Raw genomic sequence first — 48056 nt, 5'->3', positions numbered from 1 at the left:
ATGCCGAACTCAGAAGTGAAACGCCGTAGCGCCGATGGTAGTGTGGGGTCTCCCCATGCGAGAGTAGGGAACTGCCAGGCATCAATTAAAAAAACCCCGTACCGTATGGTGCGGGGTTTTTTGCTTTTTGGGCTTCTTACTTCCTCCTTGAAACTTTCTCACCTTCCGCTTGCAGACTCGACATTCAGCCTGTTTCTGGGTATCGTTAGCTGTCTGGATGTCTAAACGTTTATACGTATGCTGTGAGGATATGAGGTTATGCCGATTCGGGTGCAGGACGAGCTACCAGCCGTCAATTTCTTACGTGATGAAAACGTCTTTGTGATGACGACTTCACGCGCTACAGGTCAGGAAATTCGCCCACTGAAGGTGCTTATTCTCAATCTGATGCCGAAAAAGATCGAAACAGAGAACCAGTTCCTGCGTTTGCTTTCGAACTCGCCGCTGCAGGTTGATATCCAGCTGCTGCGAATCGATGCCCGTGAGTCGCGAAATACGCCCTCTGAGCATCTGAATAATTTTTACTGTAACTTCGACGACATTCGCGACGAAAACTTCGACGGACTGATTGTGACCGGTGCACCGCTGGGCCTGGTCGAATTTAATGATGTTGCCTACTGGCCGCAGATCAAACAGGTCCTGGAGTGGGCTAAAGATCACGTCACGTCCACGCTGTTTGTTTGTTGGGCGGTGCAAGCCGCCCTGAATATCCTCTATGGGATCCCCAAACAAACCCGCACTGAGAAGCTTTCAGGTGTTTACGAGCACCACCTTGTCCAGCCTCATGCCCTGTTGACGCGCGGGTTCGATGACTCCTTCCTGGCCCCACACTCGCGCTACGCCGATTTCCCGGCGCAGCTGATTCGTGATTACACCGATCTCGATATCCTGGCCGAAACCGAAGACGGGGATGCTTACCTGTTTGCCAGTAAAGACAAGCGCATTGCCTTTGTTACCGGCCATCCTGAGTACGATCCGTACACCCTCGCGTCGGAGTATTTCCGTGACGTTGAAGCCGGTCTGAATCCGGACGTTCCGTACAACTATTTCCCCAAAAACGATCCACAGAACAAACCGAGAGCCACCTGGCGTAGCCACGGGAATTTGCTGTTTACTAACTGGCTCAACTATTACGTCTACCAGATCACGCCATACGATCTGCGCCACATGAATCCAACGCTGGAGTAATCTTCTGCACTAAACGATCTTAAAGCGTTTCAGCTATTCACATCAGGCACCTTCGGGTGCCTTTTTCATTTCCGAAATACCACTCAACAAACAATAAAAATTTAATTTCATATTAATCAATGTATTAAGTGCATTTAATAATTAAAATGGAAATTGTTTTTGATTTTGGAAAAAATATAGATAGTCTTAATTCTGCTGAGCGAAAACTACACAACGATCTTTCGTTCGCATCGGGGGCGTGATTTTGGATCTTTGATGAGGAGCAGAGTAATGACTCAACAGGCAACGACGGTCGATGAACTGGCCTTTACCCAGCCGCATGGCGAGCAAGAACAGCAAATTTTGACAGCAGACGCTGTCGAATTCCTGACCGAACTGGTGACCCGCTTTACGCCAACGCGCAATAAGCTGCTGGCGGCACGCATTCATCAGCAGCAGGAAATTGACGATGGCAAGTTGCCTGGGTTTATTTCGGAAACCGCTTCCATTCGCCGTGGTGAGTGGAAAATCCGCGGCATTCCGGATGATTTACAGGATCGGCGCGTCGAAATCACCGGCCCGGTGGAGCGCAAAATGGTGATCAACGCCATGAACGCGAACGTAAAAGTCTTTATGGCAGATTTTGAGGACTCACTGGCGCCGGACTGGCATAAGGTTATCGACGGGCAAATCAATCTGCGCGATGCCGTAAATGGCACCATCAGCTATACCAACGAAGCCGGCAAAATCTATCAACTGAAACCCAATCCGGCGGTTCTGATCTGTCGCGTACGTGGACTGCATCTGCCTGAAAAGCATGTCACCTGGCGTGGCGAAGCCATTCCGGGCAGTCTGTTTGACTTCGCCCTCTATTTCTTCCACAACCACAAGAATCTGCTGGCAAAAGGCAGCGGTCCCTATTTCTATCTGCCGAAAACACAGGCCTGGCAGGAAGCGGCCTGGTGGAGTGAAGTGTTTAGCTTCACGGAAGATCGTTTCAACCTGCCGCGTGGCACCATTAAAGCCACCCTGCTGATTGAAACGCTGCCTGCGGTGTTCCAGATGAACGAAATTCTGCATGCGCTGCGCGACCATATTGTTGGGCTGAACTGTGGACGCTGGGATTACATCTTCAGCTACATCAAAACCCTGAAAAATCATCCCGATCGTGTACTGCCGGATCGCCAGGTGGTCACCATGGATAAACCGTTCCTGAGTGCCTACTCACGCCTGTTGATTAAGACCTGCCACAAGCGTGGGGCCTTTGCGATGGGGGGAATGGCGGCATTTATCCCAAGCAAAGATGCTGAACGTAACAATCAGGTGCTCAACAAGGTGAAAGCCGATAAAGAGCTTGAAGCACGAAATGGCCATGACGGAACGTGGATCGCGCATCCGGGTCTGGCGGATACGGCAATGGACGTCTTCAACCGCGTACTCGGTGAGAACAAAAACCAGCTGTTTGTGACGCGTGATGAGGATGCCCCAACGGCTGAAGAACACCTGCTGGCACCGTGTGCGGGCGAGCGTACGGAAGAGGGCATGCGCGCCAATATCCGCGTAGCCGTCCAGTACATTGAAGCGTGGATCTCCGGTAACGGCTGCGTGCCGATATACGGCCTGATGGAAGATGCCGCTACCGCCGAAATCTCTCGCACCTCAATCTGGCAGTGGATCCACCATCAAAAAACGCTCAGCAACGGCAAGCCGGTGACCAAATCCCTGTTCCGTCAGATGCTGGCCGAAGAGATGCGGGTGATCCAGGACGAACTGGGTGAACACCGCTTCAGCAGCGGACGTTTTGATGACGCCGCACGCCTGATGGAGCAAATCACCACATCCGATGACTTAATCGACTTCCTGACCCTGCCGGGCTACCGCTTCCTGGCGTAATTCACCCCACAACAATATGGAGCATCTGCACATGAAAACCCGTACCCAACAAATCGAAGAATTGAAGAAAGAGTGGACCCAACCTCGCTGGGAAGGCATCCGCCGCCCGTATAGCGCGGAAGAGGTGGTGAAATTGCGTGGCTCGGTCAATCCGGAATGTACCCTGGCGCAGCGCGGCGCGGCGAAAATGTGGGATCTGCTGCACGGCGGTGCCAAAAAAGGTTACATCAATAGCCTCGGCGCGCTGACTGGCGGCCAGGCCCTGCAGCAGGCGAAAGCCGGCATCGAAGCCATCTATCTTTCCGGCTGGCAGGTTGCGGCGGACGCCAACCTGGCCTCCAGCATGTATCCGGATCAGTCGCTCTATCCGGCAAACTCGGTACCAACCGTGGTGGATCGGATCAACAACACCTTCCGCCGTGCGGATCAGATCCAGTGGGCGGCAGGCATTGAGCCAAACGATCCGCGTTTTATTGATTATTTTCTGCCAATCGTCGCGGATGCGGAAGCGGGATTCGGCGGCGTGCTGAACGCCTTTGAGCTGATGAAATCGATGATTGAGGCCGGTGCAGCGGCCGTTCACTTCGAAGACCAGCTGGCGTCAGTGAAGAAATGCGGACACATGGGCGGGAAAGTCCTTGTCCCAACCCAGGAAGCGATTCAGAAGCTGGTTGCGGCGCGTCTGGCGGCTGACGTGCTCGGCGTACCCACGCTGGTGATTGCCCGTACCGATGCGGATGCGGCTGACCTGATCACTTCTGACTGCGATCCTTACGACAGCGAGTTCATTACCGGTGAACGCACCAGCGAAGGGTTTTATCGTACCCATGCTGGCATTGAACAGGCGATCAGCCGTGGGCTGGCATATGCACCGTATGCGGACCTGGTCTGGTGCGAAACCTCCACGCCGGACCTGGCGCTGGCAAAACGCTTTGCCGATGCTATCCACGCCAAATATCCGGGCAAACTGCTGGCCTATAACTGCTCGCCGTCCTTCAACTGGCAGAAGAAACTGGACGATAAAACCATCGCCAGCTTCCAGCAGCAACTGTCCGACATGGGCTACAAATATCAGTTCATCACGCTGGCTGGCATTCACAGCATGTGGTTCAACATGTTCGACCTGGCGCATGCCTACGCGCAGGGTGAAGGCATGAAGCATTACGTTGAGAAGGTGCAGCAGCCGGAATTTGCTGCCGGTAAAGAGGGCTATACCTTCGTTTCGCATCAGCAGGAGGTCGGGACCGGTTACTTCGATAACGTGACCACTATCATCCAGGGGGGCACCTCCTCCGTCACCGCCTTAACGGGATCGACGGAAGAAGCCCAGTTCTGAGCCGTGTAACGCCCGGTGGCACGCTACCGGGCCTGTGAACATACTCCCTCTCCCGTCGGGAGGGGGCCGGGGTGAGGGAGCATGAACAATGTCGCGTGGTCTGGAATTACTGATTGCCCAAACTATTCTGCAGGGCTTCGATGCCCAGTACGGACGTTTCCTGGAAGTCACATCTGGCGCGCAGCAGCGTTTTGAGCACGCCGACTGGCATGCGGTTCAGCAGGCCATGAAGCAGCGAATCCACCTTTACGACCACCATGTGGGTCTGGTGGTGGAGCAGTTGCGCTGCATTACCGACGGCAAAATCCCTGACGCGGAGTTTTTACTGCGCGTGAAGGAGCATTACACCCATCTGTTACCAGATTACCCGCGCTTCGAGATTGCGGAGAGCTTTTTCAACTCCGTCTATTGCCGGTTATTTGACCACCGCTCATTATCTCCTGAGCGGTTATTTATCTTTAGCTCTCAGCCGGAACGCCGCTTTCGCACTATTCCGCGTCCGCTGGCGAAGGATTTCTTTCCCGATCGCGGCTGGGAAAAGCTCCTGCATCGCGTATTAACGGATTTGCCGCTGCGTTTGGCCTGGGAGAATAAAATCCGTGATATCGGCTATATCTCTGCGCATCTCAAGGAGACCTTCGGCGAAGAGGTGCTCGGGCAAAGCCATTTGCAGGTTGCCAATGAGCTTTTTTACCGTAATAAGGCTGCCTGGCTGGTCGGTAAACTGATGACACCGTCGGCCATTGTGCCGTTTCTGTTACCCATCCATCGTACCGATGACGGTGAACTGTTTGTTGATACCTGCCTGACAACCAGCGCCGAGGCCAGCATTGTCTTTGGTTTCGCCCGCTCCTACTTTATGGTGTATGCCCCGCTGCCTGCTGCTCTGGTGGAGTGGTTGCGCGAGATCCTGCCGGGGAAAACCACCGCCGAGCTGTACATGGCCATTGGCTGTCAGAAGCACGCCAAGACGGAAAGCTATCGGGAATATCTGCGCTATGTCACCACGGCAGATGAGCAATTTATCGAAGCCCCCGGTATTCGCGGCATGGTGATGCTGGTCTTTACCCTGCCGGGTTTTGATCGGGTGTTTAAGGTCATCAAAGATACGTTCGCGCCGCAGAAGGAGATGACCGCTGCTCACGTCCGCGCCTGCTACCAGCTGGTTAAAGAGCACGATCGCGTCGGGCGAATGGCGGACACCCAGGAGTTCGAGAACTTTGTGCTGGATAAGCAGCAGATCGATCCGGCATTAATGGCGTTATTACTGCAGGAAGCGCCGGCGAAAATCACCGACCTGGGTGACAAAATTGCCATCAGCCATCTCTATATCGAACGCCGCATGATCCCACTTAATATCTGGCTGGAGCAGTCCGAAGGTCAGGCATTACGGGATGCCATAGAAGAATACGGCAACGCTATCCGTCAGCTTGCCGCCGCGAATATCTTCCCGGGCGACATGCTGTTTAAAAACTTCGGGGTCACCCGTCACGGGCGGGTGGTGTTCTACGATTACGATGAAATTTGCTATATGACTGAGGTGAATTTCCGCGATATACCGAAGCCCCGCTATCCGGAAGATGAACTGTCCGGCGAGCCGTGGTACAGCATCTCACCGGGAGATGTCTTTCCTGAGGAGTTTCGCCACTGGCTGTGCGCTGACCCGCGCATCAGGCCACTGTTTGAAGAGATGCATGATGACCTGTTTCGTGCCAGCTACTGGCGGGGCCTGCAGACGCGCATCAAGAATGGGCATGTGGAAGATGTGTATGCCTATCGCCGCAAACAACGGTTTTGTATCCGGTATGCGGTGTAATGCCCCCTCTCCCGACGGGAGAGGGATTCAGGTGCACCCGATGTTATCGAATCCCGCCATATGCCAGCGTGACCTCTTTCGCCGCCTTAATCACCAGCGCACCTAACTCCGTGACGCGGTCATCGGTCATACGGGAAATCGGTCCGGAGATCGAAATGGCGGCAAACGGCTCGCGGTGCTCGTCAAAGATGCAGGCCGCAATGCAGCGCAGGCCTAACGCATGCTCCTCGTCATCAAACGAATAGCCGCGCTTGCGGGTCAGGGCCAGATCTTCTTTCAGATGTACCGGTGAGACCAGCGTGGCGTGGGTGTAGGCGTGCAGCCCTTTCCGGTGCAGCAGCCCGGTGACCTGCTCTTCGCTGAGCTGCGACAGAAACGCTTTCCCCGCCCCGGAGGCATGCATCGGCAACTTGCCGCCAATCGGTGCCGACATACGCATCAGTTGGGTGCACTGTACCTGGTCGATGATAATGGCCTGATGGTCGCTCTGGTCGAGCACGGCCAGGTTTACCGTCTCGCCGGAATCTTCCATCAGCTTACGCAGAATAGGGTGCACAATCGCCAGCAGGTTGCGGCTCTGCAGGAAGCTGCTGCCGACGATAAACGCATGTGCGCCCACCGCCCAGTGTCCCAGCTCGCCCACCTGGCGCACAAAGCCCAGCTGCTGCATCGTGGTCAACAGTCGATGGGTCGTTGAGTTCGGCAGGCCAGCCTGCTGTGCCAGCTCTGTCAGGGCCACGCTGCTGTGCGACTCGGCTATCCATTCCAGCAGCTTCAAACCGCGCGTGAGCGATTGAACCTGTCCGCCCTGAGAGGCGGCGGTGGTGGCAGCAGGTTTTCTGCCGCGTTTAGCGGGAACGGTCGTGACCATGACGAACTCCTTTTTCTGTATCGTGGAAATCATTTTCGTTTTATTTGGTGATTTTGCAACCGTTATCCTGACTGATCGGATGAGTGATAGTGAACATGTCTCATGTTACCGCTGTGTGACTTTTACACCCTGCGAGATTGTGCCAGTATGGACTGCTGGCCTTTTGGCCTGGTTGAGCGTTGTCGGGAGCAAGTGTGAGCAGCAAAGTAGAGCAACTGCGTGCGCAGTTAAATAAACGAATTCTGGTGCTGGACGGCGGCATGGGTACCATGATCCAGAGCTATCGTCTGAGTGAAGACGATTTCCGTGGCGAGCGTTTCGCCGACTGGCCATGCGACCTCAAAGGTAACAACGACCTTCTGGTGCTCAGCAAACCACAGGTCATTTCGGCGATCCACAACGCGTATTTCGAGGCGGGTGCGGATATCGTCGAAACCAACACCTTTAACTCGACAACCATCGCCATGGCGGATTACCAGATGGAATCCCTGTCGGCGGAGATAAACCTTGCCGCGGCAAAGCTGGCCCGCGCCTGCGCTGATGAATGGACAGCCCGTACGCCGGACAAACCGCGCTACGTGGCCGGGGTGCTTGGCCCGACCAACCGCACCGCGTCGATTTCACCCGATGTGAACGACCCGGCCCTTCGTAACATCAGCTTTGATCAGCTGGTGGCGGCGTATCGTGAATCGACCAAAGCGCTGGTGGAAGGCGGTTCCGATCTGATCCTGATTGAAACGGTATTCGACACCCTCAATGCCAAAGCCGCGATTTACGCGGTGAAAGAGGAGTTCGAGGCGCTGGGCGTCGACCTGCCGATCATGATTTCCGGTACCATCACCGACGCCTCTGGTCGTACCCTCTCCGGCCAGACCACAGAAGCTTTTTACAACTCCCTGCGTCACGCTGAAGCGCTCTCTTTCGGCCTGAACTGCGCGCTGGGTCCCGATGAGCTGCGCCAGTATGTGCAGGAACTTTCGCGCATCGCTGAATGCTATGTCACCGCACACCCGAACGCCGGCCTGCCGAACGCCTTTGGTGAATACGATCTGGATGCAGACACCATGGCGGCGCAAATCCGCGAGTGGGCCGAATCCGGTTTTCTGAATATCGTCGGTGGTTGCTGCGGTACCACGCCAGAGCATATTGCCGCGATGAGCAATGCGGTGGCGGGTCTGCCGCCGCGTCAACTGCCTACGCTGCCGGTTGCCTGCCGTTTGGCCGGCCTTGAGCCGTTGACCATCGGTGACGACAGCCTGTTTGTGAACGTCGGGGAGCGTACTAACGTGACCGGTTCGGCGAAATTCAAACGGCTGATTAAAGAAGAGAAGTACAGTGAAGCGCTGGACGTGGCCCGCCAGCAGGTTGAGAGCGGCGCCCAGATCATCGACATCAATATGGATGAGGGGATGCTCGACGCCGAAGCGGCGATGGTGCGCTTCCTCAACCTGATTGCCGGTGAGCCGGACATTGCCCGGGTGCCGATCATGATTGACTCCTCTAAGTGGGAAGTCATCGAGAAAGGGCTGAAGTGTATTCAGGGTAAAGGCATTGTTAACTCCATCTCGATGAAAGAAGGCGTTGATACCTTTATCCACCACGCGAAGATGGTGCGCCGTTATGGTGCCGCCGTGGTGGTGATGGCCTTCGATGAAATGGGCCAGGCCGATACCCGGGCGCGCAAAATTGAGATTTGTCGCCGCGCATACAAAATTCTGACCGAAGAGGTGGGCTTCCCGCCGGAAGACATCATCTTCGACCCGAACATTTTCGCGGTTGCCACCGGCATTGAAGAGCACAATAACTACGCGCAGGACTTTATCGGCGCGTGTGAAGACATCAAACGCGAGCTGCCGCATGCGCTGATCTCCGGCGGCGTATCGAACGTGTCATTCTCCTTCCGCGGTAACGATCCGGTGCGTGAAGCTATCCACGCCGTGTTCCTCTATTACGCTATCCGTAACGGTATGGACATGGGGATCGTTAACGCCGGACAGCTGGCCATTTACGACGACCTGCCGGCGGAACTGCGCGACGCCGTAGAAGACGTGATCCTCAACCGGCGTGATGACGCCACCGAGCGCATGCTGGATCTGGCCGAGAAATACCGCGGCAGTAAATCCGATGCATCGGTAAACATTCAGCAGGCGGAGTGGCGTGCCTGGGACGTGAAAAAACGTCTGGAATACTCACTCGTTAAGGGAATTACCGAGTTTATTGAACAGGACACCGAAGAAGCACGTCAGCAATCGACGCGCCCGATTGAAGTGATCGAAGGGCCGCTGATGGACGGCATGAACGTGGTCGGCGATCTGTTTGGCGAAGGCAAAATGTTCCTGCCGCAGGTGGTGAAATCCGCACGCGTCATGAAGCAGGCGGTGGCCTATCTCGAACCCTTTATCGAAGCCAGCAAAGAGAAAGGCTCCAGCAACGGTAAAATGGTGATCGCCACCGTGAAGGGCGACGTGCATGACATCGGTAAGAACATTGTGGGCGTCGTACTGCAGTGTAATAACTACGAGATTATCGATCTTGGCGTGATGGTGCCGGCGGATAAAATCCTCAAAACCGCGCGTGAAGTGAATGCTGACCTGATTGGACTTTCCGGGCTGATTACCCCGTCGCTGGACGAGATGGTCAACGTGGCGAAAGAGATGGAGCGTCAGGGCTTTACCATTCCACTGCTGATTGGCGGGGCGACAACGTCCAAAGCGCACACGGCGGTGAAAATCGAGCAGAACTACAGTGGCCCGACGGTTTATGTGCAAAACGCCTCGCGTACCGTGGGCGTCGTGTCGGCATTGTTGTCTGCCACCCAGCGTGATGATTTTGTCGCGCGTACCCGCAAAGAGTACGAGACCGTGCGTATTCAGCATGGCCGTAAGAAACCGCGGACGCCGCCGGTGACACTCCAGGCCGCACGCGATAACGATCTGGCGTTTGACTGGGCCAGCTATACGCCCCCTGTGGCGCATCGTCTGGGCGTTCAGGACGTTACTGCCAGCATCGAGACGCTGCGTAACTACATCGACTGGACACCGTTCTTCATGACCTGGTCACTGGCGGGCAAATATCCCCGCATCCTTGAAGATGAGGTGGTCGGGGAAGAAGCCAAACGCCTGTTCAACGACGCCAACGAAATGCTTGACCAGTTGAGTGCGCAGAAAAGCCTCAATCCGCGCGGCGTGGTGGGCCTGTTCCCGGCGAACCGTGTGGGCGACGACATCGAAATTTATCGCGACGAGACCCGCACGCACGTGCTGGCAGTAAGTCGCCATCTGCGCCAGCAAACCGAGAAAGTGGGCTTTGCTAACTACTGCCTGGCCGATTTCGTTGCACCGAAGCTTTCCGGGAAAGCGGATTATATCGGGGCGTTTGCCGTGACCGGGGGTCTTGAGGAAGATGCGCTGGCGGAGGCGTTCGACGCGCAGCACGATGATTACAATAAAATCATGGTGAAAGCGATTGCCGATCGTCTGGCGGAAGCCTTCGCTGAGTATCTCCACGAGCGCGTGCGCAAGGTACACTGGGGCTACGCGGCCAATGAGAACCTCAGCAACGAGGAGCTGATCCGCGAAAACTACCAGGGGATTCGTCCGGCTCCGGGCTATCCAGCCTGCCCGGAACACACCGAAAAGGGCACTATCTGGACATTGCTGGATGTAGAAGCCCATACCGGCATGAAGCTCACCGAGTCTTTCGCCATGTGGCCTGGGGCATCGGTGTCCGGCTGGTATTTCAGCCATCCTGACAGCAAATACTTCGCCGTCGCGCAGCTGCAGCGCGATCAGATTGAAGATTACGCCCTGCGCAAAGGCATGAGTGTCTCAGAGGTTGAACGCTGGCTGGCACCCAATTTAGGCTACGACGCTGACTAACGTCACTTTTCCTTACAACAAACAGGGCGCTCATTAGGCGCCCTGTCTCTTTCTTACGTTTAAACCCTTATACTGAATCATAAAAACGTATAACGATAAGGAGGAGAACCTTCCGTGCTGACCCTGTTACACTTGCTTTCCGCAGTAGCACTGCTGGTATGGGGCACGCATATTGTCCGTACCGGCGTTATGCGCGTCTTTGGCGCGCGCTTACGCACCGTTCTCAGCAGCAGCGTTGAGAAGAAGCCGCTCGCCTTCTGCGCGGGCATCGGCGTGACGGCACTGGTGCAGAGCAGTAATGCGACGACCCTGCTCGTGACCTCGTTTGTGGCGCAAGATCTGGTGGCGCTGGCACCCGCGCTGGTCATTGTGCTGGGCGCTGACGTGGGGACCGCGCTGATGGCGCGTATCCTGACCTTCGATCTCTCCTGGCTGTCGCCGCTGCTGATTTTTATCGGTGTCATCTTCTTCCTTGGCCGTAAGCAGACGCGTGCCGGACAGCTTGGCCGCGTGGGGATTGGCCTTGGGTTGATCCTGCTGGCGCTGGAGCTGATTGTGCAGGCGGTGACCCCCATCACCGAGGCCAACGGCGTTCAGGTCATCTTTGCCTCGCTGACCGGGGACATCATGCTGGATGCGTTGATCGGCGCGGTATTTGCCATCGTCAGTTACTCAAGCCTGGCCGCTGTGCTGCTGACGGCGACGTTAACCGCCGCGGGGGCGATCTCGTTCCCGGTCGCGCTGTGTCTGGTGATCGGGGCCAACCTTGGCTCTGGCCTGCTGGCGATGCTCAATAACAGCGCTGCAAACGCTGCTGCCCGGCGCGTGGCGCTCGGAAGCCTGCTGTTTAAGCTGGTGGGCAGCCTGATTATTCTGCCGTTTGTCTATCCGCTGGCCAACCTGATGGACAATCTCCCGTTACCGAAGGCTGAGCTGGTTATCTATTTCCACGTGTTTTACAACCTGGTGCGTTGCCTGGCGATGGTGCCTTTTGCTGAACCCATGGCCCGCTTCTGCGAACGGCTTATCCGGGATGAACCGGAGCTGGATGCGCGTCTGAAACCTAAGCATCTGGACACTTCCGCGCTGGATACCCCGGCGCTGGCGCTGGCTAATGCCGCGCGCGAGACGCTGCGCATGGGCGATGCCATGGAAACGATGCTTGAAGGGCTGCAAAAGGTCATGCACGGAGAGCCGCGAGAAGAGAAAGAGCTGCGCAGGCTGGCGGACGATATCAACGTGCTCTATACCGCCATCAAGCTCTACCTGGCGCGTATTCCGCAGGATGAACTGGCAGAGGAAGAGTCCCGCCGCTGGGCGGAAATCATCGAAATGTCGCTTAACCTCGAGCAGGCCTCGGATATCGTTGAGCGTATGGGAAGTGAAATTGCTGACAAATCCCTTGCAGCGCGCCGCGCCTTCTCGGTTGAAGGCCTGAAGGAGCTGGAGGCGCTGCACGAGCAGTTGCTGAGCAACCTGAAGCTGGCGATGCTGGTCTTCTTCTCCAGCGACGTACCGAGCGCACGCCGCTTGCGTCGTAACAAACATCGCTTCCGTATCCTCAACCGGCGCTACTCGCACGCCCACGTTGAACGACTGCACCAGCAGAACGTCCAGAGCATTGAAACCAGCTCCCTGCACCTGGGGTTGCTGGGGGACATGAAGCGTCTCAACTCGTTATTCTGCGCGGTCGCTTATAGCGTCATGGAGCAGCCGGATGAAGACGACGATCGAGATGAATATTAATCTCTGAAAGCGCCTTTATAAGGTGGTTAACCTGAAAACCAGCAGGTTTACGCCGGGCATGATGCCCGGTAACCGTCGGCTAATCTTTTTACCAGCCCAAACCTAAGGTATATTTCGCCTTTACAGGAGAAACTATGCTGCCAACTCAATCAACACGATTAAACAAATACATTAGCGAGAGCGGGATCTGCTCACGTCGCGAGGCGGACCGTTACATTGAACAGGGTAACGTGTTCCTCAACGGCAAACGCGCCACCATCGGTGATCAGGTCGTCCCCGGTGACGTGGTCAAAGTGAATGGTCAGCTCATTGAACCGCGTGATGCGGAAGACCTGGTATTTATCGCGTTGAATAAGCCGGTTGGCATCGTCAGTACCACGGAAGACGGCGAGCGGGACAACATTGTTGATTTCGTTAATCACAGCAGCCGTATCTTCCCGATTGGCCGCCTTGATAAAGACTCACAGGGGCTGATTTTCCTGACCAACCACGGCGATCTGGTGAACAAAATTCTGCGTGCCGGTAACGACCACGAGAAAGAGTACATCGTCACGGTCAATAAGCCGATCACGGACGACTTTATCCGCGGTATGGGCGCAGGTGTGCCGATTCTGGGGACCGTCACGAAGAAGTGCAAGGTGAAGAAAGAGGCGCCGTTTGCTTTCCGCATTACCCTTGTGCAGGGCTTAAACCGTCAGATCCGCCGGATGTGCGAGCACTTCGGTTATGACGTGGTGAAGCTCGAACGTACGCGCATTATGAACGTGAGTCTGTCCGGTATTCCACTGGGCGAGTGGCGTGATTTAACGGATGACGAACTGATTGAGCTGTTCAGGCTCATCGAGAATTCATCGTCTGAAGCGAAGCCAAAAACGAAAGCCAAACCGAAAACCCAGGCCATTAAGCGCCCGGTGGTGAAAGCTCCGCCATCAGAAGAGAAAAGCCGCGGCAAGCCTGCGGGCAAACGCTTCGTCCAGCCGGGCCGTAAAAAGAAAGGGCGCTAATTAGCGCCTTCCACGGGGTGAGGTATTGGCTGACCAGGAAAAGGTCGCTTCTTTATCGGGTTTATAAGCCTGCTCTTTTTTCAGCTTGCGGGCTTGTTTCGCCTCAGTTTCACGCTGAGCCATCAATTTATCGATGTACTCTTTTTTAACCTGATTGGTTTCGGCGTTAGTCAGCGTGCGGCCATGGGCGATACGAGCGCGGTCGAGGAGCGTTTTCAGTTCGCGCTGCTCAGCTTCCGTCATGTCTTTCTGGGTCAAACGTGGTGTAGCCATTGCTGAAGCCTCCTGAAGGGGAGGCTCCAGTGTAAAGCAAGCGAAGGAAATTAACCCTGTTTCACTGCATCTTTTTTCGCGGGCTCATTAATGGGTTTGCCTGACCAGTAGCCTGCCAGCAGCGAGCCGGACAGATTATGCCAGACGGAGAACAGCGCACCCGGCAGGGCTGCCAGCGGCGAGAAGTAGATCTTGCCCAGTGCTGCGGCCAGCCCCGAGTTTTGCATCCCCACTTCGATTGCCAGCGTACGACAGGTAGATTCGTCGAAACCAAACAGCTTCCCGCCCCAGTAACCGCCCAAAAGACCAAGGGTGTTATGCAACACCACCGCGATGATCACCACAAAGCCCACTGAGGCAATGTGCGATGCAGAGCCGGCAACCACGGCGCTGATGATGGCCAGAATACAGACCATCGAGAAGGCAGGCAGGTACGGTTCAACGGCTTTGACCACGCGCGGGAACAGATGGTGAATCACCAGGCCCAGCGCAATCGGGATCACCACAATCTGCAGAATACTGAGCAGCATCCCCATGACGTCTACCTGAATCTGCGCATCCACATACAGACGCGTTAACAGCGGCGTGGCAATCACGCCCACCAGCGTTGAAACGGAAGAGATGGTCACCGAGAGCGCCACATCACCTTTTGCCAGGTAAATCATCACATTGGATGCCGTGCCGCTGGCCACGCTGCCGACCAGCACCATACCGGCGGATAAATCTGGCGGCATTTTAAAGGCCATGGCCAGCAGCCAGGCCGCAAGCGGCATGACCAGATAGTGCAGGAAAATCCCTGCCGCTACGGGGGCCGGGCGCGACAGAACGCGTTTGAAGTCGTCAATTTTCAGGTGTACGCCCATGCCGAGCATAATCAGCATTAGCAGCGTCGTGACCCACGGGCCAATGCCCGTAAAGTGGGTGGGAGTGTAATACGCGAGTACGGAAAGCAGCAGTGCCCACAACGGGAACAGCCGGGTGATGGCGGATAACATAGATAGTCCTTGCAGTATTGTCGTGTTGTTTAGTTATAAAAAAGCCGGGTCTGTGCCCGGCTTATAGGTATTGTTTATCGTGCTAACGAATTTTATTCAAACAAATTCTGATGAAGTTTTTGCACGACCTGCTCGGCCTGATCGGCTGGCACCAGGAAGCAGAGGTTGTAGCTTGAGGCGCCGTAGCAAATCATACGAATGCTGAACGGGTCGAGTACGCCGAAGACCTCTTTGCCCACGCCGCAGGCACGCGACAGCTTGTTGCCGATGATGGCAACCAGCGCCAGATCTTCTTCCACTTCTACGCGGCACAACTCAGAGAGTTCGATCAGTAACGACTGCGTCAGCAGGGTGTCGCCGGTTGACGTGGAGCCAGTGGTGTCCAGCGTCAGCGCGATGCTCACTTCGGATGTGGTGATCAAATCCACGGAGATATTATGGCGCGCGAGGATGCCAAACACTTCCGCCAGGAAACCGCGAGAATGCAGCATATTGTGGCTGTGCAGCGTCACCAGCGTCTGGCGGCGGCGCAGGGCCAGCGCTCGGAACAATGGCGGGTTTTCGGTTTTCTTGCACACCAGCGTACCGCCTGCTTTGGGATCCTTACTGGAGCCAACGAAGACCGGGATATCGCTGCGCACGGCCGGCAACAGCGTCGCCGGGTGCAATACTTTCGCGCCGAAGGTGGCCATTTCTGCCGCCTCTTCAAACGCGATCACATCAATGCGTTTCGCCGCAGAGACCACGCGCGGGTCGGTGGTGTAAATACCCGGCACGTCAGTCCAGATATCCACACGGGTGGCATGCAGCGCTTCGCCGAGCAGGGCTGCCGTATAGTCACTGCCGCCGCGGCCAAGCGTTGTTGTACGGCCTTTGGCTTCGCTACCGATAAAGCCCTGAGTAATCACCATTCCTTCTGCCAGGCGCGGAGCCAGCTGCTGCTGGGTCAGCTCGGCCAGCATTTCAACATCCGGCTCGGCACGGCCAAAGCGATCGCTGGTGCGCATGACTTTACGCACGTCAAACCATTGGGCATGGACGTTACGCTCGCGGAGGATCTCCACGAACAGCAGCGTGGACATCAGCTCGCCGTGGCTGACCAGTTCATCGGTCAGCGCGGTGGAGGTCGCCAGAGAGGCGGCTTCAGCCAGGGTAGTGATATTTTCCAGCAGGCGTTCCACTTCCTCACGGATCACGTTCGGATTCTGCAGACGTTCAAGGATGTTGAACTGAATTTTGCGCAGTGCGTCCAGCTTAACGAAACGTTCGGTTGCTTCCAGTCCTTCAGACAGAGAAACCAGCAGGTTCGTCACGCCAGCAGAGGCGGAAAGCACCACCAGGCGGGTATTCGGATCGGCCAGCACCACATCGGCGCTGCGGTTCATGGCATCGTAATCGGCCACACTGGTGCCGCCAAATTTGGCGACCACAAAACTCGTCATAACAACCTCGTGTCAGGGAATGAATAAAGCGACCTTGGCACAAGAATGAAACGAGAACAGGTGCAGGCGCAAAATACGGCCCTATAAATAAAATGTGGGGGAGGTCCTGTCAATGCTGGGATTATGCGGATTTTTTATGGGGGGGTACCCCTCAGTAAAAGGACTTATAACAGGGCCATATTTTATGCTCCTTTTTACCGCCTTTTGACCGACATTTCGCCGCCCCTGAAGGGCGTTTCAGCAGCTATACTTTTCGGGTCTTTTCACCTGTGTTTGATGCAGGCCAGGGCAATGGCATAAAAACCATCACAATTTTTATTTGCAGGCGCTACAATCGACCGCAGTCACAATTCTCAAATCAGAAGAGTATTGCTAATGAAAAACATCAACCCAACGCAGACCGCTGCCTGGCAGGCACTACAGAAACATTATGATGAAATGAAAGACGTCACCATCGCGGACCTGTTCGCGAAAGATGCCGATCGTTTCAATAAGTTCTCCGCGACCTTCGATGACCTGATGCTGGTGGATTTCTCCAAAAACCGCATTACCGAAGAAACGCTGGCGAAGCTGCAGGATCTGGCGAAAGAGACTGAGCTGGCCGACGCCATCAAATCCATGTTCTCCGGTGAGAAGATCAACCGCACCGAAGACCGTGCCGTGCTGCACGTGGCGCTGCGTAACCGTAGCAATACTCCGATTGTCGTTGACGGCAAAGATGTGATGCCGGAAGTGAACGCAGTGCTGGAAAAGATGAAAGCTTTCTCTGAAGCGATCATCTCCGGAAGCTGGAAAGGCTACACCGGCAAACCGATTACGGATGTCGTTAACATCGGTATCGGCGGGTCTGACCTTGGCCCATTCATGGTCACCGAAGCGCTGCGCCCATACAAAAACCACCTCAACATGCACTTTGTTTCTAACGTCGATGGTACCCACATCGCCGAGGTGCTGAAGAACGTGAATCCGGAAACGACCCTGTTCCTGGTCGCGTCTAAAACCTTCACCACTCAGGAAACCATGACCAACGCCCACAGCGCGCGCGACTGGTTCCTGAAAACCGCAGGCGACAACAAGCACGTGGCGAAACACTTCGCCGCGCTGTCGACCAACGGGAAAGCCGTTAGCGAGTTCGGTATCGACACTGCGAACATGTTCGAGTTCTGGGACTGGGTGGGGGGTCGTTACTCTCTGTGGTCCGCTATCGGCCTGTCGATCATCCTCTCCGTCGGCTTCGACAACTTTGTTGAGCTGCTCTCCGGCGCGCATGCGATGGATAAACACTTCTCCACCACCGCACCTGAGAAAAACCTGCCTGTGCTGCTGGCGCTGATTGGTATCTGGTACAACAACTTCTTCGGGGCTGAAACCGAAGCGATTCTGCCATACGACCAGTACATGCACCGTTTTGCGGCCTACTTCCAGCAGGGCAACATGGAATCCAACGGTAAATACGTTGACCGTAACGGTAACGCTGTGGATTACCAGACTGGCCCAATCATCTGGGGCGAGCCAGGCACTAACGGCCAGCATGCGTTCTATCAGCTGATCCACCAGGGCACCAAAATGGTCCCGTGTGATTTCATCGCCCCGGCCATTACCCATAACCCGCTGTCAGACCACCATCCGAAGCTGCTGTCTAACTTCTTCGCACAGACTGAAGCGCTGGCGTTCGGTAAGTCTCGTGACGTGGTTGAGCAGGAATACCGCGACCAGGGTAAAGATCCGGCCACGCTGGACCACGTTGTGCCGTTCAAAGTGTTCGAAGGCAACCGTCCAACCAACTCCATCCTGCTGCGCGAAATTACGCCGTTCAGCCTGGGTGCGCTGATTGCCCTGTACGAGCATAAGATCTTCACTCAGGGCGCTATCCTGAACATCTTCACCTTTGACCAGTGGGGCGTTGAGCTGGGTAAACAGCTGGCAAACCGTATCCTGCCTGAACTGGGTGACGATAACGCGATTAACAGCCACGACAGCTCCACAAATGGTCTGATCAACCGTTATAAAGCATGGCGCGCGTAATTAAAGTGTCATGAAAAAGTGCCGGCGAAATGCCGGCATTTTTTTATCGGATAATTCCTGATGTCTGTTATTAAACTCAAATTCCGGCAGTGAGTTTAATCTGAAAATAGTCGTTAACCTGTTAATTGCTGCGGTTTATTTTAGGAAAATACGGATAATTACCATCACGAGTTCTAATTCTATTTCATTGATTTATATAAGTTATATTATTATCTAATCGTCCTTTTGTTTCCATTTTATCCAATTGTCCGAAAACCCTTCTTCTATTTACCCCTACGGCAAACCCTCACCTTTAGTTGTGTATACTCGAATCCGCCTGAAATTCTTTTTGGGCAAATCTCCATTCATTAAATGAAGGGAAATTCTTATGAAGAAAGTACTGTATGGCATTTTCGCCATATCTGCGCTTGCGGCGACATCTGTTAATGCGGCTCCGGTTCAGGTCGGAGAAGCGGCAGGTTCGGCTGCGACGTCTGCGTCTGCGGGGATTTCTACCGCGTCCAGCGCCAGCACCGTAAGTTCAGCCGTGGGTGTCGCCCTGGCGGCAACCGGTGGCGGTGATGGCTCCAATACCGGAACCACGACCACCACGACCACCAGCACCCAGTAATAACGGGTGTTTTAATCATAACCACACTTCGGTGTGGTTATTCTGGCTTTTCAGTAGCCTTCGGGACCTGTAGACCGGGTAAGCGCAGCATCACCCGGCAATAATGCGGAGAAGAGTCGTGAAGCGACCTGGGATCATCCTGATTTGTCTGCTTTTGCAGGCATGCTCGGCCACCACCAAAGGGCTGGGCCATTCACTGTGGGAAAGCATGTTCGGTACGCCGGGCGTGCATCTGACCGATGACGAACTTCAGAACATGCCCTATGCCAGTCAGTACATGCAGCTCAACGATGGCCCACAGCTGTTTGTGGTGCTCGCTTTCGATGAAAACGGGCAGCAGAAATGGGTGACGCAGGATCAGGCCACCATCGTAACGCAGCACAGCCGTATCGTGAAAACCCTGCTCGGGGGCGACAACCTGCTTGAAGTCAACAATCTCGCCGCCGATCCGCTGAACAAGCCGAACCAGATAACCGACGGGGCAAGCTGGACCCGCACGATGGGCTGGACCGAACACAAGCAGGTTCGCTATGCCACCGCCCGCTCCACCTTCCGCTGGGATGGCACGGACAGCGTCAACGTGGGCAGCGACGAAACCCGGGTTCGCGTGCTGGATGAAGAGGTCACTACCGATCAGGCAACCTGGCATAACCGCTTCTGGGTGGACGATGACGGCCAGATACGCCAGTCGTTACAGTATCTGGGTGCCGGATTCTTCCCGGTCAAAACCACGCTGATCAAGGCCGCGAAATCATGAAAACACTAATTCGCGTTGCGCTGATCGCAAGCTTTGCTACGCCGCTCGCATGGTCTGCCGGGACGGTGAAAGTCTATACGCAGGACAATACGAAGCCTAAAACATTGGCCAACGCCGGACACTTGATCGATCTCGTCGGCCAGCCAAGGCTGGCGAACAGCTGGTGGCCGGGTGCGGTCATCAGTGAACGACAGGCGACGGTGGTGGCGGAGCAACAACATAACGCGCTGCTCACCAGGCTGACAGGGCTGGCGGAGCAGGAAGAGGGTGACGACGCGGCGGCCATTAACAGCCTTCGCCAGCAGCTTAAGGCGCTGAAGGTCACCGGACGGTTGCCGGTCAATCTCGATCCGGACCACGTTCGCGTCGCGGAAACGGCTAACCCGTCACTGGAAGGCGAGTACACGCTCTGGCTACCTGTTCAGCCTTCTACCATTACCGTGTTCGGGCTTGTCAGCAGTCCGGGTAATAAGCCGTTTATGCCGGGTCGCGATGTGGCGAGCTATCTCGATGAACAAAATTTGTTGAGCGGTGCGGATAAGAGCTACGCATGGGTGGTGTACCCGGACGGCCAAACGCAGAAAGCACCGGTAGCCTACTGGAATAAACGCCATATCGAACCGATGCCAGGCAGCGTCATTTTTGTCGGTTTTGCCGACCATTTCTGGACGAAGACATATGACGGGCTGAACGCCGATATCCTTCACTCCCTGAAACAGCGGATACCGGAATAATGAAAAGAACCTATCTCTATAGCATGCTGGCGTTGTGCGTGAGTGCCGCCTGCCATGCAGAAACGTATCCGGCACCCATTGGCCCGTCTCAGTCAGACTTCGGCGGCGTCGGTTTACTGCAAACGCCTACCGCGCGCATGGCGCGGGAAGGGGAAATCAGCCTCAACTACCGTGATAACGATCAGTATCGCTACTACTCCGCCGCTGTACAGCTGTTTCCGTGGCTCGAAACCACGCTGCGCTACACTGACGTGCGCACCAAACGGTACAGCAGCGTCGAGTCCTTCTCCGGCGATCAGACCTACAAAGATAAAGCGTTCGACGTGAAGCTGCGTCTGTGGGAAGAGAGTTACTGGATGCCGCAGGTCTCCGTTGGCGCCAGGGATATCGGCGGTACCGGTCTGTTTGATGCGGAATACGTGGTGGCCAGCAAAGCCTGGGGACCGTTTGATTTCTCACTCGGTCTCGGCTGGGGGTATCTGGGCACCAGCGGCAACGTGAAAAACCCGTTCTGCTCCTACAGCGACAAATATTGCTATCGCGATAATAGCTATCAGAAAGCAGGCTCCATCAACGGCGACCAGATGTTCCACGGCCCGGCCTCGCTGTTTGGCGGCGTAGAGTACCAGACGCCCTGGCAGCCGCTGCGCCTGAAACTGGAATACGAAGGGAATGACTATTCACAGGATTTCGCCGGCAAGATTGAGCAGAAGAGCAAATTTAACGTCGGTGCCATTTACCGTGTGGCTGACTGGGCTGACGTTAACCTCAGCTATGAGCGTGGCAATACCGTGATGTTTGGCGTGACGCTGCGTACCAACTTTAACGATATGCGGCCACACTACAACGACAACGCGCGCCCTGCCTACCAGCCGGAGCCGCAGGATGCCATTCTGCAGCACTCCGTCGTGGCGAACCAGCTGACCCTGCTGAAATACAACGCCGGTCTGGCGGATCCGAAGATTCAGGTGAAAGGCGATACGCTGTACGTGACCGGCGAGCAGGTGAAATACCGCGACTCGCGGGAAGGGATCGAACGTGCCAACCGGATCATCATGAACGATCTGCCGGACGGGATCAGCACGATCCGCGTGACCGAAAACCGTCTGAACATGCCGCAGGTCACGACGGAAACGGATGTCGCCAGCCTTAAGCGCCATCTGGAAGGCGAACCGCTGGGGCATGAAACCGAACTGGTGCAAAAACGCGTTGAGCCAGTGGTGCCAGACACCACCGAGCAGGGCTGGTATATCGATAAGTCGCGCTTTGATTTCCATATCGATCCGGTGCTGAACCAGTCTGTTGGTGGGCCAGAAAACTTCTACATGTATCAGCTGGGCGTCATGGCGACGGCGGATCTGTGGGTCACCGACCACCTGCTGACCACCGGCAGCCTGTTCGGTAACCTTGCCAACAACTACGACAAGTTTAACTATACCAACCCGCCGAACGACTCGAAGCTGCCGCGCGTGCGTACTCGCGTACGTGAATATGTGCAGAACGACGCTTACGTAAACAACCTGCAGGCCAACTACTTCCAGTACTTTGGTAACGGTTTCTACGGCCAGGTTTACGGCGGTTATCTGGAAACGATGTTTGGCGGCGCGGGGGCTGAAGTGCTCTACCGTCCGGTAGACAGTAACTGGGCGTTCGGTCTTGATGCCAACTACGTGAAACAGCGTGACTGGCGCAGCGCGCAGGACATGATGAAGTTCACCGACTACAGCGTTAAAACCGGCCATCTGACGGCCTACTGGACGCCGTCGTTTGCCCCGGACGTACTGGTGAAAGCCAGCGTTGGTCAGTATCTGGCGGGGGATAAAGGCGGCACGCTGGATATCTCTAAACACTTCGACAGCGGTGTGGTGGTCGGTGGCTATGCCACGATCACTAACGTCTCGCCGGACGAGTACGGGGAAGGGGACTTCACCAAAGGCGTGTACGTCTCCATTCCGCTGGATCTGTTCTCGTCAGGCCCAACCCGCAGCCGTGCGGCAATTGGCTGGACGCCGCTGACGCGTGACGGTGGTCAGCAGCTGGGTCGTAAATTCCAGCTGTACGACATGACCAGCGATAAGAACATCAACTTCAGATGATGCGTGAGTGCCCGGTAGCGTTACGCCTGCCGGGCACCTTACAAACGCCGCAACAGTCTCGCCGGGTTCCCGGCGTAAACCCCTTTCTCGGTGATGGACTTTGTCACCACGCTTCCCGCCCCAATCACCGCCCCATCACAAATTGAGACAGCCAGAATGGTGGCCCCGCTGCCGATTGAAACGTCGTTGCCCACGCGAATGTGTCCCCAGCTGCGCCGGTCGGCATTGGGTTTACCGTCGCGGAACATATCGTTGGCGAACATCACCCCATGGCCAATGAAACAGCGCTCGCCGACGGTGACGTACTCGCAGATGAAGGTATGGGACTGAATTTTGCTGTCAGCACCGATGTGCGAGTTAGCCTGGATTTCAACAAACGGGCCGATAAAGACGTTATCGCCCAGCGAACACTCATAAAGATTCGCGGGTTCGTAAATGACGACGTTTTCGCCGCAGACAACATGACGAATAGCCGCCTGGCGTTGCTCTGGCATACATCTCCTTAGACTGGCATCGACATAATATGGAGGGTGCTGGTTTGCGCCGCAGTGACGAAGAGGGTGTCTTTGACATGTTTCAGCCCCTGCGCTTCGTAAAACCGGCGTGCGCGAGGGTTCTTTTCGAGGACTTCCAGCCACAGCAGATTTTCCGAACAGGCTTTTGCCTGGCGAATCACTTCCGCAAGGAGTTGCTCGCCGTAGCGGTGTCCTGTGGCATCCGGCAATAAATAGAGTTTATGCAGGAGCGTACCCGACAGCCCCTCGGGCTCGATGGTCTGCTGGGTTGAGAATTTTGCGAATCCGACTGGTATTTGTGCGCTGGCAATGAGCCAGTAAGTGCCCGGCTGCATCAGGCTGTCTGCTATCGCCTGCGGTGCGTATTCCTGCTCAAGAAAGGCGGCAAGCTCTGTCTGGCTTTCCCATAGATGCCCAAAGTGATGCCGGTAGCTGGCATACCCCATTTCACTCAGCTGTTTTGCATCATCCACGGTGGCGCGTTGAATGGTTAATTTCATCATCCCTTCGTCGAAATAAGCGTGTCACAGTGCAACATGCCACAGCGCTGAACATAATATAAACAAAAAATATAGATCACCGTCACATTTTTGCGTTATACAGGAACCTCGCCCTGGAGAATGAGGTGCTCTATGACATCCCTGACTCGCCCGCGTGTTGAGTTTATCTCAACAATCCTCCAGACCGTGCTGAACCTCGGTCTGCTGAGCCTTGGCCTGATACTGGTCGTCTTTTTGGGAAAAGAGACGGTGCATCTGGCGGATGTGCTGTTCGCCCCTGAACAAACCAGCAAATATGAGCTGGTGGAAGGCCTGGTGGTCTACTTTCTCTACTTTGAATTTATCGCGCTGATTGTGAAGTATTTCCAGTCGGGCTTTCACTTCCCGCTACGCTATTTTGTTTACATCGGGATCACCGCGATTGTGCGGCTGATCATCGTGGATCATACCTCCCCGCTCGACGTACTGATCTATTCGGCGGCGATCCTGCTGCTGGTGATCACGCTCTGGCTGTGCAATTCGAAACGGCTGAAACGGGAATAAAAAAATGGCGGCCCGGAGGCCGCCTAACAACAGTCACAAGTTGGGTCAATACAATACGTCTAAAGTTGAGGGTTGCAGTGGCATAACAAATGAAACTTAACCTTTCACACCGCCCGCCGTCAGGCCATTCACCAGCCAGCGCTGCGCCAGCAGGAACACGACAGTGATAGGGATGGCGGAGAGTACAGCCGCCGCAGCAAAGTCGCCCCACAAATAGTTCTGCGGATTGAGGTATTGCTGCATACCGACGGCCAGCGTATAGCTGTTGACATCACGCAGTAACAGGGAAGCGACCGGCACTTCGGTGATGGCTGCGATAAACGACAGGATAAAGACCACCGCCAGGATCGGCACCGACAGCGGCAGAAGCACCAGACGGAATGCCTGCCACGGGGTCGCGCCATCCAGCGCCGCCGCTTCTTCCAGCGAGCCGTCGATGGTTTCGAAATACCCTTTTATGGTCCACACATGCAGCGCGATACCGCCAAGATAGGCGAAGATGACGCCACCGTGGGTGTTCAGGCCGATAAACGGCACATACTGGCCCAGTCGGTCAAACAAGGCATACAACGCCACCAGTGACAGTACCGCCGGGAACATCTGGAAAATCAGCATCCCTTTCAGCAGCGTGGCCTTACCCGGGAAACGCATACGGGCAAAGGCGTAAGCACAGGTCGTGGAGAGTGCGACAATTCCAATCGCGGTAATCCCGGCAATTTTCACCGAGTTCCACAGCCATAACAGCACCGGGAACGGCGGTGGCGTGACGCGGCCATCCGCGTGTTCAACGCTGAAGCCCAGCGCTAACTTCCAGTGCTCCCAGGAGATTTCATCCGGGATCAGGCTCCCGGTCGCGAAGTTACCGGCACGCAGGGAGATGGCGATGACCATCAGCAGCGGGAACATGATTGCCGCGATAAAAATCAGCAGCCCTAAATGCGTCGCGAAGAGGCGCAGTTTCTGAGATTTGGGTTGGACCATAGACATATTCTGTGCCCTCCTTAGTCGAATTTCATGCGTGTTGCTTTCAGGTTCACAATCGCCAGAGCGCCAACCAGCAGGAAGATCAGGGTGGCAATCGCTGCCGCCAGACCGAAGTCCTGACCGCCGCCGCCTTCGAAGGCGATACGGTAGGTGTAGCTGACGAGCAGGTCGGTATAGCCTGCCGGCGTGGTGGTGCCAAGACGGTCAGGCCCACCGTTGGTCAACAGCTGAATCAGCACGAAGTTGTTAAAGTTGAAGGCAAAGCTGGCAATCATCAGCGGCGTCAGCGGCTTAATGAGCAGCGGCAGCGTAATCTTAAAGAAATTCTGGAACGGACCCGCGCCATCCATTGCCGAGGCTTCGTACAAATCGTCCGGAATAGCCTTCAGCAGGCCCATGCACAGGATCATCATGTACGGATAACCGAGCCAGGTGTTCACGATGATAATCATCGAGCGGGCGGTGATTGGGTCGCTGAACCAGGCCGGTTTGATGCCGAACAGCGCGCTCAGCATCATGTTGATTTCACCGAAGCTCTGGTTAAACAGCCCTTTGAAAATCAGAATCGAGATAAACGACGGGACGGCATACGGCAGAATAAGCAGCACGCGGTAAATGGCTTTCCCTTTCAGAGATTCCCACTGCACCAGACACGCCAGCACCATGCCCACGGCAACGGTCAGGATCACCGTCAGTATGGAGAACACCACGGTCCAGACAAAGATGGCGAAGAACGGTTTCTGGATCCCTTCATCGGTAAAGACGCGGGTGAAGTTGTCCCAGCCTATCGTCACGGTGTAGCCCGGGCTGAGCTTGTCATCACCCCATTTGCCATCAGCCGTAATGGACTGGTAGAAACCAATGTCGTTGTTTGGACGGTACTTTACGCCGCTCTGGTTGTTGGTCAGCGTGCCGTCGTCCGCCAGCGTATAGAGCGGTTGTGTCCCGGAGAACTGGCGCAGTGAACTCATGGTCACTTTGCTTTCGTCCGGCAGTTGGGCGGTAAGCTGCGTCAGCGCCTGACGGTTCTGCGTAATGATGCGCAGGTTAGCGCGTTCGCCTTCCGGCAGGGCCGCAGCCTCTTTTAAGGCCAGCTTCTGCTCGCCGCCAAATTTGAAAGCGTCAGAGACATAATTTTTGCCGGTTTCTTCGTCAGTGAGTGCTAACTTCCACTCGCTGCCCGCAGGATACAGGCCGAAGTTAAAGGTTTTGCCCGCCTGATAAGAGCGGTCCATCAGCACCTGTTGGGCGCGTTCCTGAGCAAGCTGGTTGGTGCTGCTGTAGTTGGTGAACGCGATAGCAATGGTACAAATCAGCGGGAACAGGACAAACAGACCCATCCCGGCCACGCCCGGGTAAACATATCGCCAGGCATAGGCTTTACGGTTGGCGAAAATATACAGGCCAGCAGAGCTTAAAATCAGCGTCATGATGGCGAACAGATATTCCCCTTGTACGTACATTAAAACAACAAGGTAACCCACCAGCAGACACAGCAGACCCATTACAGACCACTTCAGGGCAGAGCTTTGCCACCAGTGTTTCTTTTTAATGACATCCATGGGGTTCTTCCTCTACAACACATTTTGTTCTCCCTCTCTCCGCAGGGGAGAGAGGGGATAAAAGCCTTACTTCGTGATACGACCCTGAGCATCTTTCAGCGCAGCATCAACCGTCTGACGACCGCTTGCTGCGTTGATGACGGCGGTACGGGTGGCGTACCAGAACGCTGCCATTTGTGGGATGTTCGGCATGATTTCGCCTTTCTGGGCGTTATCCATGGTTGCCGCGATACGTGGGTCTTTCGCCAGCTGATCCTGGAAGGATTTCAGCGCAACCGCGCCCAGCGGTTTGTCCTTGTTCACTTCATCCAGACCCTGATCGGTCAGCAGGTAGTTTTCCAGGAACTCTTTCGCCAGCTCTTTGTTCGGGCTGGCAGCGTTAATACCTGCGCTCAGCACGCCAACGAACGGTTTAGACGGCTTGCCTTTAAAGGTTGGCAGCAGGGTTACGCCGTAGTTGATTTTGCTCTTGTCGATGTTGGTCCAGGCCCACGGACCGTTGATGGTCATCGCGGTTTCGCCTTTGTTGAACGCCGCTTCTGCGATGGAGTAGTCGGTATCCGCGTTCATGTGTTTGTTCTTGATGAGGTCAACCAGGAAGGTCAGGCCTGCTTTCGCGCCAGCGTTGTCCACGCCCACGTCTTTCACGTCATATTTGCCATTTTCAAATTTGAACGCGTAACCGCCGTCGGCAGCAATCAGCGGCCAGGTGAAGTACGGTTCCTGCAGGTTGAACATCAGCGCGCTCTTACCTTTCGCCTTCAGCTCTTTATCCAGTTTCGGGATCTCTTCCCAGGTTTTCGGTGGGTTGGGTACCAGGTCTTTGTTGTAAATCAGAGACAGCGCTTCTACCGCGATTGGGTAAGCGATGATCTTGCCGTTATAGCGAACGGCATCCCAGGTGAACGGGTACAGTTTGTCCTGGAAAGCTTTGTCTGGCGTCACTTCAGCCAGCAGACCCGACTGGGCGTAGCCACCGAAACGGTCATGTGCCCAGAAGATGATGTCCGGACCGTCACCCGTTGCAGCAACCTGCGGGAATTTCTCTTCCAGTTTGTCCGGGTGTTCAATGGTAACTTTGATACCGGTGTCTTTCTCGAATTTCTTGCCCACTTCGGCCAGGCCGTTATAGCCTTTATCGCCGTTAATCCAGATAACCAGCTTACCTTCTTCAATTTTGGCGAGAGCCGGTGCGGAAATCATCATTGCTGCAAGGGCGGACAATGCGAAAACGCGTGCGCCAGTCTTGATCTTCATATCTGCCATCCTTTTTTGGTGATGTGCTCGTGGATACACTGAGGTGGTTCAACGTGACTCAGTCTCCTTATTTGACATCCTCTTTCCATCCTCCCAACCCCTACGCCCCACCCCCCGTTTGTGTGATCTCCGTTACATAAATTTAAGTTATGAGTGCTGGCGCACATAAAAACACAGTGAATTTTGCAGGTGGCTTCACGAATTTCGCCTCAGCCCTCCAGCGGCGGTCGCAGAGCCTGCTCTCTCATCCTCCCGCCTCCTCCCCCATAAAAAAGCCGGGGGGTGGAGGATTCACGAAAGTAATGGATACCCCATAGTGAACTTATCTTGAATGTTTCTGTCGGTGACAGGTTGTAACGAAGGGAGAAGGGCATGGCGAGCGTACAGCTGCGTAATGTAACGAAAGCCTGGGGTGACGTTGTGGTGTCGAAAGACATCAATCTGGACATCCACGAAGGTGAATTCGTGGTATTTGTCGGCCCATCTGGCTGCGGTAAATCAACTCTGCTGCGTATGATTGCCGGTCTTGAAACCATCACCAGCGGCGATTTGCTGATTGGTGATACCCGAATGAATGACATTCCGCCTGCCGAACGTGGCGTCGGCATGGTTTTCCAGTCTTATGCACTCTATCCCCACCTTTCCGTAGCCGAGAACATGTCCTTCGGTCTGAAGCTGGCGGGCGCGAAAAAAGAGGTGATTAACCAGCGCGTCACGCAGGTGGCGGAAGTGTTACAGCTGGCACACCTGCTTGAGCGTAAACCAAAAGCCCTCTCCGGTGGTCAGCGTCAGCGTGTGGCAATTGGCCGTACGCTGGTCGCCGAACCGCGTGTGTTCCTGCTCGATGAACCGCTTTCTAACCTGGATGCCGCCCTGCGCGTCCAGATGCGTATCGAAATCTCCCGTCTGCACAAACGTCTTGGCCGCACGATGATTTACGTCACCCACGATCAGGTCGAAGCGATGACGCTGGCCGACAAAATTGTGGTGCTGGACGCCGGTCGCGTGGCGCAGGTGGGTAAACCGCTGGAGCTTTATCACTACCCGGCAGACCGCTTTGTTGCGGGCTTTATTGGCTCGCCAAAGATGAACTTCCTGCCCGTCAAAGTGACCGCGACAGCCATTGAACAGGTACAGGTGGAGTTGCCAAACCGTCAGCAAGTGTGGCTGCCGGTCGACAGCGCCAACGTACAGGTGGGGGCCAATATGTCCCTCGGTATTCGTCCTGAGCATTTACTGCCGAGCCACATCGCCGATGTGACGCTGGAAGGTGACGTTCAGGTCGTCGAACAACTTGGTCACGAAACACAGATTCATATCCAGATCCCCGCCATCCGTCAGAACCTGGTCTACCGCCAGAATGACGTGGTGTTGGTAGAAGAGGGTGCCACATTCGCTATCGGTTTGCCGCCAGAGCGTTGCCATCTGTTCCGTGAGGATGGCACCGCATGTCGTCGGTTGCACAAAGAGCCAGGCGTTTAAGCATTCCAATTACAAAGAAAAGCAATGATCTCAGGAGATAGAATGATGATTACTCTGCGCAAGCTTCCTCTGGCAATCGCCGTGACGGCAGGCATTTTGTCTGCACACGCGGGTGCCGTGGACTTTAAAGGTTATGCTCGTTCTGGCATTGGCTGGACCGGGAGTGGCGGTGAACAACAATGTTTCCAGGCAACCGGTGCACAAAGTAAATACCGTCTCGGTAACGAATGTGAAACCTACGCCGAATTGAAACTGGGTCAGGAAGTGTGGAAAGAGGGCGATAAGAGCTTCTATTTCGACACTAACGTTGCGTATTCCGTTTCTCAGCAGAATGACTGGGAATCCACCAGCCCAGCCTTCCGTGAAGCAAACGTGCAGGGTAAAAACCTGATTGAATGGCTGCCAGGCTCCACCATCTGGGCCGGTAAGCGTTTCTATCAGCGTCATGACGTCCACATGATCGACTTCTACTACTGGGATATCTCTGGTCCTGGTGCGGGTATCGAAAACATCGATCTGGGCTTCGGTAAACTGTCTCTGGCCGCGACCCGTTCTTCTGAGTCCGGCGGTTCTGCAACCTTCGCCGATCGTGATGCGAACGGCGACCGTATTTATGACAACGTAGTACCAAACGATGTCTTCGACGTCCGTCTGGCCGGCCTGGAAACCAACCCGGGTGGTACACTGGAACTGGGTGTTGACTATGGTCACACCAACATTCCTGACGACTACTATCTGCAGCCTGGCGCCTCTAAAGATGGCTGGCTGTTCACCGCTGAGCACACCCAGAGCATGTTGAAAGGCTTCAACAAGTTCGTGCTGCAGTACGGTACGGACTCCATGACCTCTAACGGCAAAGGTATTCCGCAGGGCGGTAGCATTGATAACGACGGTTCCATGTGGCGTGTGCTGGACCACGGTGCAATCACCCTGGCAGACCGTTGGGACCTGATGTACGTCGGTATGTACCAGAATATCGATCGTGACAACAACAATGGTACAGAGTGGTGGACTGTCGGCGTGCGTCCAATGTTCAAATGGACGCCAATCATGAGCACCCTGCTTGAAGTGGGCTACGACAACGTTAAGTCTCAGAAAACTGACGAGAAAAACAGCCAATACAAAATCACCCTGGCACAGCAATGGCAGGCAGGCGACAGCATCTGGTCTCGCCCGGCTATCCGTGTCTTCGCAACCTACGCGAAGTGGGATGAGAAATGGGGCTATGCGAACAACGACTCAGGCGCAGGTTACACCTCTGGCGTAGCGTATAGCGACACTTCCGCGAAAACCTTCAGCCGTGGCGACTCCGACGAGTGGACCTTCGGTGCCCAGATGGAAATCTGGTGGTAATTCGGTAGACCTGACGTAATGACCTAAAAAGAGGGGCGTAAGCCCCTCTATCCTTAGGGTGCTGCGCGCTATTGCCTGGCCACCGCAGTGCTCACGCTATCAGAGGTAATAACAATGAAAATGAAGAAAAGTCTCGTCGCGCTGTGCCTCTCTGCGGGGCTGCTGGCCTGTGTTCCGGCGATCACCTTCGCAGATGTCAATTTCGTGCCACAAAATACCAGCGCTGCGCCTGCCATCCCGGCGGCGGCGCTCCAGCAACTGACCTGGACGCCGGTTGACCAATCCAAAACCCAGTCAACCCAACTTTCTGCGGCAGGCCAACAGCTTAACGTGCCGGGGATTGCCGGTCCGGTTGCCGCTTTCAGCGTCCCGGCCAATATTGGTGAGCTGACCCTGACGCTGACCAGCGAAGTAAGCAAGCAGACCAGCGTATTTGCGCCTAACGTCCTGATTCTGGACCAAAACCTGACGCCATCTGCCTTCTTCCCGAGCGACTATTTTGGCTACCAGGAACCTGGCGTCATGAGCGCTGACCGCCTCGAAGGCAAAATGCGCCTGACGCCTGCTCTGGGACAGCAGAAGATTTATGTCCTGGTCTTCACCACGGATAAAGATTTGCAGCAGACCACTAAGCTCACCGACCCGGCAAAAGCCTATGCCAAAGGAACCGGTAACTCTGTTCCGGATATCCCGGATCCGTTAGCGCGTCATGTCACCGACGGGTTGCTGAAGCTGAAAGTCTCAACAAACAGTGCTTCCAGCGTACTGGTTGGCCCTCTGTTTGGTTCATCCGGTACAGGCCCGGTCACGGTGGGGAACACTGCTGCGCCTGTGTATGCCGCACCCGTTGCTACGGCGGCGGCTCCGGCTGCAACCGCAGCCCCGGCTCCGGCGAAGAAAGCCGAGCCGGTACTGAACGACACCGAAGAATACTTCAATAACGCCATTAAGCAGGCGGTGAAGCGCGGCGATGTCGACAAAGCGCTGAAACTGCTTGATGAAGCCGAACGTTTAGGTTCAACCACTGCCCGTTCCACCTTTATCAGCAGTGTAAAAGGCAAGGGGTAACCGTTTCCCCACAGTGCTGATTTGTTAGTAGTTTAGTGCGCCTGAGTGGGCGCACTTTTTTTGGTGTCACACGGGCTGTTGCGCTCTTGTTGCGATCGTGATCGTTAAATAACGTTTGGCCCCCCTCAATCCGCTTTTCTGCGATACAATGCCATTACGTTATGTATCGGAGAGTCTGGCATGTCACACCCCGCGCTAACGCAACTGCGTGCGCTGCGCTATTTCGACCAAATACCTGCGCTTGACCCGGAGCAACTGGACTGGCTGCTGCTGGAAGATTCCATGACTAAACGTTTCGAGCAGCAGGGCAAAACCGTTACGGTGACCCTGGTTCAGGAAGGGTTTGTCTCTTGCGCTGAGATCGCCTCTGAGCTGCCCCTGTTGCCGCAGGAAGAACGCTACTGGCTGCGCGAAATATTACTCTGTGCAGACGGTGAGCCATGGCTTGCCGGACGAACGGTTGTTCCCGAGTCCACCCTTTCCGGGCCAGAGCTGGCGCTACAACGGCTGGGGAATACGCCGCTGGGGCGCTATCTTTTCACGTCGTCCGAGCTTACCCGGGATTTTATTGAGATTGGTCGCGATGCCGAACTGTGGGGGCGTCGTTCCCGCCTTCGCCTGAGCGGTAAGCCGTTAATACTGACGGAGCTTTTTTTACCGGCATCGCCGTTGTACTAAGAGGAAGAAAAAATGGAGTGGAGCCTGACGCAGAATAAGCTGTTGGCTTATCACCGCTTGATGCGTACAGATAAACCCATCGGCGCGCTGCTGCTGCTGTGGCCGACCCTATGGGCGCTATGGGTAGCAACACCAGGGGTACCGCCGCTGTGGATCCTGGGGGTGTTCATTGCAGGCGTCTGGCTGATGCGTGCGGCGGGCTGCGTGGTCAATGACTATGCGGATCGTAAATTCGACGGGCACGTAAAACGTACGGCCCATCGTCCGTTGCCCAGCGGGCAAGTGACCGAAAAAGAGGCCCGTACGCTGTTTATCGTACTGGTGCTGCTCTCTTTCCTGCTGGTGTTAACCCTGAACACCATGACCATTCTGCTTTCAGTTGCGGCCCTGGCTCTGGCCTGGGTTTATCCGTTCATGAAGCGCTACACCCACCTGCCTCAGGTGGTGCTGGGCGCGGCGTTTGGCTGGTCGATCCCGATGGCGTTTGCGGCGGTGAGTGAGTCCGTCCCGTTAAGCTGCTGGCTGATGTTCCTGGCGAACATTCTCTGGGCCGTGGCATACGACACGCAATACGCGATGGTAGACCGCGACGATGACCTGAAGATTGGCATTAAATCGACGGCGATCCTCTTCGGACGTCATGACAAGCTGATCATCGGTATCCTGCAGGTTGCGGTGCTGGCGTTGATGGTGACGATGGGTTACCTGAACGGGCTCAACTGGGCGTTTTACTGGGCCGTGCTGGTGGCGGGAATGCTGTTTGTCTACCAGCAGAAGCTGATTGCCAAACGGGAGCGTGAAGCCTGCTTCAAGGCGTTTATGAATAACAACTATGTCGGTCTGGTGCTGTTTTTAGGGCTGGCGATGAGCTACTTTTCGTAAAAAAACGGCAGCCAGAAGGCTGCCGTTTTTGTTTTCATCGCAGGTCATTAGACCGCTGCACGCTTCACTCGCCTTGCGTCGCACTTTCAATGGTTAAACGCACATCAGACGTGATCAGTTCGGCCAGCATCTGGTACACCTTCAGCGTCTCTTCCGGCTCGGCATCGCCCGTATCACTGATAAACCCTTCATCACGCAGCGTCAGCACCAGAGAGCTGAAGACCGCTTTGTCGAAGAATTCCGGGGCGTTAATCCCGTGCAGAACAGACAGGCGCTGTGCCAGCGTCCGGCTCTCTTTCTCGAGCGTACCGCGGTTAATGGACGGATTCGCGCTCAGCAACCAGAAGGTGATGGCGTAGCGCTGCAGCGTTTCACGCGCGCCCGCCGCCAGCAGTTGCAGGGTACGGGACCGTGACGGATTGATATGCAGCTCGTCGTTCGTGACGGTAATCAGCCCCTGACGACGCAGCTCTTCGGTCAGTTTATTCAGCTCAGTCGCCAGTTCGTCCTTGTCCCAGCGCAGGAACAGCTCCGCTTTCAGCATTGGATAGAGCGTTTCAACATGACGCAACAGCTCCTGACGCGAGATGCGACGATGCTGGGTGATGATGGCCGCCATGAGCGAGGGCAGCATCAGCATATGCGCGATGTTGTTGCGATAGTAAGTCATCAGCACCGCCTGCTCGCGCGGGAGAATGATGATGTCGCCGATGGTGTCCTTTTCGACTTCAAACTTGTTCATCTGCAGGGCATGCTCGATAAGCTCGCTTGCCGTGCTTACCGGTACGGTCGAATCCACCGAGTACGGCACGTTGCGCATCATGTCGAGATAGCAATCCAGCTGCTCCGTAAGCTGTTCACGGGTCAGTGAACGCTGACGAGAGGCCAGAAGCGCCGTACAGCACAGGTTCATGGCGTTTGCCGCACCGGCGTTGTTAATGCGCACCATCAGTTCAGAGGCGATGCTGTTGACCGTAGGCGTCAGCCAGGCCGGGCGAATCGCTTCGATAGGATCGATAGACTCGCGCCACTCCGGAACATGGTTGTTCAGGTAGGTCATCAGCGGCATCGGCTCGCCAAAGTTGACGTAGCCCTGGCCAAGGTTGCGTAACTTGCTCAGGCCGCGCAGCATCTGCGGCAGGCTCTCTTTCTCTTTGGTCGCACCGCGCAGCTCTTTGGCGTAAGTGCCCACTTCCATCACGTGTTCGTAGCCAATGTAGATGGGTACCAGGGTGATCGGGCGGGTTCCCCCGCGCAGCATCGCCTGAATGGTCATCGACAGCGTGCCGGTTTTAGGATCGAGCAGACGACCGGTACGGGAGCGACCACCTTCCACGAAGTATTCAACGGAATAACCGCGGCTGAACAGCTCGCCAAGATATTCACGGAATACGGTGGAGTAGAGCTTGTTGCCCTTAAAGGTACGACGGATAAAGAACGCCCCCAGGCGGCGGAAAATCGGGCCGGCTGGCCAGAAGTTCAGGTTAATGCCGGCAGCGATGTGCGGCGGTACCAGACCCTGGTGATAGAGCACATAGGAGAGGAGCAGATAGTCCATGTGGCTGCGGTGGCAGGGGACATAGACAATCTCATGGCCATCATGGGCCAGCTGGCGTACGCGCTCGGCGTTATGAACGTTGATGCCCTGATAGAGGCGGTTCCACGTAAAGCCCAGAATACGATCGGAAAGACGAATCATCTCGTAAGAGAAGTTCGCGGCAATCTCCTCCATCAGTGCAATAGCGTTCTGCTGTGCTTTCTCATGGGAAATCTTTTTGCTGCGCGCTTCGTCTTCAACGGCCCTGGCAATCGCTTTGGAGGCCAGCAGCTTGTTGAACAGGTCCTGACGTGCAGGAAGACGTGGACCGACGGCAGCCAGACGCTGACGGGCGAAGTGCATACGCGCCACGCGCGCCAGTTTCTGCGCGATAATCTTGTCGGTGCCGTGTTCGTCCGCCATACGGCGCAGCGAAACGGACGGGGAGAAACGCACGAAGCTGTCACGTCCCAGCCAGGAGACCGCGAAGAATTTCTGAATGCCGTTAAGCATGCGCAGCGGTGGGTTCTCTTCACCTTTCTCTCTGCCCGGGCGGCGACCAAACATCACCGATACCGGCACCATCTGCACATCCAGACCCGGATTGCTGCGGTGCAGGTCGAGATAGTCGTGGAAAAGCTTGATGGACTCTTCCTTTGGCGTGTAATAGGTAAACACGCGCGGCCCGCCGTGAATGAACACATAGCGCGGCAGCAGAGTGCCGTCGACTTCGAGGGGTTCAAGCGGGTCAGGTAAATCATGCGCCAGACACTGGGCGCGAAGCGTCAGTAGGTCTGCCTTCGAGTTATAAGGCAAAACGTACATAATTGGGCGTGACGTATCGAGCCCCAATTCCAGCGCGGGTTCCGCTGGGATAGACTTGCTTTTTACCAGGACGCTTAATGGTAAATTAAGTAATTTGTAGTAAATTCGTGGCCAGCCGGACATAAACGATGTAAAGCCTCTGGTTAATAATGCAATTGCGGCGCAAGGATAACAGAAAGCGCGCAAAATTTCTGTTGTTACCCGTCATACTTCAGGCAGCAGCGAAACACGCTGCGCCTACTGTTACTGACGCTATTTTAATTAAAAGGTTCTTTTAATGGCCAATAATACCACTGGGTTAACCCGAATCATCAAAGCCGCCGGCTATTCATGGAAAGGTTTCCGTGCCGCGTGGGTCAATGAAGCCGCATTTCGCCAGGAGGGCGTCGCCGCTATCATCGCGGTGATTATCGCCTGTTTCCTTGATGTTGATGCGATTACCCGCGTTTTGTTGATCGGCTCCGTGCTGTTGGTGATGATAGTGGAAATTCTCAATAGCGCTATTGAGGCCGTGGTGGACCGTATCGGTTCTGATTTCCATGAGCTCTCCGGCCGGGCGAAAGACATGGGGTCTGCTGCCGTATTGCTGGCGATTATCACTGCGGTCATCACCTGGGTCACGCTGCTTTGGTCACATTTCCGATAAGCCTCGAGAAATAATTAAGTCCCTGGTTTTTTGTGCAGTTTTTGGTTCCAAAATCGCCTTTGACTGTATATACTCACAGCATAACTGTATATACACCCAGGGGGCGGAATGAAAGCGTTAACGACCAGGCAGCAAGAGGTGTTTGATCTCATCCGGGATCATATCGGCCAGACGGGTATGCCACCCACGCGTGCGGAGATCGCTCAGCGTCTGGGTTTCCGTTCTCCGAATGCTGCCGAAGAACACCTGAAAGCGCTGGCGCGTAAAGGCGTCATTGAGATTGTATCGGGCGCTTCGCGTGGCATCCGTCTGCTGGTGGAAGAAGAGACAGGCATTCCGCTGGTGGGCCGTGTCGCGGCAGGTGAACCTTTGCTGGCACAACAGCATATTGAAGGTCACTACCAGGTTGACCCGGGCATGTTTAAACCGAGCGCAGATTTCCTGCTGCGCGTCAGCGGCATGTCGATGAAAGATATCGGTATTCTGGACGGCGATCTGCTCGCAGTTCATAAAACCCAGGACGTGCGCAACGGGCAAGTTGTGGTCGCGCGTATTGACGATGAAGTTACCGTTAAGCGTCTGAAAAAGCAGGGTAACACCGTCCAGTTACTGCCTGAAAACAACGAGTTCTCCCCGATTGTGGTGGATCTCCGCGAACATAACTTCTCTATTGAAGGGCTGGCTGTTGGGGTTATCCGCAACGGTGAATGGCTGTAATCATGTCATAACAGGCTACGGACCTGCCGTAGCCTGATTCAATCTCCACTGCCGGTATTTTTCATGTCACTGCTGACGACATCAGATAAGGCATTGTGGCGTCTTGCACTGCCAATGATTTTTTCCAATATCACCGTCCCTCTGCTGGGACTGGTAGACACGGCTGTTATTGGTCATCTGGATTCCCCCGTTTATCTGGGCGGCGTCGCGATCGGCGCGACGGCAACCAGCTTCCTTTTTATGCTGCTGCTCTTTTTGCGCATGAGTACCACCGGGCTTACGGCTCAGGCGTATGGCGCAAAAGATCCGTTGCGTCTGGCGCGTGCGCTGGTACAACCCTTGATCCTTGCCCTGGGCGCGGGTGCGCTGATCGTGGTGTTGCGCACGCCACTGTTTGATCTGGCGCTGCATGTCGTTGGCGGGAGCGAGGCGGTACTTGAGCAGGCGCGACGCTTCCTTGAAATTCGCTGGCTCAGCGCGCCCGCATCACTGGCGAACCTGGTCCTGCTTGGCTGGTTACTCGGCGTGCAGTATGCCCGTGCGCCAGTCATTCTGCTGGTGGCAGGTAATCTTCTCAACATCGTGCTTGATGTCTGGCTGGTGATGGGTCTGCATATGAACGTGCAGGGCGCCGCGCTGGCGACGGCAATTGCAGAATACGGTACCTTTTTCATCGGCCTGTGGATGGTCTGGCGCGTGCTGGCCCTGCGCGGTATCTCGCTTACGGTGCTCAAAACCGCGTGGCGCGGTAATATCCGCACGCTGCTGGCGCTTAACCGCGACATTATGCTGCGCTCGTTACTGCTTCAGCTCTGCTTTGGCGCGCTGACGGTCTTCGGGGCGCGACTTGGGCCGGAGATCGTCGCGGTTAATGCGGTCCTGATGACGCTGCTGACCTTTACCGCGTATGCGCTGGATGGCTTTGCCTATGCCGTTGAAGCCCATTCCGGGCAAGCGTATGGCGCACGCGAAAGCGGCCAGCTCCGCGAGGTGTGGCGGGCCGCCTGTCGTCAGTCAGGCCTGGTGGCGCTGGTGTTTGCACTCATTTACGCCTGTCTGGGTGAACAGATCGTTGCCTTACTCACCTCCCTCCCATCGCTGCGCGAACTGGCGAGTCACTATCTCTTCTGGCAGGCAATCTTACCGGTGGTGGGCGTGTGGTGTTATCTGCTGGACGGCATGTTTATTGGCGCGACGCGAGGTGCGGAGATGCGCAATAGCATGGCGGTCGCTGCGGCGGGATTTGGTCTGACGTTGCTGACGCTGCCGTATCTGGGCAACCACGGTTTGTGGCTGGCTCTGGCGGTTTTCCTCGCGTTACGTGGTCTATCGCTGGCCTTTATCTGGCATCGTCACTGGCGAAATAACACCTGGCTGCCTTCCCGCCACGATATATCGTGACGGTTAAAGATTCCGAATATAAAAACAACTGCCGGATCCTTAACTACAATAATAATCACGTCCAGCAGAAAAGAACGAAGCGGACGAAACCTACAGACGCTTAACACGAGGACACGATTATGAATAAAGACGAAATCGGCGGCAACTGGAAGCAGTTCAAAGGTAAAGCGAAAGAACAGTGGGGTAAGCTGACGGATGATGATATGACCATCATCGAAGGTAAACGCGATCAGCTGGTGGGTAAAATTCAGGAACGTTACGGCTACGAGAAAGATCGTGCTGAAAACGAAGTGAAAGACTGGGAAACCCGTAACGATTATCGCTGGTAATCCTTTACTCCCCCTGAGGGCGGCTTCGGGCCGCCTTTTCTTTTGCCGTTAACGCGGCTTTTTCTTCACCAGTACCGAATGGTCGTGCTGGCACTCATCCTGGTGACGACAGGCTTCTACCTCTACGCAGGCTGAACACAGGCCGTGCGCTTCAATCACGTTATGACGCAACGCAAAGCCCATTTTGGCTGCCAGCGTATGCATAATATCTTCAACGCCTTCCGCACCTTCTTCCTTCACGCTGCCGCAGCGATCGCAGATAAACATGGCCGACGTATGGGTTGGCTGATCGAACAGATGGCACAGCACATAGCTGTTTGTCGATTCAACTTTATGCACAAAGCCCTGTTCCAGCAGGAAATCCAGCGCGCGGTACACCGTTGGCGGTTTAGCCTGTGGCTCGCTTTCGCGCAGCAGATCAAGCAGATCGTACGCGCTGATCGCGCCCTGCTGCAGGCTCATCAAACGTAATACTTCAAGGCGCTGCGGAGTCAGGCGCACATTGCGTTGCACGCACAGCTTTTCTGCCTGCGCTAACAGCTCTTTTGTGGACTTATCCATTTAGCACCCCGGATGTTATAGGCTGGAAAACCCCCACTTTATCATGTTCTGCTAAAAACACCGAGATCCGCCAGGCTGTGCTATACCTGACGCAACGCAATCCGGGGAATAAACGATGAAAAGACCTGACTGTATTCGACACTGGCGCGACATAGAAGGCGCAGATGACTCAACCTATCCCGACAGTAGTGAACGTTTTTCCATTGGCGCACCGCTGGCGCGTAAGCTCGGTCTTGGACGCATTGGTATACACCATGAGCGTTTACCGCCAGGCCGACGGACCTCTTATCCACATGCTGAAAGCGACGAAGAAGAGTTTATCTACGTGCTTGAAGGCTACCCTGAAGCCTGGATTAACGGATATTTATGGAAACTTGAACCTGGCGACAGCGTGGGCTTTCCCGCCGGAACCGGGGTCTGTCATACCTTCATCAACAACACCGGCGAAGAGGTACGGCTTCTGGTGGTCGGTGAGGCCAACAAGAAGCATAACCGTATCTATTACCCGCTTAATCCGGAGTACGCCGCCACGCGCGAAGATCGCTGGGTAGACCACCCTCCTCAGTTTTTCGGACCGCACGATGGAAAACCTGGGAAAAAATAATTTCCTCTTCTATAAATATTGAGGGCCGTCACAAATAACAACAGGCCTGGCGGGAATTTAACTTAAGGAAATAGCGGGTCTTTTTGCACTTATTCACAGCAATAGTTCGTTCCTGTTTGGGAGATAACAGACAGGGGTTATTTAATAACAGACTATAAGACGAGCATACTGTGAAAAAACATTTTAAATTTTCGGTGGTTAGCATCGCTGTCTCCTTGTTTATGGCAAATCAGGCGGGAGCAGCCAATACCTGGACAGAATCACGTAGCGACGCCATGGGGGGCACGGGTGTCGCGGCCGGAAACTATGGCAGCGGGGCGTTAATCAACCCTGCGCTACTGGCGAAGGCGAAACCGGACGACGATGTGACGGTCATTTTACCGTCCGCTGGCGTGCAGGTGACCGATGAAGACAATCTTCAGGATGAGATTGATACCATCAACGATAAAATCAACCATTACAAAGACGTGGTTGATAACCTTACACCGATTGAGATCATTACCAACCCGTTAGGTTCCATCAACCAGTTCCAGGGCGCGGCGAAAGATCTCGCCGATGAGCTGGATTATCTCAAGGGCAAAACGGCACGCGCCACGGCGGGTGCGGGGATAGCCGTCAGTATTCCTAACGATGTCCTTTCCGTGGCCTTTATGGCTAAAGGCTATGCCCACGGACGCGTCAGTTCTTCTATTGATCAGCAAGATATTGATTACCTGCGCGGTATTCAACGCAGCGATGCGGTGGCTGCCGGCGTTGCACTGGACGCTGCACTGAACGGCACCGATCAAATCACGAAAAACCTCAACTCAACGGCGTCTGGCCGGGCGGCAATTGTCTCCGACTATGGTATCGCGGTGGCGCGTCAGTTCGAGCTTGGCGGTGTTCCGGTGTCTGTTGGCGTGACTCCAAAACTGCAAAAGACCTGGGTCTATAACTACACCACCTCCATTTACGATTATGACAGCAACAAGTGGAACGACAGTCGCTACCGTACTGACGACACCGGCTTTAACGTTGATGCCGGTATCGCGGCCGATTTTGGTGAGCACTGGACGGTCGGCGTGAGCGGGCAAAACCTGATGTCACGCGATATCGACACCAAAGACATTCGCATCCGCAACGGGCGCACGGGGGAGGTGGTGAGCTATAAAGACACCTACCAGATCCGCCCTCTGGTTACCGCGGGTGCCGCCTGGCATAACGATCTGGTGACGTTAACCGCCGATGGCGATCTGACGGAAACCAAAGGCTTCAAAAGCGAAGACACTTCTCAGTATGTTGGCGTAGGCGCCGAAGTGACGCCGCTGAACTGGCTGGCGGTGCGTGCGGGTTTCCGTGCTGACATGAAAGGTAACGACAGCAATGTCTTTACTGGCGGTGTCGGTTTTGCACCGTTTAACACGGTCCATGTCGACCTGATGGGCCTGTACGGTGAAGACGAGACCTGGGGCGCAGGCGCCCAGCTGAGCATGACCTTCTAAAGTGCACCGGAGGCGCTGCGCCTCCGGCTTTTCTTTGTGCTATAGTAGCGCCCCCTTTTCACCAGATGCTTAAAACTTCGCCATGTCGTCAGAATTACAGACTGCTTTCCCTGCACACCGTTTCTCCATTGCGCCGATGCTCGACTGGACGGACAGACACTGTCGCTACTTCCTGCGTCAGCTCTCCCGCCATACGCTGCTGTACACCGAAATGGTGACCACCGGAGCAATTATTCACGGAAAGGGCGACTATCTGGCCTACAGCGAAGAAGAGCATCCGGTTGCGCTGCAGCTTGGCGGTAGCGATCCCGCTGCGCTGGCGCAGTGTGCGAAGCTTGCAGAAGCGCGCGGCTATGACGAGATTAACCTTAACGTTGGCTGTCCGTCCGATCGTGTGCAGAACGGCATGTTCGGCGCGTGTCTGATGGGCAATGCATCGCTGGTGGCAGACTGCATCAAGGCGATGCGCGATGTGGTTTCCATTCCGGTGACGGTCAAGACCCGTATCGGCATTGACGACCAGGACAGCTACGAATTTCTCTGCGATTTTATCAATACGGTCTCCGGAAAAGGCGAGTGCGAGATGTTTATCATCCATGCGCGTAAAGCCTGGCTCTCCGGACTTAGCCCGAAAGAGAACCGTGAAATCCCGCCGCTGGACTACCCGCGCGTGTACCAGCTAAAACGTGACTTCCCGCAGCTCACGATGTCGATCAACGGCGGCATTAAATCGCTGGAAGAGGCCAAAACACACCTGAAGCATATGGATGGCGTAATGGTCGGGCGCGAGGCGTATCAAAATCCAGGCATTCTGGCGACGGTCGACAGGGAAATCTTTGGCGTTCAAGGCGCAGATACCGACCCGGTTGCCGTGGTACGCGCCATGTATCCCTACATTGAGCGTGAGCTGAGTAACGGGACGTACCTTGGTCATATCACCCGTCATATGCTGGGCCTGTTCCAGGGGATCCCGGGAGCACGCCAGTGGCGTCGCTACCTTAGCGAGAACGCGCATAAAGCCGGTGCAGACATCGAGGTGCTGGAACACGCGCTACGTCTGGTCGCTGATAAGCGATAATTTTCGCTAAAAGATCGTCAAATTCACCACGCCTCGCACACCCGTGCGGGGCGTTTTGCTTTAAGAACAGCGGGTTATGGTTGGCATGATTCTTGTAATGATCGCGGTATCATTTGGGAACGCGTGGGAGAGCACCATGTTAGAACTACTTTTTGTGATTGGCTTTTTTGTCATGCTGATGATGACGGGGATTTCCCTGCTCGGGATTCTGGCGGCTATCGTCGTGGCGACGGTGGTCATGTTTATCGGGGGATTATTTGCCCTGACGCTGAAGCTCCTGCCGTGGCTGCTGCTGGCCATTGCCGTGGTGTGGGTGATACGGGCGATTAAATCACCAAAACTGCCCACTTATCAGCGCAATAACCGTTTTCGTTACTAAGGTATTGAGGTGTTCGTCACATACCTGCAACTTTTCCAGCAGCATTGCTTAGAACAGAATAGGATTTACTTATCGAATCTGTCACTATGACTGCCGCTAAAGAATTCATCGAGCTGTACCCTACATACAGCCGAACTAAAAAAAGAAAGGGCTTCCCACGGGAAGCCCAATTTCTTTTTAGGGGTCAGGGAATTAACAGACTTGAACCCTGTGTCGCTCTGCTCTCCAGCACCTCATGTGCACGCCTGGCATCGGTTAGCGCGTATTTCTGCGCCTCCGCCACATCCACTTTAATCACACCGCTGGCGATCAGCGAAAAGAGCTCGTTGCTGGCCTCGATCAGCTCTTCCCGGTTAGTGATATACCCCTGCAGGGAAGGGCGAGTCACATACAGCGACCCTTTCTGGTTGAGAATGCCAAGATTAATGCCGGTCACGGCGCCCGAGGCGTTGCCGAAGCTCACCATCAGCCCGCGACGCTGCAGACAATCCAGCGACGCCTCCCAGGTATCTTTACCCACCGAGTCATAAACCACGCGCACCTTTTTGCCGTTGGTTATCTCTTTGAGGCGCTCAGCAATGCTCTCTTCACGGTAGTTAATCACCTGCCAGGCGCCGGCCTGAAGCGCGCGCTGGGCTTTTTGTGCACTGCCCACCGTGCCGATAAGTTTTGCACCGAGCGCTTTGGCCCACTGACAGGCGATCAGCCCCACGCCGCCCGCCGCGGCATGAAACAGGAACTGCTCGTCAGGTTTGATCTCATAGGTTTTGCGCAGCAGATAATAGACCGTTAGCCCTTTCAGGAATGAGGCGGCCGCTTGTTCAAACGAGATGGCATTTGGCAGAAGGGCAGCTTTATCGGCCGGCACGTTGTGCACGGAGCTGTAGGCACCCAGCGCGGATTGCGCGTACACCACGCGATCGCCCTCTTTAATATGCTTAACGGCGCTGCCCACTTTGAGCACGACGCCTGCCGCTTCCGTTCCCAGTCCGCTTGGCATGGAGGGAGGCGGATAGAGACCGCCGCGAATATAGGTGTCGATGTAGTTAATGCCGATGGCTTTGTTTTCAACCTGAACTTCGTTTTCACCAGGCGCTGCGGGGGTAAACTCCACCGCGTTTAACACTTCTGGCCCACCATGTTTCTGGAATTCAATGCGCGTTGCCATGCTCCCTCCGTCAGAAAAATATGGTAATCTTTCGACCCACTCTTTATCTCGGTAACTCCATTCACTATGGCAGGAAACAAACCCTTCAACAAACAGACTGAACCTCGCGAGCGTGATTTCCAGGTCGCAGGATTAAAAGTCCCGCCGCACTCGATTGAAGCGGAACAGTCGGTGTTGGGCGGTTTAATGCTGGATAACGAACGCTGGGACGACGTCGCCGAGCGCGTGGTGTCCGAGGATTTCTATACCCGTCCGCACCGTCATATCTTTACCGAAATGGCACGTCTGCAGGAGTCGGGCAGCCCGATTGACCTTATCACGCTCGCGGAATCGCTGGAGCGTCAGGGGCAACTGGACAGCGTGGGTGGGTTTGCTTACCTGGCGGAACTGTCAAAAAACACGCCAAGTGCGGCGAATATCAGCGCTTATGCCGATATTGTGCGCGAACGTGCGGTTGTTCGTGAGATGATCTCTGTGGCGAATGAGATCGCCGAAGCCGGTTTTGATCCGCAGGGGCGTACCAGCGAAGACCTGCTTGATCTGGCCGAGTCCCGCGTCTTTAAAATCGCGGAAAGCCGGGCAAATAAAGACGAAGGCCCGAAAAATATCGCTGATGTGCTTGATGCTACCGTCGCGCGTATTGAGCAACTGTTCCAGCAGCCGCACGACGGTGTCACCGGCGTGAACACCGGCTATGACGATCTCAATAAGAAAACCGCGGGTCTGCAGCCGTCAGATTTGATTATCGTCGCGGCGCGTCCCTCCATGGGTAAAACGACATTTGCGATGAACCTCGTCGAAAATGCGGCGATGTTGCAGGACAAGCCGGTTCTTATCTTCAGTCTTGAGATGCCATCAGAACAGATCATGATGCGTTCTCTGGCGTCGCTGTCGCGCGTGGATCAGACCCGTATCCGTACCGGCCAGCTCGACGATGAGGACTGGGCGCGTATCTCCGGCACCATGGGTATCCTGCTGGAAAAACGGAATATTTATATCGATGACTCCTCCGGCTTGACGCCGACGGAAGTGCGCTCCCGTGCGCGCCGTATCGCCCGTGAACATGGCGGCATTGGCCTTATCATGATTGACTACCTTCAGCTGATGCGCGTGCCGTCGCTGTCCGACAACCGTACGCTGGAAATCGCAGAGATTTCCCGCTCGCTCAAGGCGTTAGCCAAAGAGTTGCATGTGCCCGTGGTGGCGCTGTCGCAGCTTAACCGCTCCCTGGAACAACGTGCTGATAAGCGCCCGGTCAACTCCGACCTGCGTGAATCGGGCTCCATCGAGCAGGATGCCGACTTAATCATGTTCATCTACCGTGACGAGGTTTATCACGAGAACAGCGACCTGAAAGGGATCGCCGAAATTATTATTGGTAAACAACGTAACGGCCCTATCGGTACGGTACGTCTGACCTTTAACGGACAGTGGTCGCGTTTCGACAACTACGCCGGTCCTCAATATGATGATGAGTAATTTCTAAGGAATTCAAATGCAAGCGGCAACTGTAGTCATTAACCGCCGCGCTCTGCGACACAACCTGCAACGTCTGCGTGAACTGGCTCCCGCCAGTAAACTCGTTGCAGTCGTGAAAGCGAACGCTTACGGACACGGTCTTATTGAGACCGCGCGAACGCTCCCCGATGCCGACGCCTTTGGCGTCGCCCGTCTTGAAGAAGCCATCCGCCTGCGCGCGGGTGGGATCACTCAACCGATTTTGCTGCTGGAAGGCTTTTTTGAAGCGGCAGATCTGCCGACCATTGCAGACCAGCATCTGCACACCGCGGTACATAACGAAGAACAACTCGCGGCGCTGGAAACCGCCGAGCTGAGTGAGCCGGTCACCGTCTGGATGAAGCTCGATACCGGCATGCACCGTCTGGGCGTGCGCCCGGAAAAGGCGGACGCGTTTTATCAGCGTCTGTGTCAGTGCAAAAACGTCCGTCAGCCGGTGAATATCGTGAGCCACTTTGCCCGTGCCGATGAACCCGAGTGTGGCGCGACCGAGCAGCAGCTGGATATTTTTAATACTTTCTGCGAAGGCAAGCCAGGAATGCGCTCCATTGCCGCGTCTGGCGGTATTTTGCTGTGGCCGCAGTCGCACTTCGACTGGGCGCGTCCAGGCATTATTCTTTACGGCGTCTCTCCGCTGGAGAACAGACCCTGGGGGCCGGATTTTGGTTTCCAGCCGGTAATGTCCCTTGTGTCTAACCTGATTGCCGTGCGCGATCACAAAGCGGGTGAACCCGTGGGCTACGGCGGAACCTGGATCAGCGAGCGCGACACACGCCTTGGCGTGGTGGCGATGGGCTATGGCGACGGTTATCCCCGTGCGGCGCCGTCCGGCACGCCGGTACTGGTCAATGGCCGTGAAGCGAACATCGTGGGCCGCGTGGCGATGGACATGATCTGTATTGACCTCGGGCCAGATGCGCAGGATAAACCGGGTGATGACGTGGTGATGTGGGGTGAGGGTTTGCCTGTTGAACGCATCGCTGAAATCACAAAAGTGAGTGCTTACGAACTTATCACGCGCCTGACATCAAGGGTTGCGATGAAGTACATCGACTAACAGACCTTTCCAGGGAGGGGTAATGTCACCATCCGAAATGGCCGCTTGTCTGGCTTATGCCCTCTCGGTCTGGCTGGCTGCCAGAAACAGTATTCACACGTGGTGGATAGGCATCATCGGCAGTGGGCTTTATGGCTGGGTCTTTTATTCGGTTCAGCTTTACGCTGACGTTACCCTGCAGCTCTTTTTCATCATCACCAGCATCACCGGCTGGGTGCACTGGCTCAAAGGTCATCGCGGGGAGGTATTGCCCGTTCGGCGTACCCCGCCCAGACATTTCTTCATCCTGCTCGCCTGCGCCCTGCTGGTGGCCGCGGGTTATGGCCTGATCTTGCATCGCTACACTAACGCCTGGGCCCCCTGGGTGGACTCCGTTATTTTGACATTCAGCGTGCTTGCACAGTTTATGTTAATGGGGCGACGCCTGGAGAACTGGTACGTCTGGCTGGCTGTAAACACGCTGGCGGTACCGTTATATGCGATGAGAGATCTGCATTTGACCGCGGGTTTATATCTGGTGTTTTGGTTTAATGCCTGGCACGGTTTATATCAGTGGCGTAAGGAGATTCGCACCCAGTGAAGCCTTATCGCGACGGTCTGGTTGTGGGCAAATTTGCGCCATTACACGTGGGGCATGAAGCGCTGATAAATGCTGCGCTGGCCCAGTGTGAGACGGTCTATATCATCAGTTATTCGCGTCCGGAAATCCCGGGTTATGACCCCGACAAGCGCCTTCACTGGTTAAGCGCGCGCTTCCCGCAATGTCATCACCTTGTGCTGACGCCGGAGGTCATCGCGACCCATGCGCTTGAACCACCGCCGAATAATGATGTGGATGCCGATCTTCACCGGCATTACGTGGCAACGCTGTGTGAAAAAATACTTCACTGCCAGCCACAGGCCGTATTTACCGCCGAAGACTACGGCGACGGATTTGCGGGGGTGTTAAGCCAGCGTTTTGGCAAGCAGGTTACGCATGTCCGCCTCCAGCGTCCGAAAGGGCCTGATGCGCCCTCGGGAACCCTGATACGTTCTGACGTCCATCGCTACCGCACGATGATGTCCCCGGAGGTCTACCGTAGCTTTGTCTTTCGGATTTGTTTATTGGGGGGCGAATCGACAGGAAAAAGCACGCTTTCCCGCGCGCTGGCGACGACGCTCAACGCCCCATTTGTCGCCGAGTTTGGCCGAGAATACTGGGAAGAGAAGAACGGCGTGCTGGGATGCGACGATCTGCTGCATATTGCCCGCGAGCAGGTGCGTCGTGAAGCGATGGCCAGCACGGCTC

At 55.3% G+C, this 48056-nt stretch carries 42 protein-coding genes and 1 rRNA gene (1 of these 43 only partly in view); 31 read left to right on the top strand and 12 right to left on the bottom strand.

Annotated features, from left to right (window positions below; translation table 11 throughout):
- The 5 genes from rrf to aceK form a co-directional block, all read left to right on the top strand.
- Nucleotides 1–80 (top strand): 5S ribosomal RNA (gene rrf, locus AC2FAP_RS21455); the annotation flags it as partial.
- Nucleotides 81–258: 178 nt separating this feature from the next.
- Nucleotides 259–1188: a homoserine O-acetyltransferase MetA gene (metA, locus tag AC2FAP_RS21450; RefSeq protein WP_025206409.1), complete on the top strand. Its 930-nt coding sequence runs from the start codon at nucleotides 259–261 to the stop codon at nucleotides 1186–1188.
- A 270-nt stretch (nucleotides 1189–1458) separates the two neighbouring features.
- Nucleotides 1459–3060 carry a malate synthase A gene (gene aceB / locus AC2FAP_RS21445; RefSeq protein ID WP_032681929.1) on the top strand — a complete coding sequence of 534 codons (1602 nt, stop codon included), beginning with the start codon at nucleotides 1459–1461 and terminating at the stop codon, nucleotides 3058–3060.
- Between the two features lie 31 nt (nucleotides 3061–3091).
- Nucleotides 3092–4396, top strand: a complete 1305-nt coding sequence (aceA, locus tag AC2FAP_RS21440) for an isocitrate lyase (RefSeq protein ID WP_020882864.1) — start codon at nucleotides 3092–3094, stop codon at nucleotides 4394–4396.
- An 88-nt stretch (nucleotides 4397–4484) separates the two neighbouring features.
- Nucleotides 4485–6212: a bifunctional isocitrate dehydrogenase kinase/phosphatase gene (gene aceK, locus AC2FAP_RS21435; protein WP_449541539.1), complete on the top strand. Its 1728-nt coding sequence runs from the start codon at nucleotides 4485–4487 to the stop codon at nucleotides 6210–6212.
- 43 nt (nucleotides 6213–6255) lie between these two features.
- Here aceK and iclR read toward each other — a convergent pair whose 3' ends face one another.
- Nucleotides 6256–7083 carry a glyoxylate bypass operon transcriptional repressor IclR gene (gene iclR, locus AC2FAP_RS21430; RefSeq protein ID WP_020882862.1) on the bottom strand — a complete coding sequence of 276 codons (828 nt, stop codon included), beginning with the start codon at nucleotides 7081–7083 and terminating at the stop codon, nucleotides 6256–6258.
- 194 nt (nucleotides 7084–7277) lie between these two features.
- On the opposite strand from iclR, the gene metH reads away from it, so the two are divergent.
- From metH to rluF, 3 genes are all read left to right on the top strand, one after another.
- On the top strand, nucleotides 7278–10961 hold the full coding sequence (gene metH / locus AC2FAP_RS21425; protein WP_449541540.1) for a methionine synthase: 3684 nt from the start codon (nucleotides 7278–7280) through the stop codon (nucleotides 10959–10961).
- Nucleotides 10962–11075: 114 nt separating this feature from the next.
- Nucleotides 11076–12707 (top strand): Na/Pi cotransporter family protein, encoded by a 1632-nt coding sequence (locus tag AC2FAP_RS21420; RefSeq protein ID WP_020882860.1) that lies wholly within the window; start codon nucleotides 11076–11078, stop codon nucleotides 12705–12707.
- A gap of 134 nt (nucleotides 12708–12841) precedes the next feature.
- Entirely contained in the window at nucleotides 12842–13711 is an 870-nt protein-coding gene (gene rluF / locus AC2FAP_RS21415; protein WP_086462946.1) for a 23S rRNA pseudouridine(2604) synthase RluF, read from the top strand.
- Here the strand turns inward: rluF and AC2FAP_RS21410 are convergent, their stop codons facing one another.
- The 3 genes from AC2FAP_RS21410 to lysC form a co-directional block, all read right to left on the bottom strand.
- Nucleotides 13712–13984, bottom strand: a complete 273-nt coding sequence (locus tag AC2FAP_RS21410) for a YjbD family protein (protein ID WP_014168182.1) — start codon at nucleotides 13982–13984, stop codon at nucleotides 13712–13714.
- Nucleotides 13985–14034: 50 nt separating this feature from the next.
- Complete coding sequence (gene panS / locus AC2FAP_RS21405) at nucleotides 14035–14979, bottom strand: ketopantoate/pantoate/pantothenate transporter PanS (RefSeq protein WP_014168183.1); 945 nt, start codon at nucleotides 14977–14979, stop codon at nucleotides 14035–14037.
- A 92-nt stretch (nucleotides 14980–15071) separates the two neighbouring features.
- Entirely contained in the window at nucleotides 15072–16421 is a 1350-nt protein-coding gene (gene lysC, locus AC2FAP_RS21400; protein WP_014168184.1) for a lysine-sensitive aspartokinase 3, read from the bottom strand.
- Between the two features lie 375 nt (nucleotides 16422–16796).
- Between lysC and pgi the strand changes: the two genes are divergently transcribed.
- From pgi to AC2FAP_RS21375, 5 genes are all read left to right on the top strand, one after another.
- On the top strand, nucleotides 16797–18446 hold the full coding sequence (gene pgi, locus AC2FAP_RS21395) for a glucose-6-phosphate isomerase (protein WP_025206404.1): 1650 nt from the start codon (nucleotides 16797–16799) through the stop codon (nucleotides 18444–18446).
- A 367-nt stretch (nucleotides 18447–18813) separates the two neighbouring features.
- Nucleotides 18814–19056, top strand: a complete 243-nt coding sequence (gene yjbE, locus AC2FAP_RS21390; RefSeq protein ID WP_014168186.1) for an exopolysaccharide production protein YjbE — start codon at nucleotides 18814–18816, stop codon at nucleotides 19054–19056.
- 118 nt (nucleotides 19057–19174) lie between these two features.
- Nucleotides 19175–19813 (top strand): YjbF family lipoprotein, encoded by a 639-nt coding sequence (locus AC2FAP_RS21385; protein ID WP_025206403.1) that lies wholly within the window; start codon nucleotides 19175–19177, stop codon nucleotides 19811–19813.
- Nucleotides 19807–20547 carry a capsule biosynthesis GfcC family protein gene (locus AC2FAP_RS21380; protein ID WP_449541548.1) on the top strand — a complete coding sequence of 247 codons (741 nt, stop codon included), beginning with the start codon at nucleotides 19807–19809 and terminating at the stop codon, nucleotides 20545–20547. Before AC2FAP_RS21385 ends, AC2FAP_RS21380 begins: the two co-directional genes overlap by 7 nt.
- A complete protein-coding gene (locus AC2FAP_RS21375; protein WP_014168189.1) occupies nucleotides 20547–22643 on the top strand; it encodes a YjbH domain-containing protein in 2097 nt (698 codons plus the stop codon). Before AC2FAP_RS21380 ends, AC2FAP_RS21375 begins: the two co-directional genes overlap by 1 nt.
- Nucleotides 22644–22681: 38 nt before the next feature.
- On the opposite strand, the gene AC2FAP_RS21370 is transcribed toward AC2FAP_RS21375, so the two are convergent.
- Entirely contained in the window at nucleotides 22682–23137 is a 456-nt protein-coding gene (locus tag AC2FAP_RS21370; RefSeq protein WP_020882853.1) for an acyltransferase, read from the bottom strand.
- Between the two features lie 8 nt (nucleotides 23138–23145).
- Nucleotides 23146–23661, bottom strand: a complete 516-nt coding sequence (locus tag AC2FAP_RS21365) for a GNAT family N-acetyltransferase (protein ID WP_047366137.1) — start codon at nucleotides 23659–23661, stop codon at nucleotides 23146–23148.
- Nucleotides 23662–23790: 129 nt separating this feature from the next.
- Between AC2FAP_RS21365 and psiE the strand changes: the two genes are divergently transcribed.
- Nucleotides 23791–24201: a phosphate-starvation-inducible protein PsiE gene (gene psiE / locus AC2FAP_RS21360; protein WP_020882851.1), complete on the top strand. Its 411-nt coding sequence runs from the start codon at nucleotides 23791–23793 to the stop codon at nucleotides 24199–24201.
- A 96-nt stretch (nucleotides 24202–24297) separates the two neighbouring features.
- Here the strand turns inward: psiE and malG are convergent, their stop codons facing one another.
- The 3 genes from malG to malE all read right to left on the bottom strand — a co-directional run bounded on the left by malG (nucleotide 24298) and on the right by malE (nucleotide 28004).
- On the bottom strand, nucleotides 24298–25188 hold the full coding sequence (gene malG, locus AC2FAP_RS21355; RefSeq protein ID WP_014168193.1) for a maltose ABC transporter permease MalG: 891 nt from the start codon (nucleotides 25186–25188) through the stop codon (nucleotides 24298–24300).
- A gap of 14 nt (nucleotides 25189–25202) precedes the next feature.
- Nucleotides 25203–26747, bottom strand: coding sequence for a maltose ABC transporter permease MalF (gene malF / locus AC2FAP_RS21350; protein WP_020882850.1), 1545 nt, complete (start codon nucleotides 26745–26747; stop codon nucleotides 25203–25205).
- Between the two features lie 66 nt (nucleotides 26748–26813).
- Nucleotides 26814–28004 (bottom strand): maltose/maltodextrin ABC transporter substrate-binding protein MalE, encoded by a 1191-nt coding sequence (malE, locus tag AC2FAP_RS21345; RefSeq protein WP_020882849.1) that lies wholly within the window; start codon nucleotides 28002–28004, stop codon nucleotides 26814–26816.
- A gap of 372 nt (nucleotides 28005–28376) precedes the next feature.
- Here malE and malK point away from each other — a divergent pair, with 372 nt between their 5' ends.
- The 5 genes from malK to ubiA all read left to right on the top strand — a co-directional run bounded on the left by malK (nucleotide 28377) and on the right by ubiA (nucleotide 33467).
- The gene (gene malK / locus AC2FAP_RS21340) at nucleotides 28377–29486 is read left to right on the top strand and encodes a maltose/maltodextrin ABC transporter ATP-binding protein MalK (protein ID WP_014168196.1); all 1110 of its coding nucleotides are present in this window, start codon (nucleotides 28377–28379) and stop codon (nucleotides 29484–29486) included.
- Nucleotides 29487–29528: 42 nt separating this feature from the next.
- A complete protein-coding gene (locus AC2FAP_RS21335; protein WP_020882848.1) occupies nucleotides 29529–30839 on the top strand; it encodes a maltoporin in 1311 nt (436 codons plus the stop codon).
- Nucleotides 30840–30953: 114 nt separating this feature from the next.
- Nucleotides 30954–31907, top strand: coding sequence for a maltose operon protein MalM (gene malM / locus AC2FAP_RS21330; RefSeq protein ID WP_032681924.1), 954 nt, complete (start codon nucleotides 30954–30956; stop codon nucleotides 31905–31907).
- A gap of 180 nt (nucleotides 31908–32087) precedes the next feature.
- Nucleotides 32088–32585, top strand: coding sequence for a chorismate lyase (gene ubiC, locus AC2FAP_RS21325; protein WP_014168199.1), 498 nt, complete (start codon nucleotides 32088–32090; stop codon nucleotides 32583–32585).
- 12 nt (nucleotides 32586–32597) lie between these two features.
- Nucleotides 32598–33467, top strand: a complete 870-nt coding sequence (gene ubiA, locus AC2FAP_RS21320; protein ID WP_025206398.1) for a 4-hydroxybenzoate octaprenyltransferase — start codon at nucleotides 32598–32600, stop codon at nucleotides 33465–33467.
- 64 nt (nucleotides 33468–33531) lie between these two features.
- On the opposite strand, the gene plsB is transcribed toward ubiA, so the two are convergent.
- Complete coding sequence (gene plsB / locus AC2FAP_RS21315; RefSeq protein ID WP_228176271.1) at nucleotides 33532–35952, bottom strand: glycerol-3-phosphate 1-O-acyltransferase PlsB; 2421 nt, start codon at nucleotides 35950–35952, stop codon at nucleotides 33532–33534.
- Between the two features lie 154 nt (nucleotides 35953–36106).
- Here plsB and AC2FAP_RS21310 point away from each other — a divergent pair, with 154 nt between their 5' ends.
- From AC2FAP_RS21310 to AC2FAP_RS21295, 4 genes are all read left to right on the top strand, one after another.
- Nucleotides 36107–36475 (top strand): diacylglycerol kinase, encoded by a 369-nt coding sequence (locus AC2FAP_RS21310; protein ID WP_014168202.1) that lies wholly within the window; start codon nucleotides 36107–36109, stop codon nucleotides 36473–36475.
- Nucleotides 36476–36583: 108 nt separating this feature from the next.
- Nucleotides 36584–37192: a transcriptional repressor LexA gene (gene lexA, locus AC2FAP_RS21305; protein WP_014168203.1), complete on the top strand. Its 609-nt coding sequence runs from the start codon at nucleotides 36584–36586 to the stop codon at nucleotides 37190–37192.
- 63 nt (nucleotides 37193–37255) lie between these two features.
- Nucleotides 37256–38593 carry an MATE family efflux transporter DinF gene (gene dinF, locus AC2FAP_RS21300; RefSeq protein WP_279258779.1) on the top strand — a complete coding sequence of 446 codons (1338 nt, stop codon included), beginning with the start codon at nucleotides 37256–37258 and terminating at the stop codon, nucleotides 38591–38593.
- Nucleotides 38594–38712: 119 nt separating this feature from the next.
- Nucleotides 38713–38922, top strand: coding sequence for a CsbD family protein (locus tag AC2FAP_RS21295; RefSeq protein ID WP_014168205.1), 210 nt, complete (start codon nucleotides 38713–38715; stop codon nucleotides 38920–38922).
- A gap of 48 nt (nucleotides 38923–38970) precedes the next feature.
- Here the strand turns inward: AC2FAP_RS21295 and zur are convergent, their stop codons facing one another.
- Nucleotides 38971–39483: a zinc uptake transcriptional repressor Zur gene (gene zur / locus AC2FAP_RS21290; RefSeq protein WP_014168206.1), complete on the bottom strand. Its 513-nt coding sequence runs from the start codon at nucleotides 39481–39483 to the stop codon at nucleotides 38971–38973.
- A 115-nt stretch (nucleotides 39484–39598) separates the two neighbouring features.
- Between zur and AC2FAP_RS21285 the strand changes: the two genes are divergently transcribed.
- The 4 genes from AC2FAP_RS21285 (at nucleotide 39599) to pspG (ending at nucleotide 43025) form a co-directional block, all read left to right on the top strand.
- Nucleotides 39599–40087: a cupin domain-containing protein gene (locus AC2FAP_RS21285; protein WP_020882843.1), complete on the top strand. Its 489-nt coding sequence runs from the start codon at nucleotides 39599–39601 to the stop codon at nucleotides 40085–40087.
- A 221-nt stretch (nucleotides 40088–40308) separates the two neighbouring features.
- On the top strand, nucleotides 40309–41568 hold the full coding sequence (locus tag AC2FAP_RS21280) for a conjugal transfer protein TraF (RefSeq protein WP_153853120.1): 1260 nt from the start codon (nucleotides 40309–40311) through the stop codon (nucleotides 41566–41568).
- An 82-nt stretch (nucleotides 41569–41650) separates the two neighbouring features.
- Nucleotides 41651–42646 (top strand): tRNA dihydrouridine(20/20a) synthase DusA, encoded by a 996-nt coding sequence (gene dusA / locus AC2FAP_RS21275; protein WP_183516912.1) that lies wholly within the window; start codon nucleotides 41651–41653, stop codon nucleotides 42644–42646.
- A 136-nt stretch (nucleotides 42647–42782) separates the two neighbouring features.
- Nucleotides 42783–43025 carry an envelope stress response protein PspG gene (gene pspG, locus AC2FAP_RS21270; protein WP_020882842.1) on the top strand — a complete coding sequence of 81 codons (243 nt, stop codon included), beginning with the start codon at nucleotides 42783–42785 and terminating at the stop codon, nucleotides 43023–43025.
- A gap of 184 nt (nucleotides 43026–43209) precedes the next feature.
- On the opposite strand, the gene AC2FAP_RS21265 is transcribed toward pspG, so the two are convergent.
- Nucleotides 43210–44193, bottom strand: coding sequence for a quinone oxidoreductase (locus AC2FAP_RS21265; RefSeq protein ID WP_014168211.1), 984 nt, complete (start codon nucleotides 44191–44193; stop codon nucleotides 43210–43212).
- Between the two features lie 66 nt (nucleotides 44194–44259).
- Here AC2FAP_RS21265 and dnaB point away from each other — a divergent pair, with 66 nt between their 5' ends.
- The 4 genes in view from dnaB to AC2FAP_RS21245 are tightly spaced (at most 22 nt apart) and all read left to right on the top strand, a layout consistent with a single transcriptional unit that may run on beyond the window.
- Nucleotides 44260–45672 (top strand): replicative DNA helicase, encoded by a 1413-nt coding sequence (gene dnaB, locus AC2FAP_RS21260; protein WP_008503375.1) that lies wholly within the window; start codon nucleotides 44260–44262, stop codon nucleotides 45670–45672.
- A gap of 16 nt (nucleotides 45673–45688) precedes the next feature.
- Entirely contained in the window at nucleotides 45689–46768 is a 1080-nt protein-coding gene (alr, locus tag AC2FAP_RS21255; protein ID WP_050737729.1) for an alanine racemase, read from the top strand.
- 22 nt (nucleotides 46769–46790) lie between these two features.
- Nucleotides 46791–47348 carry a nicotinamide riboside transporter PnuC gene (gene pnuC / locus AC2FAP_RS21250; protein WP_025206391.1) on the top strand — a complete coding sequence of 186 codons (558 nt, stop codon included), beginning with the start codon at nucleotides 46791–46793 and terminating at the stop codon, nucleotides 47346–47348.
- Nucleotides 47345–48056 carry the 5' portion of an AAA family ATPase gene (locus AC2FAP_RS21245; protein ID WP_279258780.1) on the top strand. The gene runs 299 nt beyond the window's last position, so the window shows 712 of its 1011 coding nt (coding positions 1–712); it begins with the start codon at nucleotides 47345–47347; its stop codon lies beyond the right edge, outside the window. Before pnuC ends, AC2FAP_RS21245 begins: the two co-directional genes overlap by 4 nt.

This window comes from Enterobacter cloacae complex sp. 394I7, assembly GCF_057320345.1.
Note: the sequence above shows the minus strand (reverse complement) of the source record. Positions and strands in the feature narration are given on the sequence as shown.

Bases quoted from the DNA above. Each gene is read 5' to 3' on its own strand.
- metA (WP_025206409.1), top strand. From the start codon at position 259: ATGCCGATTCGGGTGCAGGACGAGCTACCAGCCGTCAATTTCTTACGT.
- aceB (WP_032681929.1), top strand. From the start codon at position 1,459: ATGACTCAACAGGCAACGACGGTCGATGAACTGGCCTTTACCCAGCCG.
- aceA (WP_020882864.1), top strand. From the start codon at position 3,092: ATGAAAACCCGTACCCAACAAATCGAAGAATTGAAGAAAGAGTGGACC.
- aceK (WP_449541539.1), top strand. From the start codon at position 4,485: ATGTCGCGTGGTCTGGAATTACTGATTGCCCAAACTATTCTGCAGGGC.
- iclR (WP_020882862.1), bottom strand. From the start codon at position 7,083: ATGGTCACGACCGTTCCCGCTAAACGCGGCAGAAAACCTGCTGCCACC.
- rluF (WP_086462946.1), top strand. From the start codon at position 12,842: ATGCTGCCAACTCAATCAACACGATTAAACAAATACATTAGCGAGAGC.
- AC2FAP_RS21410 (WP_014168182.1), bottom strand. From the start codon at position 13,984: ATGGCTACACCACGTTTGACCCAGAAAGACATGACGGAAGCTGAGCAG.
- panS (WP_014168183.1), bottom strand. From the start codon at position 14,979: ATGTTATCCGCCATCACCCGGCTGTTCCCGTTGTGGGCACTGCTGCTT.
- lysC (WP_014168184.1), bottom strand. From the start codon at position 16,421: ATGACGAGTTTTGTGGTCGCCAAATTTGGCGGCACCAGTGTGGCCGAT.
- pgi (WP_025206404.1), top strand. From the start codon at position 16,797: ATGAAAAACATCAACCCAACGCAGACCGCTGCCTGGCAGGCACTACAG.
- yjbE (WP_014168186.1), top strand. From the start codon at position 18,814: ATGAAGAAAGTACTGTATGGCATTTTCGCCATATCTGCGCTTGCGGCG.
- AC2FAP_RS21375 (WP_014168189.1), top strand. From the start codon at position 20,547: ATGAAAAGAACCTATCTCTATAGCATGCTGGCGTTGTGCGTGAGTGCC.
- AC2FAP_RS21370 (WP_020882853.1), bottom strand. From the start codon at position 23,137: ATGCCAGAGCAACGCCAGGCGGCTATTCGTCATGTTGTCTGCGGCGAA.
- AC2FAP_RS21365 (WP_047366137.1), bottom strand. From the start codon at position 23,661: ATGATGAAATTAACCATTCAACGCGCCACCGTGGATGATGCAAAACAG.
- psiE (WP_020882851.1), top strand. From the start codon at position 23,791: ATGACATCCCTGACTCGCCCGCGTGTTGAGTTTATCTCAACAATCCTC.
- malG (WP_014168193.1), bottom strand. From the start codon at position 25,188: ATGTCTATGGTCCAACCCAAATCTCAGAAACTGCGCCTCTTCGCGACG.
- malF (WP_020882850.1), bottom strand. From the start codon at position 26,747: ATGGATGTCATTAAAAAGAAACACTGGTGGCAAAGCTCTGCCCTGAAG.
- malE (WP_020882849.1), bottom strand. From the start codon at position 28,004: ATGAAGATCAAGACTGGCGCACGCGTTTTCGCATTGTCCGCCCTTGCA.
- malK (WP_014168196.1), top strand. From the start codon at position 28,377: ATGGCGAGCGTACAGCTGCGTAATGTAACGAAAGCCTGGGGTGACGTT.
- AC2FAP_RS21335 (WP_020882848.1), top strand. From the start codon at position 29,529: ATGATGATTACTCTGCGCAAGCTTCCTCTGGCAATCGCCGTGACGGCA.
- malM (WP_032681924.1), top strand. From the start codon at position 30,954: ATGAAAATGAAGAAAAGTCTCGTCGCGCTGTGCCTCTCTGCGGGGCTG.
- ubiC (WP_014168199.1), top strand. From the start codon at position 32,088: ATGTCACACCCCGCGCTAACGCAACTGCGTGCGCTGCGCTATTTCGAC.
- ubiA (WP_025206398.1), top strand. From the start codon at position 32,598: ATGGAGTGGAGCCTGACGCAGAATAAGCTGTTGGCTTATCACCGCTTG.
- plsB (WP_228176271.1), bottom strand. From the start codon at position 35,952: ATGTCCGGCTGGCCACGAATTTACTACAAATTACTTAATTTACCATTA.
- AC2FAP_RS21310 (WP_014168202.1), top strand. From the start codon at position 36,107: ATGGCCAATAATACCACTGGGTTAACCCGAATCATCAAAGCCGCCGGC.
- lexA (WP_014168203.1), top strand. From the start codon at position 36,584: ATGAAAGCGTTAACGACCAGGCAGCAAGAGGTGTTTGATCTCATCCGG.
- dinF (WP_279258779.1), top strand. From the start codon at position 37,256: ATGTCACTGCTGACGACATCAGATAAGGCATTGTGGCGTCTTGCACTG.
- AC2FAP_RS21295 (WP_014168205.1), top strand. From the start codon at position 38,713: ATGAATAAAGACGAAATCGGCGGCAACTGGAAGCAGTTCAAAGGTAAA.
- zur (WP_014168206.1), bottom strand. From the start codon at position 39,483: ATGGATAAGTCCACAAAAGAGCTGTTAGCGCAGGCAGAAAAGCTGTGC.
- AC2FAP_RS21285 (WP_020882843.1), top strand. From the start codon at position 39,599: ATGAAAAGACCTGACTGTATTCGACACTGGCGCGACATAGAAGGCGCA.
- AC2FAP_RS21280 (WP_153853120.1), top strand. From the start codon at position 40,309: ATGGCAAATCAGGCGGGAGCAGCCAATACCTGGACAGAATCACGTAGC.
- dusA (WP_183516912.1), top strand. From the start codon at position 41,651: ATGTCGTCAGAATTACAGACTGCTTTCCCTGCACACCGTTTCTCCATT.
- pspG (WP_020882842.1), top strand. From the start codon at position 42,783: ATGTTAGAACTACTTTTTGTGATTGGCTTTTTTGTCATGCTGATGATG.
- AC2FAP_RS21265 (WP_014168211.1), bottom strand. From the start codon at position 44,193: ATGGCAACGCGCATTGAATTCCAGAAACATGGTGGGCCAGAAGTGTTA.
- dnaB (WP_008503375.1), top strand. From the start codon at position 44,260: ATGGCAGGAAACAAACCCTTCAACAAACAGACTGAACCTCGCGAGCGT.
- alr (WP_050737729.1), top strand. From the start codon at position 45,689: ATGCAAGCGGCAACTGTAGTCATTAACCGCCGCGCTCTGCGACACAAC.
- pnuC (WP_025206391.1), top strand. From the start codon at position 46,791: ATGTCACCATCCGAAATGGCCGCTTGTCTGGCTTATGCCCTCTCGGTC.